The 56,831-nt window shown below is 72.6% G+C and carries 54 protein-coding genes (1 of these 54 running past the window's edge); 27 read left to right on the plus strand and 27 right to left on the minus strand.

Features of this window, described 5'->3' with window-relative positions:
• Positions 1–237 precede the first annotated feature (237 nt).
• The 15 genes from ABZV06_RS11460 to ABZV06_RS11530 all read left to right on the plus strand — a co-directional run bounded on the left by ABZV06_RS11460 (position 238) and on the right by ABZV06_RS11530 (position 13,621).
• The gene (locus ABZV06_RS11460; protein ID WP_355239132.1) at positions 238–573 is read left to right on the plus strand and encodes a hypothetical protein; all 336 of its coding nucleotides are present in this window, start codon (positions 238–240) and stop codon (positions 571–573) included.
• Between the two features lie 12 nt (positions 574–585).
• On the plus strand, positions 586–1,194 hold the full coding sequence (locus tag ABZV06_RS11465) for a glycine zipper family protein (protein ID WP_355620587.1): 609 nt from the start codon (positions 586–588) through the stop codon (positions 1,192–1,194).
• On the plus strand, positions 1,191–1,889 hold the full coding sequence (locus ABZV06_RS11470) for a carboxypeptidase-like regulatory domain-containing protein (protein WP_355620590.1): 699 nt from the start codon (positions 1,191–1,193) through the stop codon (positions 1,887–1,889). Before ABZV06_RS11465 ends, ABZV06_RS11470 begins: the two co-directional genes overlap by 4 nt.
• A gap of 23 nt (positions 1,890–1,912) precedes the next feature.
• Positions 1,913–3,142 carry a phage tail sheath subtilisin-like domain-containing protein gene (locus ABZV06_RS11475; protein WP_355620593.1) on the plus strand — a complete coding sequence of 410 codons (1,230 nt, stop codon included), beginning with the start codon at positions 1,913–1,915 and terminating at the stop codon, positions 3,140–3,142.
• Between the two features lies 1 nt (position 3,143).
• Positions 3,144–3,626, plus strand: coding sequence for a phage tail protein (locus ABZV06_RS11480; RefSeq protein ID WP_355239142.1), 483 nt, complete (start codon positions 3,144–3,146; stop codon positions 3,624–3,626).
• Positions 3,601–4,974, plus strand: a complete 1,374-nt coding sequence (locus ABZV06_RS11485) for a hypothetical protein (protein ID WP_355620596.1) — start codon at positions 3,601–3,603, stop codon at positions 4,972–4,974. Before ABZV06_RS11480 ends, ABZV06_RS11485 begins: the two co-directional genes overlap by 26 nt.
• Positions 4,974–5,858 (plus strand): hypothetical protein, encoded by an 885-nt coding sequence (locus tag ABZV06_RS11490; protein ID WP_355620599.1) that lies wholly within the window; start codon positions 4,974–4,976, stop codon positions 5,856–5,858. The genes ABZV06_RS11485 and ABZV06_RS11490 overlap by 1 nt, the downstream gene beginning before the upstream one ends.
• The gene (locus ABZV06_RS11495; RefSeq protein ID WP_355239151.1) at positions 5,855–7,462 is read left to right on the plus strand and encodes a contractile injection system protein, VgrG/Pvc8 family; all 1,608 of its coding nucleotides are present in this window, start codon (positions 5,855–5,857) and stop codon (positions 7,460–7,462) included. Before ABZV06_RS11490 ends, ABZV06_RS11495 begins: the two co-directional genes overlap by 4 nt.
• On the plus strand, positions 7,462–7,800 hold the full coding sequence (locus tag ABZV06_RS11500) for a hypothetical protein (RefSeq protein WP_355239154.1): 339 nt from the start codon (positions 7,462–7,464) through the stop codon (positions 7,798–7,800). Before ABZV06_RS11495 ends, ABZV06_RS11500 begins: the two co-directional genes overlap by 1 nt.
• A complete protein-coding gene (locus ABZV06_RS11505) occupies positions 7,797–8,228 on the plus strand; it encodes a GPW/gp25 family protein (RefSeq protein WP_355239157.1) in 432 nt (143 codons plus the stop codon). Before ABZV06_RS11500 ends, ABZV06_RS11505 begins: the two co-directional genes overlap by 4 nt.
• Positions 8,225–10,864, plus strand: coding sequence for a putative baseplate assembly protein (locus tag ABZV06_RS11510; protein ID WP_355620602.1), 2,640 nt, complete (start codon positions 8,225–8,227; stop codon positions 10,862–10,864). Before ABZV06_RS11505 ends, ABZV06_RS11510 begins: the two co-directional genes overlap by 4 nt.
• A complete protein-coding gene (locus tag ABZV06_RS11515; protein ID WP_355620605.1) occupies positions 10,845–11,390 on the plus strand; it encodes a phage tail protein in 546 nt (181 codons plus the stop codon). Before ABZV06_RS11510 ends, ABZV06_RS11515 begins: the two co-directional genes overlap by 20 nt.
• A gap of 9 nt (positions 11,391–11,399) precedes the next feature.
• Positions 11,400–12,332, plus strand: coding sequence for a hypothetical protein (locus tag ABZV06_RS11520; RefSeq protein ID WP_355239166.1), 933 nt, complete (start codon positions 11,400–11,402; stop codon positions 12,330–12,332).
• Entirely contained in the window at positions 12,329–12,787 is a 459-nt protein-coding gene (locus tag ABZV06_RS11525) for a hypothetical protein (RefSeq protein WP_355620608.1), read from the plus strand. The genes ABZV06_RS11520 and ABZV06_RS11525 overlap by 4 nt, the downstream gene beginning before the upstream one ends.
• Before the next feature lie 63 nt (positions 12,788–12,850).
• The gene (locus ABZV06_RS11530) at positions 12,851–13,621 is read left to right on the plus strand and encodes a hypothetical protein (RefSeq protein ID WP_355239172.1); all 771 of its coding nucleotides are present in this window, start codon (positions 12,851–12,853) and stop codon (positions 13,619–13,621) included.
• Between the two features lie 39 nt (positions 13,622–13,660).
• Here the strand turns inward: ABZV06_RS11530 and ABZV06_RS11535 are convergent, their stop codons facing one another.
• Genes ABZV06_RS11535 through ABZV06_RS11560 form a run of 6 tightly spaced genes read right to left on the minus strand, consistent with a single transcriptional unit; the run spans position 13,661 to position 19,531 of the window.
• Positions 13,661–14,545, minus strand: coding sequence for a PmoA family protein (locus ABZV06_RS11535; RefSeq protein ID WP_355620611.1), 885 nt, complete (start codon positions 14,543–14,545; stop codon positions 13,661–13,663).
• Entirely contained in the window at positions 14,542–15,201 is a 660-nt protein-coding gene (locus tag ABZV06_RS11540) for a hypothetical protein (RefSeq protein ID WP_355620614.1), read from the minus strand. The genes ABZV06_RS11535 and ABZV06_RS11540 overlap by 4 nt, the downstream gene beginning before the upstream one ends.
• Positions 15,185–16,024, minus strand: coding sequence for a carbohydrate ABC transporter permease (locus ABZV06_RS11545; RefSeq protein ID WP_355239180.1), 840 nt, complete (start codon positions 16,022–16,024; stop codon positions 15,185–15,187). Before ABZV06_RS11545 ends, ABZV06_RS11540 begins: the two co-directional genes overlap by 17 nt.
• Positions 16,024–17,001 (minus strand): sugar ABC transporter permease, encoded by a 978-nt coding sequence (locus tag ABZV06_RS11550; protein WP_355239183.1) that lies wholly within the window; start codon positions 16,999–17,001, stop codon positions 16,024–16,026. Before ABZV06_RS11550 ends, ABZV06_RS11545 begins: the two co-directional genes overlap by 1 nt.
• Before the next feature lie 33 nt (positions 17,002–17,034).
• A complete protein-coding gene (locus tag ABZV06_RS11555) occupies positions 17,035–18,381 on the minus strand; it encodes an extracellular solute-binding protein (RefSeq protein WP_355620617.1) in 1,347 nt (448 codons plus the stop codon).
• A 19-nt stretch (positions 18,382–18,400) separates the two neighbouring features.
• Positions 18,401–19,531, minus strand: a complete 1,131-nt coding sequence (locus ABZV06_RS11560) for a LacI family DNA-binding transcriptional regulator (RefSeq protein WP_355620620.1) — start codon at positions 19,529–19,531, stop codon at positions 18,401–18,403.
• 240 nt (positions 19,532–19,771) lie between these two features.
• Here ABZV06_RS11560 and ABZV06_RS11565 point away from each other — a divergent pair, with 240 nt between their 5' ends.
• The 8 genes from ABZV06_RS11565 to ABZV06_RS11600 all read left to right on the plus strand — a co-directional run bounded on the left by ABZV06_RS11565 (position 19,772) and on the right by ABZV06_RS11600 (position 29,407).
• Positions 19,772–21,100 (plus strand): Gfo/Idh/MocA family oxidoreductase, encoded by a 1,329-nt coding sequence (locus ABZV06_RS11565; protein ID WP_355620623.1) that lies wholly within the window; start codon positions 19,772–19,774, stop codon positions 21,098–21,100.
• A 19-nt stretch (positions 21,101–21,119) separates the two neighbouring features.
• Positions 21,120–22,553 carry a glucuronate isomerase gene (gene uxaC / locus ABZV06_RS11570; protein WP_355620626.1) on the plus strand — a complete coding sequence of 478 codons (1,434 nt, stop codon included), beginning with the start codon at positions 21,120–21,122 and terminating at the stop codon, positions 22,551–22,553.
• Positions 22,550–23,854 carry an enolase C-terminal domain-like protein gene (locus ABZV06_RS11575; protein WP_355620629.1) on the plus strand — a complete coding sequence of 435 codons (1,305 nt, stop codon included), beginning with the start codon at positions 22,550–22,552 and terminating at the stop codon, positions 23,852–23,854. The genes uxaC and ABZV06_RS11575 overlap by 4 nt, the downstream gene beginning before the upstream one ends.
• Positions 23,845–25,338 carry a mannitol dehydrogenase family protein gene (locus tag ABZV06_RS11580; protein WP_355620632.1) on the plus strand — a complete coding sequence of 498 codons (1,494 nt, stop codon included), beginning with the start codon at positions 23,845–23,847 and terminating at the stop codon, positions 25,336–25,338. The genes ABZV06_RS11575 and ABZV06_RS11580 overlap by 10 nt, the downstream gene beginning before the upstream one ends.
• Before the next feature lie 67 nt (positions 25,339–25,405).
• Complete coding sequence (locus ABZV06_RS11585) at positions 25,406–26,581, plus strand: Gfo/Idh/MocA family oxidoreductase (protein WP_355620635.1); 1,176 nt, start codon at positions 25,406–25,408, stop codon at positions 26,579–26,581.
• 213 nt (positions 26,582–26,794) lie between these two features.
• On the plus strand, positions 26,795–27,133 hold the full coding sequence (locus tag ABZV06_RS11590; protein WP_355620638.1) for a hypothetical protein: 339 nt from the start codon (positions 26,795–26,797) through the stop codon (positions 27,131–27,133).
• 110 nt (positions 27,134–27,243) lie between these two features.
• The gene (locus ABZV06_RS11595) at positions 27,244–28,599 is read left to right on the plus strand and encodes a polysaccharide lyase family 1 protein (protein ID WP_355620641.1); all 1,356 of its coding nucleotides are present in this window, start codon (positions 27,244–27,246) and stop codon (positions 28,597–28,599) included.
• Between the two features lie 82 nt (positions 28,600–28,681).
• On the plus strand, positions 28,682–29,407 hold the full coding sequence (locus ABZV06_RS11600; protein WP_355239213.1) for an HD domain-containing protein: 726 nt from the start codon (positions 28,682–28,684) through the stop codon (positions 29,405–29,407).
• Positions 29,408–29,719: 312 nt separating this feature from the next.
• Here ABZV06_RS11600 and ABZV06_RS11605 read toward each other — a convergent pair whose 3' ends face one another.
• From ABZV06_RS11605 to ABZV06_RS11685, 17 genes are all read right to left on the minus strand, one after another.
• Positions 29,720–30,490, minus strand: coding sequence for a BTAD domain-containing putative transcriptional regulator (locus tag ABZV06_RS11605; protein WP_355620644.1), 771 nt, complete (start codon positions 30,488–30,490; stop codon positions 29,720–29,722).
• 137 nt (positions 30,491–30,627) lie between these two features.
• Positions 30,628–31,755: a hypothetical protein gene (locus tag ABZV06_RS11610; RefSeq protein WP_355620647.1), complete on the minus strand. Its 1,128-nt coding sequence runs from the start codon at positions 31,753–31,755 to the stop codon at positions 30,628–30,630.
• A gap of 13 nt (positions 31,756–31,768) precedes the next feature.
• Positions 31,769–34,114: a hypothetical protein gene (locus ABZV06_RS11615; RefSeq protein WP_355620650.1), complete on the minus strand. Its 2,346-nt coding sequence runs from the start codon at positions 34,112–34,114 to the stop codon at positions 31,769–31,771.
• A 12-nt stretch (positions 34,115–34,126) separates the two neighbouring features.
• A complete protein-coding gene (locus ABZV06_RS11620) occupies positions 34,127–35,563 on the minus strand; it encodes a baseplate J/gp47 family protein (RefSeq protein ID WP_355620653.1) in 1,437 nt (478 codons plus the stop codon).
• Positions 35,556–36,059 (minus strand): hypothetical protein, encoded by a 504-nt coding sequence (locus ABZV06_RS11625; RefSeq protein WP_355051237.1) that lies wholly within the window; start codon positions 36,057–36,059, stop codon positions 35,556–35,558. Before ABZV06_RS11625 ends, ABZV06_RS11620 begins: the two co-directional genes overlap by 8 nt.
• Before the next feature lies 1 nt (position 36,060).
• Positions 36,061–36,384 (minus strand): hypothetical protein, encoded by a 324-nt coding sequence (locus tag ABZV06_RS11630; protein ID WP_355239227.1) that lies wholly within the window; start codon positions 36,382–36,384, stop codon positions 36,061–36,063.
• A 10-nt stretch (positions 36,385–36,394) separates the two neighbouring features.
• A complete protein-coding gene (locus tag ABZV06_RS11635; RefSeq protein WP_355620655.1) occupies positions 36,395–38,419 on the minus strand; it encodes a hypothetical protein in 2,025 nt (674 codons plus the stop codon).
• Entirely contained in the window at positions 38,416–39,063 is a 648-nt protein-coding gene (locus ABZV06_RS11640) for a hypothetical protein (protein ID WP_355239233.1), read from the minus strand. The genes ABZV06_RS11635 and ABZV06_RS11640 overlap by 4 nt, the downstream gene beginning before the upstream one ends.
• Positions 39,063–39,563, minus strand: a complete 501-nt coding sequence (locus tag ABZV06_RS11645; RefSeq protein ID WP_053659787.1) for a hypothetical protein — start codon at positions 39,561–39,563, stop codon at positions 39,063–39,065. The genes ABZV06_RS11640 and ABZV06_RS11645 overlap by 1 nt, the downstream gene beginning before the upstream one ends.
• A gap of 2 nt (positions 39,564–39,565) precedes the next feature.
• Complete coding sequence (locus ABZV06_RS11650; RefSeq protein ID WP_355620657.1) at positions 39,566–41,044, minus strand: hypothetical protein; 1,479 nt, start codon at positions 41,042–41,044, stop codon at positions 39,566–39,568.
• Positions 41,041–44,247, minus strand: a complete 3,207-nt coding sequence (locus ABZV06_RS11655; protein ID WP_355620660.1) for a hypothetical protein — start codon at positions 44,245–44,247, stop codon at positions 41,041–41,043. The genes ABZV06_RS11650 and ABZV06_RS11655 overlap by 4 nt, the downstream gene beginning before the upstream one ends.
• Before the next feature lie 2 nt (positions 44,248–44,249).
• The gene (locus ABZV06_RS11660) at positions 44,250–44,504 is read right to left on the minus strand and encodes a hypothetical protein (RefSeq protein WP_355051243.1); all 255 of its coding nucleotides are present in this window, start codon (positions 44,502–44,504) and stop codon (positions 44,250–44,252) included.
• A gap of 28 nt (positions 44,505–44,532) precedes the next feature.
• The gene (locus ABZV06_RS11665) at positions 44,533–44,961 is read right to left on the minus strand and encodes a hypothetical protein (protein WP_355239242.1); all 429 of its coding nucleotides are present in this window, start codon (positions 44,959–44,961) and stop codon (positions 44,533–44,535) included.
• A 16-nt stretch (positions 44,962–44,977) separates the two neighbouring features.
• Positions 44,978–46,147, minus strand: a complete 1,170-nt coding sequence (locus ABZV06_RS11670) for a hypothetical protein (RefSeq protein WP_355620663.1) — start codon at positions 46,145–46,147, stop codon at positions 44,978–44,980.
• A gap of 37 nt (positions 46,148–46,184) precedes the next feature.
• Positions 46,185–47,150 carry a hypothetical protein gene (locus ABZV06_RS11675; RefSeq protein WP_355620665.1) on the minus strand — a complete coding sequence of 322 codons (966 nt, stop codon included), beginning with the start codon at positions 47,148–47,150 and terminating at the stop codon, positions 46,185–46,187.
• A 162-nt stretch (positions 47,151–47,312) separates the two neighbouring features.
• Positions 47,313–47,624 carry a barstar family protein gene (locus ABZV06_RS11680; protein ID WP_355239251.1) on the minus strand — a complete coding sequence of 104 codons (312 nt, stop codon included), beginning with the start codon at positions 47,622–47,624 and terminating at the stop codon, positions 47,313–47,315.
• A gap of 36 nt (positions 47,625–47,660) precedes the next feature.
• A complete protein-coding gene (locus ABZV06_RS11685) occupies positions 47,661–48,110 on the minus strand; it encodes a ribonuclease domain-containing protein (RefSeq protein WP_355239254.1) in 450 nt (149 codons plus the stop codon).
• Between the two features lie 363 nt (positions 48,111–48,473).
• Here ABZV06_RS11685 and ABZV06_RS11690 point away from each other — a divergent pair, with 363 nt between their 5' ends.
• Positions 48,474–49,112: a hypothetical protein gene (locus tag ABZV06_RS11690; protein ID WP_355620668.1), complete on the plus strand. Its 639-nt coding sequence runs from the start codon at positions 48,474–48,476 to the stop codon at positions 49,110–49,112.
• 72 nt (positions 49,113–49,184) lie between these two features.
• On the opposite strand, the gene ABZV06_RS11695 is transcribed toward ABZV06_RS11690, so the two are convergent.
• Both ABZV06_RS11695 and ABZV06_RS11700 read right to left on the minus strand, forming a co-directional pair.
• The gene (locus ABZV06_RS11695) at positions 49,185–50,129 is read right to left on the minus strand and encodes a DUF559 domain-containing protein (protein ID WP_355620671.1); all 945 of its coding nucleotides are present in this window, start codon (positions 50,127–50,129) and stop codon (positions 49,185–49,187) included.
• A 227-nt stretch (positions 50,130–50,356) separates the two neighbouring features.
• Entirely contained in the window at positions 50,357–50,596 is a 240-nt protein-coding gene (locus ABZV06_RS11700; RefSeq protein ID WP_355239263.1) for a winged helix-turn-helix domain-containing protein, read from the minus strand.
• A 218-nt stretch (positions 50,597–50,814) separates the two neighbouring features.
• Between ABZV06_RS11700 and ABZV06_RS11705 the strand changes: the two genes are divergently transcribed.
• Positions 50,815–51,105, plus strand: coding sequence for a DivIVA domain-containing protein (locus ABZV06_RS11705; RefSeq protein WP_355239266.1), 291 nt, complete (start codon positions 50,815–50,817; stop codon positions 51,103–51,105).
• A 247-nt stretch (positions 51,106–51,352) separates the two neighbouring features.
• On the opposite strand, the gene ABZV06_RS11710 is transcribed toward ABZV06_RS11705, so the two are convergent.
• Positions 51,353–51,937, minus strand: a complete 585-nt coding sequence (locus tag ABZV06_RS11710; RefSeq protein WP_355239269.1) for a hypothetical protein — start codon at positions 51,935–51,937, stop codon at positions 51,353–51,355.
• Between the two features lie 205 nt (positions 51,938–52,142).
• Between ABZV06_RS11710 and ABZV06_RS11715 the strand changes: the two genes are divergently transcribed.
• Complete coding sequence (locus ABZV06_RS11715) at positions 52,143–54,854, plus strand: COR domain-containing protein (protein WP_355620674.1); 2,712 nt, start codon at positions 52,143–52,145, stop codon at positions 54,852–54,854.
• A gap of 10 nt (positions 54,855–54,864) precedes the next feature.
• Here the strand turns inward: ABZV06_RS11715 and ABZV06_RS11720 are convergent, their stop codons facing one another.
• A complete protein-coding gene (locus ABZV06_RS11720) occupies positions 54,865–56,643 on the minus strand; it encodes an ABC transporter ATP-binding protein (protein WP_355620818.1) in 1,779 nt (592 codons plus the stop codon).
• Between the two features lie 95 nt (positions 56,644–56,738).
• Here ABZV06_RS11720 and ABZV06_RS11725 point away from each other — a divergent pair, with 95 nt between their 5' ends.
• Positions 56,739–56,831: the start of a MarR family winged helix-turn-helix transcriptional regulator gene (locus ABZV06_RS11725; protein WP_355239275.1), read on the plus strand. It continues 336 nt past the right edge of the window; 93 of the gene's 429 nt are visible here — the first part of the coding sequence; its start codon is at positions 56,739–56,741; its stop codon lies off the right edge, out of view.

Here is a 56,831-nt window from a genome sequence, read left to right on the forward strand (position 1 = left end):
GCCGAGCGACGCCGACGCAGCAGGAGTACGACCACAGCGGTGAGGACGAGCAGCAGGAGTACGCCCGCCGGCGCGCCCGGGCCCGGCTGATCCATCCGGTGGCCGGCCCCGCCGGCCACGTCCCGGCTCCGGCCGCCCCGCGACGACGGCGACCGGCGTCGGTGCTCCTCAAGCGGAGCACCGGCCTCACCACCACCACATCCCCGGTCGCACCATCGCAGAAAAGGGGGGATCGCCGTGAACGATCTCTTCACCTGGGCAGCCCTGGGCAGCCTCGCCGGCGCGAGCGCCGCCACCCTGCTGGCCACCAACGTCATCGGCGGGCTGATCGGCCCGAGCGGCGACAAGCTCCGCAAGTGGATCGCCATCGCGATCGCGCTGCTGCTGTCCTACGTGTCGGCGGCGTTCGCCGACGACGCCGGCGGCGAAAAGTGGATCATCGCGTTCTTCAACGCGCTGGTGATCTTCTCGGCCGCGCTCGGCGTCAACCAGTTCCCACCCGGCAACCGGCAGGCGACGCCCACGCAGGTCGCCAGCGGCCGTGAGCCCCGCGTCTTCCGCTCCTGGGTCTGAGGGGGTGACGTCATGATCTTCGGCATTCTCAGCGCGGTGATCCAGATGGCCGCCGGCGGCGTCCTCGGCCTCCTGGCCGGCGGCCCGATCGGCCTGCTCATCGGCGCCGTCGTGGGCCTGCTGGTCGGGGCGGCGTTCGGCTGGGCGGTCACCTCCGCAGGGGTGTACGCCCCGGACGCCCGCGGCATCTTCCTCTTCGTCGTCGACCACACGTGGAGCCTGCTCAACACCGTGGTCGGAGCCATCTACCTGGTCGCGCACCTCGTCTTCGGGCACTCACTCGACCGGCCCACCTCGTCTGCCAGTGGCCGGGTCAGCCTGATCGAGGGCGTGTCCCCGCGCTACGCCACCACCATCGGCACCGTCTGCGCCGGCTCCAGCCCGAGCATCCAACGCCACGAGGACGTGCACATCTTCCAGGCGCGCCTGCTCGGGCCGCTCTACATCCCGCTGGTGCTGGCGAACTACGTGCTGTTCACCATCGCGCCGATCTGGCTGCTCTACCACGACCACACCAACGCGCCGATCAACCGGTTCACCCGCTACTTCGAGATCGGCGTCTACCCGCACGTGTGGAACGAGGCCATCGCGTACCGCATCCAGGGGACGCCGCCGCGATGACCGCCGACGGGCGCGGACCGATCGAGGCGGCCACCGCCGCGCTTGTCGACTGGCTGACCAGCGCGGCGGGGGAACCCGTCCCGATCGGCCCGCCCCACGCCGGTGACGACGCCGACGGGCTGACCCTGTGGCCCCTCGAACTGCGCCCGGCCCGGCAGACCCGGTCCAGCGGCGCGGTCCGCGAGCCGTACCGGTTCACGGTCCGCTACCTGCTCTGCGTGGCCGGCCCGGCCGCGTTCACCGCCCTGGACCGGGTGCTCACCGCCGCGACCCGCGACGGCACCTGTGACGTGGTGCTGGAAGCCGGCGCGGCGGAGCTGTGGAACGCGTTGGGCGTCGCGCCCCGCCCGGCGCTGCTGCTCGACGTACCGGCTCAGGTGGACCACCCGACGCCGGCCGCGCCCCCGGTCCTGCAACCGCTGCGGCTGCGTCAGGTCGCGGTGCGCGCGCTCGCCGGCCGGGTCGTCGGTCCGCAGGACCAGCCCCTCGCCGCGATGCGCGTCGAGGTGCCCGGCACCGCGTCCGCGACCCGCACCGGGCCCGACGGCCGGTTCCTGATCGCCGGGGTCCCGCACGACCCCGAACATCCCCATCCGGTACGGCTGCGGCTGAGCGGGCGCGGACTCGTGCTCACCGCTGACGTCGACGCGGACGACGACGACATCGTCATCGTCTGCGCGCCACCGCCCCACTGACGCCCACCCGCACAGGAGGATCGATGCCCAGCTACTTCTCCCCCGGCATCTACGTCGAGGAGGTCCCCAGCGGCGCACGACCGATCGGACCGGTGAGCACCAGCATCGCCGCGTTCGTCGGCCTCGCCCCGAACCGCGGCGCTCACCTGGGCAAGGCCGTGCCGGTCAACAACTGGTCCGAGTTCCTGCGGCTGTTCGCCGAGGGGGACGAGGTGGAGAGCACCCCGCTCGCACGGGCCGTCTTCGGTTTCCTGGACAACGGCGGCGCCCGCTGCTGGGTGGTCAACGTCGGCGAGGGCGGCGCGATCACCGGCACCGGCAAGCAACGCGGCGGCCTGCAACTGCTGGAGGCCATCGACGAGATCTCCATCATCGCCGCGCCCGGCTTTTCCGACGTGGTGTCCCACGAGGCGCTGATCAGCATGGCCGAGCGCACCCGCACCATGGTCGCGATCTGCGACCCCGCCCCCGACATCGACGACATCTCCGCGTTGACCCGCGTCGCCACCCCGTCCTCCGGCAAGCCGCCGAAACCCGCCGAGGGTGCGGGGCCCGCCGCCGGTCCGGGCGGCGGGGAGGGACCGCCGGCGTACCGGCCCCGGCAGTCCGAGTACGCGGCGTTCTACTACCCGTACCTGCAGGTCCGTGACCCGATCTCCGGCGAGCTGGAACTGACACCGCCGAGCGGGCACCTGGCCGGCATCTGGGCCCGCACCGACGCGCTGCGCGGCGTGCACAAGGCGCCGGCCAACGAACCCGTACGCGGAGCCGTCGACCTGGGCTACCGGGTCACCCGACCCGAACACGACGTGCTCAACCCCAAGGGCGTCAACGTGATCCGCTACTTCGCCGGCGAGGGCATCCGGGTCTGGGGCGCCCGTACGCTCGCCGCCGAGGCCAGCGAATGGCGCTACCTCAACGTACGACGGCTGAGCATCGCCATCGAGCAGGCCATCGCCAACGGCACCCGCTGGATGGTCTTCGAGCCGAACGACTTCACCCTCTGGCGCTCGATCCGGCGCGACATCGGGGCGTTCCTGACCCGGGTGTGGCGCGACGGCGCGCTGCTCGGGCGCAGCCCCGAGGAGGCGTTCTTCGTCAAGTGCGACGAGGAGACCAACCCGCCGGACGTCCGCGACGCCGGCATGGTGATCGCCCACATCGGCATCGCCGTCGTCAAGCCCGCCGAATTCGTGGTGTTCAAGCTCAGCCAGTGGGCCGGCGGCACCGAGACCGAGACGATCGGAGGCTGACATGGCCACCCCCACCACCCCGCAGCCCGGCGCGCCGGTCGACCCGTACCGGGCGTACAACTTCCGGTTGCTCATCAACGGCGTCACCAACGGCCATTTCACCGAGATGAGCGGCCTGGAGGTGAACATCCCCGGGCAGCCGTACCGGGAGCACGGCCCGGGACCGACCCGGATGGTTCCCGGCCAGGCCGAGTACGAGCCGGTGACACTGCACTTCGGCCTCACCGCGTCCCGTGAGCTGTGGGACTGGGTGAACGCCACCGCCAAGGGCACCCTGAACCGCCGCAACGTGTCGGTGGTGCTGCTCGACTCGGTGGGCACCGCCGAGGTGCTGCGCTGGAACCTGATCGACGCGTGGCCGACCCGGTGGCGCGGCGCACACCTCAACACGGTCGGCCACGAGATCGCCATCGCCTCGCTGACGCTGCGCTACGAGGGCCTCGAACTGGAGGCCGGCGGTGCCGCCGCGCCGACGCCCGCGTAGCTGGCTGGCCGGTCGCCTGCGCTCGGCGGCCGGCGCGGTGCAGCGCCTCGCCGGACGCGTCGAGTTCACCGGCCTCCCCTCGGCACCGCCGGCGGACGTGCCGCGTCGCTTCGGGGAGCCACCGCGACACTGGCTGGACCTGGTCGCCGCGCACGCCCCCGGCCTGCTCCGCGAGCTGGACGTGGACCTCGACACCGCGGCGCCGACGCACGACCAGGCCCCACCGGCACCGGCTCCCCTGCGGCGGGACCGCTCCGGCGACCCGGCCGCAGGAACGTCGCGGCCGATCACCGACCGGACCGACGGGCGGGCTGCCGCCACGACCGGCCGGTCCGACGACCCACCCGGCACGGGCGACCCGCGCCCGGCCGCCCGGCCGCCCGGCCGTGCTCGTGATCATGCCCGGCACGGTCCCGGGGCCGGTGGCACCGGTAACCCGGGAAGCAGGTCCGACCGGTGGCCCCCGCTCATCCGGCCGGCGACCCCGGACAGCGCGGGGTCGACGAGCAGAGTGGCCCGCTCCGGCGGCGCGGGGCCGGCGACCGAAGCTCCCCGCTCCGGTGGTGCCGGGTCGGCGAGCAGAGCCGACGGCTCCGGCGGCGCGGGGTCGGCGAGCGGCGCGGCCCACGTCGGCGGCGCTGGTTCGGCGAGCGGAGCAGCCGCCGGCGGCGGCACGGACGGCGGCGGGCGTGACGGCTCGACGAGCGGGAGCGGACCGTTCGGGGCTGGCAGCGTGTCGCGGGCCTTCGGAGCGCTCGGCGTCGGAGGGACGATGTCCGCCCCCGTCGCCCCGGGCCGGGATGAACGGACTGCGGCACACCGACGCCCCACGCCCGGTCCGCGCGAGATCCTGCACGATTCCGGCGCTTCTCCTGATGGGTCCGTGACGTCGGCACGGCCGCACGGACGCGACGTCGAGGCGTACTGGCCCGGCCTGCCGGACGAACCGGGTCGGCCGGGCGGGCTCCCCGAGCAACCCGCCGGCGGGCGCTCCCCGCAGCACGGCAGCCTGCTGCCCGAGCGCCACGCCAGCCGGCATCGGGCCGGCCGAGACCGGGAGCCCGCGAGGAGCGGACCGCAGCAGGCCCCTCGACACCCGTACGACGGCACCCCACGGGGCGCAGAGGTGCGGCGGCGGGAACCTCGATCGGGGAACCGGACGTACCCGGTCGAGGTCGAGAACAGCGAGCGGTGGCCGGTGAGCGCGGCGTTCCCGTCGTCCGCCGTCGCCCCGGGGGCGGACCCGTGGCCGGCTCTGCCGGATGACCGACCGCTGTGGACAGTACCCGGCCGGGTGCTCGACACGGGGCACGAGCGTCGGCTGGACCGCGAACAGGCGGGTGGCTGATGGAGCGCGTGGCCTTCCTCATCGACTCCACCGGGGAACGGGTGGACTGCCTGCTCAACCCGGAGACCGTGCAGGCGACCCGGCTCGCCGGCGTACGCCATCGGGGTGCGGACGGCGCGCAGCTCACCGGCGCCGGACTGGCCGACGACCCGCTGGTCTTCACCGGCGGCGGCCGTACGGAGCTGGTGCTGGATCTGCTCTTCGACGTCGACTTCGTCCAGGCGCAGGTCCGTCCGGCCGACGTACGGGTGCTCACCCGGCCGCTGTGGATGCTGGCGGAGAACTCCACCGCCGAGCACGGCTGGCTCCGTCCACCGTTGATCCGACTGGTCTGGGGCAAGACCTGGAACGTGCCGGGCGTGATCGTCGCGGTGGCGGAGCGGTTCGACGCGTTCACCGGTACGGGCTCGCCACGGCGCTCCTGGCTGCGGCTGAAGTTGGTGCGGGCGGCCGAGACGGCCGACCAGGCGCAGGCCGGTTTCGCCGAGGAGCTGGCCGCGGCGAACACGCCGGCCGCCGCACCGGGCAGCGCCGTGGTCGCCGCCGGCGACGGCGCCGCCGAGCCGGGCCAGTCCGGCGTGCGCTTCGACCTGTTGGCCAACGACGCGCTCGGGTCTCCGCTGCGGTGGCGACTGCTGGCCGAGCACAACAGGATCACCGACCCTCTGGCGGTGCCGGCCGGTACGACCCTCGCGGTTCCCGCCGCCGGCTCGGGCGTCCCCGGGCCGGAGTCGACGCTCGGCGCGATGGCGCGGGCGGTGGCCGGTGCGGCGTCGTCCGTGGGCGCCTCGCTCGTCACCGCGGCGGCGAGCTGGACGGCGTCGACGGGCACGACGCCCGCCGCGCCGAGCAGCACCGGCCCGGGCGCGGGGAGCACGCCGTGACCAGCGTCGCGCCCCGCGCGCTGACCGTCCTGCTGGACGGCGTCGAGTTGGGTGCCGCGGCCCGCCAGCGAATCCGCTCGCTGCGGGTGGCCGCCCGGCTCGACCAGCCCACCCAGGCCGAACTGGTGCTCGCCACCGCCGCCGGCACCGCCGCTCTCGACCCCGCCGTGCGCCCCGGCACGACCCTCGACGTGCGGCTCGCCGACCATCCCGACGCGCTGTTCGTCGGCGAGGTGACCTGTGTGGAGGTCCAGTACGCCGCCGACGGCGCGGTCGTGCTGCGGCTGCGGGCGTACGACGCGTTGCACCGGCTGCGCAAGCGGCAGGACCTGCGGGTGTTCACGTCGGTGACGGCGGTGGAGCTGGCCCGGGACCTGTGCGGCGAGGTGGGGCTGACCGTGACGGCCGAGGACGACGGACCACGGCTGGAACGGCTGGTGCAGCACCGGCACAGCGATCTGGAGCTGCTGTGCGAGGTCGCCGGGCGGGCCGGGCTGCACCTGGCCGCCGACGGCGACGGCGTACGACTGGTCACCCTCGCCGGCTACGGCGAGCCGGTCACGCTGACCCTCGGCGCGGACGTGCACACGCTGTCGCTGTCCACGAACGCGGACCAGGCCAGTGGCCCGAGCGCCGCTCTGGGGTGGCATCCGCAGCGGGCCGAGCCGATCAGCCAGCGGGCCGACGAGGCGCGCTGCGGTCGACCGGCCGGTGACCGTCCGGACCCGGCCGACGTGGGGGCCGACGGGGTACGCACCGCCGTCGACCAGCCGGGACGCAGCGACGACGAGTTGGCCGCGCTGGCCCAGGCGCGACTGGACCTGCGTGCTGCCGCGCTGGCCACCGCCGAGGGGGTGGCCGAGGGTGATCCGGCGCTACGACCGGGCCGGCGGATCGACCTGACGGGTGTGCCCGGCCCCCTCGCCGGGGCGTACGTGCTGACCGAGGTGGTGCACACGGTGGACGGCGACGGGCACCTGACCCGGTTCTCGACCGTGCCACCGGAGGCCGGGCCACCGGCCGCTGTGCCCACGGCGGCCGGCGGCGCGGTGGTGACCCTCGGCACCGTGACCGACGTGGCCGATCCGGACGGACTGGGCCGGGTACGGCTGACCCTGCCCGCGTACGGGGACCTGGACGCCGGCTGGCTCGGCGTGCTGTGTCCCGGCGCGGGGCGCGGCAAGGGACTGGTGGCGCTCCCCGATCCGGACGACACCGTGCTGGTGGTCCTGCCCGGCGGCGAGCCGGCCTCGGGCATCGTGCTGGGTTCGCTGTTCGGGGCCGTCGAGCCGTACGACGCGGGCATCGACGACGGTCGGGCGAGGCGCTGGACGCTCCGCACGGCCGGCGGCCAGTCGATCGTCGTGGACGACGTCCAGCGCAGCCTGCGGCTCGGCACCGAGGGCGGCAGCTGGCTGGAACTCACGCCCGACCTGGCCACCCTGCACGCGGCGACCGACCTGGTCATCTCCGCGCCGGGTCGGGCCATGGTGGTCCGCGCCCGCAGCGTGGACTTCCTGCACGCCGAGGCGACCGAGGACCCGACCACCGCGGCGCAGCAGGCCCGTTCGCTCGCCCAGGCCCACCACGAAGGAGGCGGCTGATGCGGTGGATCCACCGCGACTCGGTGATCACCTGCGACCACGACGGCCGGGTCGAGAACCAGCCCTCGCAGCGGTGGGTGACCGTCACCGCCGTACCGGTGCTTGTCGACGACGACCCGGAGGGACGCAAGATCGTCGCCTGCCCGAACTACGGCCCGACCATCAAACCGTGCGGCAAGACGCTGTCCGTCCGCGTGGGCTACAGCGACTGGCTGCGCGTCGACGGGCACCGGGTGGTGCTCTCGCACCTGGAGGGGTTCACCGACGGCACGCCGCCGGGCGCGGTCCACCACACCGTCCGCGATCCCCGGCAGCGCTTCCTGGGGGCGGACCGGTGAGGGCGTTCCGGTTCGTCGGCGCCGGTTTCGACGCCGGCCGTAGCGGCGGGTTGGCGCTCACCGCTGCCGGCGGCCTGGCCATGACCGAGGGCGACGAGAGCGTACGACAGGCGCTGTTCCTGTTGTTGTCCACCACGCCGGGCGAGCGGCTGATGCGACCCGGGTACGGCTCCCGGCTGCACCGGCTGATCTTCGCGCCCAACGACGACACCACGGCCGGGCTGGCGATCCACTACGTCCGACAGGCCATCGCCCGCTGGGAGCCCCGCGTCGAGGTCATCGACACCGACGCGGGGCCGGACCCGGACGAGGAGTGGCGGCTGGTGATCCGCCTGGACTACCGGGTGCGGGCCAGCCTGACGCCCGGTCAGTTGGTGTTCTCCGTGGACCTGCTCCCCGCCGACGACGAACCGGGAGAATCGTCATGACGCTGCCCGTGCCGCATCTGGACGACCGGGGATTCCTCGACCTCGTCACCGAGGCCCGCGAGCGAATCCGCCAGTCCTGCCCCGCCTGGACCGACCTGTCGGCGCACGACCCGGGCATGGCGCTGGTGGAGGCGTTCGCGCACCTGACCGAGGTGATGATCTACCGGCTGAACCAGTTGCCGGAGAAGGCGTACGTGCAGTTCCTGAACCTGCTCGGCGTGGCGCGGCACGCGCCCACCGCGGCCTGGGCGGACGTCGTGTTCACCCGGGCCGGCACCGACCGTGGTGCGGTGCGGATACCGGCCGGCCTGCGGGTCGCGGCGGCACGCGGCGCGGACCCGCGGCCCGTCGTGTTCGTCACGACCGAACCGGCGATGCTGCCGGCCGGGGAGTCGTCGGTGACCGTCCGCCTGCACCACTGCGAGCCCGTCGACGCCGAGCTGCTGGGTGTCGGCACCGGGCAGCCGGGCCAGGTGCTACGCGCGGCCCGCGCCCCCCTCGCGCACACCGGCGAGTCGCTGGACCTGCTGCTCGGGGTGGAGGTGCCGACCGGCTCGGTGGAGTTGGGGGCGGCGGCCCGCGAGCACGAGGGCCGCACGTTCGAGATCTGGCAGCGGGTGGACAGCTTCGCGGGGCTCGGCCCGCAGGCCAGGGCGTACCTGGTCGACCGCTGCTCGGGAACCGTCACCTTCGCGCCGGCGCTGGACCTGCGACCGTCCGCCGGCCAGAGCGCCGGGCCGACCCCGGTGGCGGCCGTGCCGCCGGCCGGGCGGCAGGTCCGCCTCTGGTACCGGGCCGGCGGCGGTCCAGCCGGCAACGTCGCCGCCGGCACGCTGACCAACCTGCGCGATCCACTACCCGGGGTACGCGTCGACAACCCCACGCCCGCAGCGGGCGGCCGGGAGATGGAGGCGCTGGAGTCGGTGCTCCTACGCGGCCCGTACGAGTTCTTCGCCCAGCAGCGCGCGGTCACCGCCCGCGACTTCGAGGTCCTCGCCACCAGCACCGGCGCGGTGGCGCGGGCCCGCGCGTTCACCCGCTCGGCCGTCTACAGCTTCGCCCGCCCCGGTGAGGTCGAGGTGGTGCTGGTGCCGTACGTGCCACCGGAGGCCCGCCCGGGCGGCCGCCTGCCGGTGGCGGTGCTGCGCGAGCACGAGGTGCCCGAGGCCCGGCACCGCGTCGAGGCGGACCTGGAGCAGCGCCGGATGGTCGGCATCCGCTCGCGGGCCAGTTGGGCCCGGTTCAAGGCGGTCTCGGTGCGGGCGCGCGTGGTGGTGCGCCGGGAGGAGGACGTGGACGCGGTCCGGCGGCGCATCCACGACCGGCTGCACCAGACGCTCAGTCCGCTGCCCACCGCCGTGAACCCGACCGGGTGGCCGTTCGGTGAGCCGTTGCGGGCGTCCAACGTGTACCGGCTGTTGGAGCACGCCGAGCCGGGCGTCCGGTACGTCGAGTCGGTGCGGTTCGTGGTCGACGAGGCACCCGACGCCAACGTCCGCGCCCTCGCGGTCGACGCGTACCAACCGCGCACCTGGTACGCCGGGCGTGGCCCGGTGCTGTTCCGTTCCAGCAACGCGGGCTCGGGCTGGGAGCCGGCCGGCCGGTTCGACGACGACGAGACGGTCCTGCGGGTGGCGCCCGCTCCCGCCCCGGTCCGGCCCGGCATCGTCGCGCGTCCCGGCTCGGTGGCCGTGGTGACGGTGCGCGCCTCGGGCGGCTCCCGGGTGCGCCTGAGCACCGACCTCGGCGAGACGTGGTCGCTGCTGACCGACCTGGACTCGCGCATCTCCGACGTGGCGTGGCTGGACCGCGACGGCGCGGGGGCGCTGCTGGTGGCGACCGACACGGGGCTCTACGAGGTGTCACTGCTGCCCGGCGCGGTGCCGTTGCAGATCCTCGTCGACCCGTCCGACGCCGACCGGGGCTTCTACGCCGTCCGCGCGTTCGTCTCCGAGCGCGGCGCGCCGGGGGTGGCCGTCGCGGCGCAGGCGAGCTTCGGGGTGTACCTGTCGACGGCCGGCGGACGGCCCGGCAGCTTCGCGCACGTCGGTCTCTCCAACGTGGACAACCGCGTCCTCGCGGTGCAGTACGACGGCCCGGCCACGCTGCTGTGGAGCGGCGCGGGCGAGCCGGACCCGAAGAAGCCCGGCCAGGGCTGTCACCGCACCCGGCTGTTCGAGTCCGACGTCAAGTGGCAGTCGGTGCAGGCCGGCTGGCTCGGCGGCACGTGCCGCGATCTCGCGTTCGCCGGGCAGCAGGTGGTGGCCGCCACCCAGAGCGGTGGCGTGCTGCGGCTGGACACCCTGGCCGCCCAGCCGCAGTGGCAACCGGTGTCGGTCAACTGCGGGCTGCCGCTGCGCGACCGGACCCGGTTCGTGCCGGTGGACGCGGTCGCGGTGAGCGGCCCGACGACAGCCGGCGCGGGTGGTCCCGCTGGCGCGGGTGGCGCGGCGGCGGACCGGCTGGTGCTGGCCGGCGGTGAGCGCGGCGTGTACCGCAGCACCGACGCGGTCACCTGGACCGCCAGCGCCAACCAGGCCACCGCCGACGTGGTGACCGTCCCGGACACGTGGCTGCTCTGCTCCGGCGAGCACGACATCGAGGTGGTGCGCCAGGATGCGACGCTCGGCGATTGAGCGGCTGCTGCCCGCCGCGTACCAGCGGGCGTGCGTGCCGGGCAGCGTGCTCTGGGCGCTGCTGGACGTGATGGAGGGGCTGCACGCTCCGGACGAGGCGATCCTCGCCGAGGTGGACGCCCTGTTCGACCCGTACCGGGCGCCCGACGACATGGTCGTACGCCTGACCCGCTGGGTGGCGATGGACCACGTGGCGGCGTCGCACCGACCGGACGCGCCGCTGCCCCTGCCGGTCGGGCAGCTGCGTGACCTGGTGGCCCACGGCGCGCTGCTGGCCCGCTGGCGCGGCACCCCGTACGGCATGCGCCGGGCCCTCGAGGTGGCCACCGGGGTGAGCGGCTTCGCCATCGACGAGCCCGACGAGAGGCCCTTTCACATCGTGGTGCGGGTGCCGGCGGTCGCCGCCGACCACCTCGCCGTGATCAGCCGCATCGTCGAGGCGGAGAAACCCGCGGCGGTCACCGCCGAGATCGTCCTCGCCGCCCCGCCGCCACCGGATCAGCCGACCGCGGCACCGTCCGCCTAAGGAGCCGTCATGACCACCGAATGGGCCGTCGTCGCCGCCGCGTCACAGTTCACCCTGGACGCCGCCAACCACGGCGAACTGACCTTCACCGTCTCCAACCCGGGCCTCGCGCCGGACACCGTCGTCTTCGACGTGGCGCCCGGCGACGGCAGCCAGCGGGCCTGGTTCACCGTCACCGAGCCGCAGCGGACGGTGCCCGGGCAGGGTTCGGTCTCGTTCCTGGTCCGCCTCGCCGTGCCGGCCGGCACCGCGCCCCGCCGCTACGACATGACCGGGTTCGCGTACTCGGCCAACACCGCGCCGGAGGAGAGTTCCCGCTCCAGCGGCCGGGTGACGTACGAGGTCAAGGCGGTCGCCGCGCCGAAGCGGACGCCGTGGCCGTGGATCGCGGCGGCGGCGGCGCTGGTGCTCGTGGTCGCCGGAGTGGTCGGCTACCTGCTGACCCGCCCCGACGGCACACCGACGCCCGGCGCGCCACGGGTCGTGACGGTGGAGGCGGAGAGCCTTGTCGACGGCGCGCGGGTGGAGTCCCCGGCGAAGACGGCGGCGGCGGTCGGGGCGCAGGTGAACTGCTGCGACGTGACCTGGTCGGGCGACGAGCAGCTGTTCTTCTCCGGTCTGGCGCCCGGTGACCGGGTGAGCGTCACCGTCGAGTTGCCCGGCGACGCGCTCTGGCGGTTCTCCACCGCGCGCACCACGTCGTTCGACTACGCCAACACGATCTGGCAGGTCGACGGCGTGCAGCTCGGCAGCACCTTCTTCGGCTTCACCCCGACGGTGATCCTCCAGGACTTCACCGACGTGGGCACCGTACGGCTGGGGCCCGGCCGGCACACGCTCACCCTCGTCGCCGTCGGTAAGACGCAGGGCTTCGACAGGTACTTCGCCGGCGTGGACCAGATCCGCTTCACCGAGGTGACCGGGACGGTCGCGCAGCGATGAGCGGTCGGCAGAAGGTCGTCCTGGTGACCCTGGCGGTGCTGCTGGTGGCGTTCTTCGCGCTCGCCGTCGGCCTCGGCGGCGCTGACCAGGGCCGCGCGAGCGATCGGCCCGGCATCGTGGAGCGGTTGGGTCGCCTGTCCGGCGCGAGCACCACCATCGACCCGGCGAGCGTACGGGCCGACTGTGACCGTACCGGCGACGTGCTCACCTTCGTCGGTGGCTGCGCGGTGGATGTCGCCGATCCGGGCGAACTCCGGACGCTGGTGCTGCGCAGCGGTCGCTCGTTCGTGGTGACCGCGCCGGCGCCCGGCGACGCCGATCTCACCGTGCGCTCGGAGGTCGAGCCGGACGACGGCGGCGAGGCGGTCGCCCGGATCGCCGTCGACAGCGCGACCACCGTGCTGCTGGGCTGCCCGGGAGGTGTCGGATGCACGGTCACCGTCGCCGCGGACTGACGGGTCGACCGGCCGCCCCGGGTGACGTGCCGGTCGCACGTCACGACCGCGAGGAGCCTCGCCATGGGTGACCTGCGCAAACCCTTCCTGGTGCTGGCGTTCGTGGCGATCACGCTGGTGCTCCTCGTCGAGGTCGGCTCGTCGCTGCTCACCGGGGGCGGCGACGCCACCGGGGCGCTGCTGGTCGGCGCGGCGGACCTCGGCGTGGAGGTGGACGCCAGCGGGGTCAGCGAACCGTCCGGGCGGGGCACCAGCTATCTGGCGCTGATCGACGCGGTGGCGGTGTGGACCACCGGCCTGTTCTGCCTGAGCCTGGTGGTGCCCGAACGGGTGCAGGGCCGAATCCAGGGTGTCGCCACGCTGATCTTCTCGATCCTGCTCATCCTGGGCTCGCTGGTCCTGCTGATCATCGCGTTCGTGGAGCTGATGATCATGGTGTCGTTGTTCCTGGCCGTGCCGTTCGGCACGCTGGCGTACCTCGCGCTGTGGGGTTTCTTCCCGGTCGGCGACGCGGCGGTGCTGCTCGGGCTGGCACTGCTGCTCAAGCTCGTGTGGGCGGGGCTGCTGGTGCTGGCCCAGCCCCGGTTCCTACAGAACAAGGGCCTCGTCCTGATGATCATCACCACCCTGTTGTGCACCGTCGTGCTGGAGTTCCTGCACAATCTGGTGCCGGTGATCCTGGTGAGCATCGTCGACGACGTGGCGGCGCTGGTCTTCGCGATCGTCGCGATCATCTGGGGCCTGGTGCTGCTGATCGGCTCGATCCCGGCGATAGTCAAGGCCATCCGGGTCACCGCCGCCGCCGTACCCGCCGCCCTACCCGGTCGATCATGAAGTTATCGTCACCGCGCCCGGCGTGTCGTGACAACAACTTCATGATCGACGGTCGTCGGCGAGGGTCGCGCACTGGTCGGGAGGCAGGGTGCTGTCGCAGATCCATATCTGGTAGTGGCCCTTGCGGGTGGTACCGGCCGGCAGCACCGCCGGACGGTCGAAGGCGAAGGCCACGCAGACGCCCGGATACATCGCGGTCCGCACGAACCACCGGTCGCCGGGCCCGAGGCCCGTGAAGACCAGGGTGTACGCCCCACCGCCCGGCCCGGTGCCGGTCAGCGCCAGCCACGGGGCCGCGCTGCCGTTGACCGCCTCCTCCCCCGCCGCCTCGGCGGTGAACACCGTCGCCTCGCCCCCGGCGGCGACCGCTCGCCAGAAGAACCCGCCGTAGCCGGCCCCGCCGGGGCGGCCGTTGGTGGCCGGGCTGCCCAGGTGTACCGCCCGGCCGGGCGGTGCGGTGAGCGTGGAGTCCAGGTCGAGCCGCCAGGTGCCCGGTGTCACGGCCGACGCGGCGAGCTGACGCCGCTCGGTGAGCAGCACCCCACCTCGCGGGTCGCGCCACTGGAGCCGGTGGGTCAGCAGGTCGGCCGACCGCCGCGTCCAGCCGGTGTGGACGATCCGCCCGTGGTCGTCGCGCCAGGTGTAGCCGACGTCGCGGACGTAGGTGCGTCCACCCCAGAGGTTGGTGCCGTCGACGTCCTGCACGGCGAGGGACGCCCCGAGGTGCCAGACGTGGTCGGCGGGGAGCGCGTCCGTGACGACAGTGCCGCCGAGGGTGCGTACCGGGTGCAGGTACGGCCGGGGACCGTGCCGCGCGTCCAGCACGGGGTCGACCACGTACCGGGCCACCTCGGTCCCACCGACGAGCAGCCGCGCCGGCTCCGCACCGGCCGGGGCAGGGTCGGCAGCGTGATCGGCGCTCACGGCAGCTCCGGGCGGACGGCGGCCGGCTCGCGGCTGCCGACGCCAGCGGGGGCCGGCCGGCGGGCGGCGACGGCGTGCAGGGCCGCCACTGTGTATCCGGCGAGGATCGGCACGGCCACCGGCGTGACCAGGACGGCGAGCAGCCCGGCCACAGCCGTCACGCCGGTCAGGGCCAGCCAGTGGGCGGGCGCGTCGAGGCAGGCGCGGGCGGAGGACCGGGCCGCGACCCGCCACCGCCCACCCCCGTTGCGTCCCGCCTCGACGACGACCAGTCCGGCGTACCCGGCCAGACCGGCCGCGACCAGCCCGGTCACCGCCAGCGCCGGCGGGCCACCGGGCACCCGCCCGGCGGCCAGCGCCACCAGGTCGGCCGCGAGCAGCCCGAGCGCGGTGAACGCCAGCAGGCTGACCGGCACACCGGGCAGCACCGACCGGGCGAACCGGCGCGCGGTGGCTCGCGCCGACGGCCAACTGCCGGTACGTGTCCAGTCGTGCACCGCCGCGCTGGCCGTACCGGCCGCCGCCGCGGCGGTGAGCAGCGGTGCCGCCGCGAGGGTCAGCAGGATGCCGAGCAGCGCGAGGTCGGCGGCGTCACGGGCGACGTCCCGCCAGTCCCGCCGCCCCTCGACGTCGATCGGCTCAGCCCTTGATGCCACCGGTGTTGATCCCCTCGACGAGCATCCGTTGGAACGCGACGAAGAACAGGAAGACCGGCAGCAGCGACAGCACCGACATGGCGAACATCGGCCCGACCGCGCTCTGACTCGTCGAGTCGATGAAGAGGGTCAGCGCCACCGGCACCGTGTAGTCCTTCAGCTGGGACAGGAAGACCAGCTGGCGGAAGAAGTCGTTCCAGGTCCAGATGAACGAGAAGATCGCGGTGGTGACCAGGGCGGGACGGCTCAGCGGCAGGATGATGTGCCGGAAGATGCCGTACGGGCCGGCGCCGTCGATCCGGGCCGCCTCGTCCAACTCGCGGGGAATGCCCCGCATGAACTGCACCATGAGGAAGACGAAGAACGCCTCGGTGGCCAGGAACTGCGGGATGAGCAGCGGCAGGTAGGGCCACTCGCCGCCGACCAGGCCGAGGGTCCGGAACAGGATGTACTGCGGCACGATCAGCACGTGCTGGGGCAGCAGCAGCGTGCCGATCATGACGGCGAACCACATCCCGCGCAGCCGGAACCTCAGCCGGGCGAAGGCGTACGCGGCCAGCAGGCAGGAGAGCCCGTTGCCGACGACGGTGAGCAGGCTGACCAGCGCGCTGTTGAGGAAGAACCGGCCGAAGCTGACGTCGAAGTTGGACCACCCGGCGGAGTAGTTGCCGGGGGTGAACCGCTCGGGGAGCAACCCGATGTTGTTGACGATCTCCTCCTGGGACTTGACCGAGGTGCCGACCATCCAGATCAGCGGGTAGAGCACCACGACCACGATCGCCACCAGGATCAGCAGTCGCAGGATCGGACGGCCGCCGCGCATCACCGGTCCTCCCCGTCGGAGTAGTGCACCCAGAACCGTCCGGTACTGAAGAAGATCGCCGTGAGCACCGCGATGGCGAGCAGGAACACCCAGGCCATCGCCGACGCGTAGCCCATCTCCAGGTCGGTGAAGCCGGTGATGTAGAGGTTCAGCGTGTACATCAGGGTGGAGTCGACCGGGCCGCCGGTGCCGTTGCTGAGCACGAACGCGGCGGTGAAGCCCTGGAAACCGTTGATCGTCTCCAGCACCAGGTTGAAGAAGATCACCGGTGAGAGCATCGGCAGCGTGACGTTGCGGAACTGGCGGAACCGGCCGGCCCCGTCCACCGAGGCGGCCTCGTACAGCTCGGTGGGCACCTGCTTGAGCCCGGCCAGGAAGATCACCATTGGCGCGCCGAACTGCCAGATGGCCAGCACCATCAGCGTCTCGAGGGCCCAGTCCGGGTCGTTCACCCACGGCCTGCCCTCGATGCCGACGAGGCTCAGCAGCGAGTTGAACGCCCCGTCGCGGTTGAACATGTTGACCCACACGATGGCCAGCGCGACGCTGCCGCCGAGCAGCGACGGCAGGTAGAACAGGCCCCGGAACAGCCCGACGCCGCGCCACGCGCGGTTGAGCAGCAGCGCCACCCCGAGCGCCGCGGCCAGCTTCAGGGGTACGGCGACCAGCGCGAAGGTCAGGGTGACCCGCACCGCGTGCCAGTACGACGGGTCGGCGGTGAACATCCGCTCGTAGTTGGCCAGCCCCACCCACTGGGCCTCGGAGAACGGGGTGAGGATGTCGTAGTTGGTGAAGCTCAGGTAGAGCGACAGCAGCATGGGAACGGCCGTGACACCCATCAGGCCGATGAGCCACGGCGACAGGAAGACGTACCCCGCCAGACCTTCGCTGTGCCCGCTGGTGCCGGGCCCACGCCGCGCGGCGTGGGCCCGGTCGGGGCCGCGTCGGGCCTTGACGGGCGCCGTGGTCAACGCCACGAGCAGCTCCTCTCCTCGCCCGGTGGGGGCGGGTCAGGCGATGGCGGCCTTGCACGCCTCGACGAACTGGGCGGCGGCCTGCGCGGGTGTGGCCCGGCCGTACTGGGCGCTCTCGGCGGCCTTGACCAGCTCGGACTTGACGGTGCTGTGTCCCTTGATCGGCACCTGCGGCGACGCGCCGAACTTCTGCGTCAGCTCCGCCTCGACGGCGATCGACTGCTTCATCGCGGGGTCGGTGGTGTCGTCGCTGACCACCCGGCGCAGGTCCAGGTTGGACGGCAGCCCACGGTCCGTGCCGAGCAGCTTGACGACTTCCTGGTCGTTGTTCAGGAAGTTGATCACGTCGACCGCGACGTCCTTCTTCTTGCTGCCCTTGAAGACCGACCAGTACATCGAGGCCCGGGCCCACTGCGCGCTGGGATCACCGGGGTACGCGACGACACCCAACTCGTTCTTGGTGTTCTTCTTCAGGTCCGGCATCTGGTTGGCCCAGACCCAGGACGTCGCGGACTTGCCGGTGACCACCAACTGCTTGGTGACGTCGCTGGAGTTGCCCTCGTGGATGACGTCGGCGGTCGGGGTGGCCTTGCGGTCCCGGGCGCCCTTCCACAGGTCGAACCACGCGGTCACGTCCTCGGCGGTGAAGCCCAGCTCCTTGCCTTTGTAGAGGTCCTTGCCCTGCTGGCGCAGCCAGACCCAGAACGCCTTGTAGTCGGCGCTCGGGTCCTGCGTGCCGGGCACGCCGGTCTTGCGGGACACCTCCTCGGCCCAGGCGATGTGCTGCTCCCAGCTCATCCCGGTGGTCGGCTCGGGCAGGTTGTGCGTGGTCAGCAGCGTCTTGTTGTAGACGAGCCCCTGGGTGTTCTCCCCGGCGGCCAGGCCGGCGAGCTTGCCGTCGACGACGCCGTACTGCCAGAGGCTCTTGGGGAACTTGGAGGTGTCCAGCTTGCCGGACTCCTGGTACGAGGTGAGGTCGAGCGTGGTGTTGCGGGCCGCGTACTCGGCGAGGTAGTTGTCGTCGATCTGGAACAGGTCCGGCGGGTTGCCACCGGCGGTGAGCGTGGCGAGCTTGTCGAAGTAGCCCTGGTTGGCCTGCCAGGTCTTCTCGAAGGTCACGTTGGGATGCTTCGTGGTGTAGAGGGCGAGGGCGTCCTCGGTCAGCTTGGCCCGGGCGTCGCCGCCCCACCAGAAGATCGAGAGCTTGACCGGGGCGTTCGGGTCGGCGGCGCCGTCGTCGTCGCCGCAGGCGGCGGCGCCGAACAGCAGTGGCGCGGCGACCGTCGCGGCGAGCAGGCCGCGCAGCAGCCGCCGCCGGGGCAGCGGGGTACCGTGATGACGCCCGACGGGCGTGCCAGTGGTGGGGGACGTTGCGGGGTGCATGTGCGCTCACTCCTCGGCTTTAGGAGGCGACGGCATCACCGGTGGCCGCGGTCGGGACGCCCGGGCCCGCAGGGCAGTGCGGGTCCGGGCCTTGGGGCGCGGCCAGGGGACGTGCCGGTCGGGCGTGCGGGCCCGGACCGGTCGAGTCGCGGATGACCAGGTCGGTCTGGAGCATTACCTGTGCGGTGGTACGACGGACGCCGACCGCCGTGCCGGCACCGGGCCCTCGCGCGCCGCGCGGTGACTCGATGTCCTGTTGCAGCAGCATGTCGACGGCCGTCCGGCCGGCGGCCCCGGTGGGTGTGGCCACCGTCGTCAGTTTGGGTCGGGTGAGCCGGCTCAGGGCGATGTCGTCGACCCCGACGACACTCACCTCCTGCGGCACCCGGACCCCGAGCGCGTCCAGCCCTTCGATCAGGCCGATCGCCATCAGGTCGTTGTAGGCGAGCACGGCCGTCACGCCGCTTCGTCGTACCTGCTCGGCCACGGCGGAGCCGCCGGTCTCGGTGGGCGCGTTGGGGCCGAGCACGGTCAGCTCGCCGCCACCCGCCCGGGCCGCGGTGGCGGCGGCGCGGCGCATTTCCCGGTTGGTCCACGAGCTGCGCGGGCCGCCGAGCAGGGCGATGTGGCGGTGACCGAGACCGATGAGGTGCTCGACGGCCGACCGGGCTCCCTGTCCGACGTCCATCAGCACGCACGGCAGGCCGGTCACCTGACGGTTCACCACGACCAGCGGCACCTCGCGGCTGAGCTGTTCGATCAGGCTGTTGCTCATCCGGGGGCTGCACAGCAGCACCCCGTCGACCTGCTTCGCGAGGGCGTGGACCAGCTCCTCCTCGGCGGTCGGGTCCTCGTTGGTGTCGGCCACGAAGACGTGGTAGTCGCGGTGGCGTGCCTGGCTCTCCGCCGCCTTGATCAGCGGCGGGAAGAACGGGTTCGCGATGTCGGCGATGATCAGGCCGATGTTGTGCGTACGCCCGGTGATGAGGGCGCGGGCGGCACGGTTCGGTCGGTAGCCCAGGTCCTCCGCGCAGGCCAGCACCCGGACCCGGGTCTCGGGGTTGACCAGGTGCGGTGCCGAGAAGGTGCGGGACACGGTGGAGATGTGCACCCCGGAGGCGCGGGCGACGTCACGGATGGTGACTGGCACGGCGGCCCCTTCGTCCGAATACGGCGGCGGTCACGCGGGTGCCGCCAATTAATGCAAACGGTTGCTCCACTGTCAACGGTGAATGTTTGCAGCTCTGTTGCGTCGGCGCTTCCATTGGTGACCTTCAACCCCACAAAAGCCCATATTTGCCACCGATTGCGCCGTCGTCGTTGACGTCATGAGATCGATCGTGGTTACTTCACTGCAAACCTTTGCAGGGATCACCCGGAAGGCGATCGCATGTCACCGAGATCCGGCGGGCGAGTCCGGTACGCCGTCGTGGGCACCGGAGCGCGGGCGGAGATGTTCGTCCGGGCCCTGGTGCTCGATCACGCCGACACCACCGAGCTGGTCGCCTTCGCCGACGTCAACCAGGCCCGGATGGACGCGCACAACCGCTGGCTGGGCGAGCTGGGGCACCCGCCGGTGCCCACCTACCGAGCCGGTGACTTCGCGGCCATGTTGGACCGGCAACGTGTCGACGTCGTCCTGGTGACCAGCGTGGACGTCACCCACGACGAGTACGTGGTGGCGGCGCTGCGTGCCGGCCGGGACGTCGTCACCGAGAAGCCGATGACCGTCGACGCGGCCCGCTGCCGGCGCATCCTGGACGCGGTGACCGAGACCGGCGGCCGGGTGACGGTGGCGTTCAACTACCGCTACAACCCGCTGCACGAGCAGGTCCGCCGCCTGCTCGCCGACGGCGCGGTCGGCGAGATCGGCTCGGTGCACTTCGAGTGGCTGCTCGACGTGCGCCACGGCGCCGACTACTTCCGGCGTTGGCACCGCGACAAGGCCACCTCCGGCGGGTTGATGGTGCACAAGGCCAGCCACCACTTCGACCTGGTCAACTGGTGGTTGGGGGCCACCCCGGTCGAGGTGTACGCGGCCGGCCGGCTCTTCTTCTACGGCGAGGACGGTCGCCGGCACGGCTACGCCCGCGACTACGAGCGGGCGTACGGCTCCCCCGCCGCTGTCGACGACCCGTTCGCGCTGCGGCTGGACGCCCACCCCCGGCTGCGCGAGCTGTACCTCGACGCCGAGGCCGAGGACGGCTACCAGCGCGACCGCAACGTCTTCGCCCCCGGCGTGAGCATCGAGGACGACATGGCGGTGCTGGCCCGCTACTCCACCGGCGCGACGATGAGCTACCACCTCACCGCGTACGCCCCCTGGGAGGGCTACCGGGTGATGGTGAACGGCAGCCGGGGACGGCTGGAGCTGGAGGTGACCGAGAACGACTACGTCGACCGGGGCACCGCCGGCGCGGTCAAGGGCGCGGCCCTGCACGGCGTCGAGGCGCCCGCCGAGGGAGGCGGCGCGACACTGACCGTACGTCCCTTCTGGGAACCGCCCCGGCGGATCCCCGTCGAGGGTCGTACCCGCCAGGGACACGGCGGCGCGGACGCCCGGATGACCGCGGTGCTCCTCGGCGGCCAGCCCGATCCACTGGGCCGCGCCGCCACGGCCGACGACGGGGCGTTGGCCCTGCTCACCGGACTGGCCGCCAACCGGTCCTTCGAGACCGGGCGACCCGTCCGCGTCGCCGACCTGCTCACCCCCCACTGACCAGGAGACGAGGAGTCCCGTGCCGACGTCCGACCACACCGACCTGCTCCTGCCGGCCGAGCCGGGCCAGCGCGCGCTGGCCCGGGAGCTGTACGCCCTCGCGGCGCGGCAGCCGATCATCTCGCCGCACGGGCACGTCGACCCGGCCCTGCTCGCCGAGGACCGACCCTTCCCCGACCCGGCGCGGCTGCTCATCGTGCCCGACCACTACCTGACGAGGATGCTGCTCAGCCAGGGCGTACCCCCGGCCGACCTGGGGGTGCCCACCCGTGACGGCCGTCCGGTCGAGGCCGACGGGCGGGTGATCTGGCGGCGCTTCGCGGCGCACTGGCACCTGTTCCGGGGAACCCCGTCGCGGCTGTGGCTGGAGCAGACCCTCCGCACCGTCTTCGGGGTGCACACCCCGCTGGGCCCGGCCACCGCCGACGCCGTCTACGACGAGATCGCAGCGAGGCTCGCCGAGCCGGCCTTCCGGCCCCGGGCGCTGTTCGAACGCTTCGGCATCGAGGTCCTCGCCACCACCGAGTCGCCCCTGGACGACCTCGCGCAGCACGCCAAGCTCGCCGCCGACGGGTGGGGCGGGCCGGGCGGTCGGGTGGTCACCACGTTCCGCCCCGACGACGTGGTGGACATGGAGTTCGAGGGCTGGTCGGGCAACGTGGCCCGCCTCGGTGAGCTGGCCGGCGAGGACACCGGCACGTACACCGGTTATCTGGCCGCCCTGCGGGCCCGCCGGGCCGCGTTCATCGCGGCCGGCGCGACCTCGTCGGACCACGGGCATCCCACCGCACGCACCCTGGACCTGAGCCCGGCGCAGGCCGCGCGACTCTACGACCGGGGGCTGCGCGGCGAGGCGGACGCCGCCGACGCGGAGGCGTTCCGGGCGCACATGCTCATGGAGTTCGCCCGCATGTCCCTCGACGACGGTCTGGTGCTGCAACTGCACCCCGGCGCGGTGCGCAACCACAACCGCTGGCTGTACGAGCGGCACGGCCGCGACGTCGGCGGTGACGTACCGCAGGCAACCGAGTACGTGCACGCGCTGGCCCCGCTGCTGGCCCGCTACGGCAACGACCCCCGGCTGACGGTGGTGCTCTACACCCTCGACGAGGACACCTTCACCCGCGAGCTGGCGCCCCTGGCGGGCGGGTACGCCGCGTTGCTGCTCGGGGCGCCCTGGTGGTTCCTGGACTCCCCCGAGGCGCTGCGGCGGTTCCGGGAGACGGTCACCGAGAGCGCCGGCTTCTACAACACCACCGGGTTCGTCGACGACACCCGGGCGTTCTGCTCGATCCCGGTACGCCACGACGTGGCCCGCCGTGTCGACGCCGGTTTCCTGGCCCGGCTGGTCGCCGAGGACCGGCTGGCGATGGACGAGGCCGCCGAGACGATCGTCGACCTGGCGTACCGGCTGCCCAAGCGGGTCTTCCACTTCGAAGGGGCCGACCAGTGACCGTCACCATCACGTCCGTCGACGTGCACGACGTACGGTTCCCGACCGCCGCCCGGGGCGACGGGTCCGACGCGATCAACCGGGGCGACTACTCGGCGACGTACGTCGAGCTGGGCACCGACGCCGGGCCGGTCGGCACCGGGTTCACCTTCACCAACGGGCGGGGCAACGAGATCACCTGCGCGGCGGTGCGGGCGCTGGCCCACCACGTCGAGGGTCGTACGGTCGAGGAGATCGCCGCCGAGCCGGTGGCGTTCTGGCGCACGCTCAGCGCCGACGTGCAGTTGCGCTGGCTGGGCCCGGAGAAGGGCGTCATCCACATGGCGACCGGGGCGCTCGTCAACGCCGTGTGGGACCTGCGGGCCAGGCTGGCCGGCAAGCCGATGTGGCGGTTCCTGGCCGAGCTGCCCACCGACGACCTCGTCGCCAGCGTGGACTTCCGGCACATCAGTGACGCGCTCACACCCGACGAGGCGGCGACGATCCTCGACAAGGGATTAGTCGGAGGGGATGGCCGGCTCGCGGAACTCAAGCAGAGTGGTTTCCCTTCGTACACCACCTCGGTCGGGTGGCTCGGCTACCCCGACGAGAAGGTGCGGGCGCTGACCCGGCAGGCGTACGACGACGGCTGGCGGGCGATGAAGATGAAGGTCGGCGGGCCGCTCGCGGACGACCTGCGCCGGGCCCGGATCATCCGCTCCGAGATCGGCCCGGACGCGCTGTTGATGATGGACGCCAACCAGGTCTGGGACGTCGACGAGGCGATCACCGCGATGACCGCGCTCGCCGAGGTGGACCCGTACTGGATCGAGGAGCCGACCCACGCCGACGACATCCTCGGTCACGCCCGGATCAACCGCGCCGTCGCCGAGCTGACCGGCGGCCGGTGTCGGGTGGCCACCGGGGAGGTCGCCGCCAATCGGGTGATCTTCAAGCAGTTGTTGCAGGCCGAGGCGATCGGCGTGATGCAGGTCGACGCGTGCCGGGTCGGCGGCGTCGACGAGGTCCTGGCCGAGCTGCTGCTGGCCGCGAAGTTCGGCGTGCCGGTCTGCCCGCACGCGGGCGGCGTCGGCCTCTGCGAGTACGTCCAACACCTGGCGATCTTCGACTACCTGCGGGTGGGCGTCAGCCTCGACGGTCGGATGATCGAGTACGTCGACCACCTGCACGAGCACTTCGTCGACCCGGTGCGCACCCGCGGTGGCCGCTACCTGCTGCCCGATCGGCCCGGTTACAGCGCCGCCATGAAACCGTCGTCGATCGCCGAGTTCCGCTTCCCGGACGGTCCGGCATGGCGGTGACCGTCGGCGCGTCCCGTCTCGGCCTGGGGGTGCTGCGCCACCTGCCCGTCGAGTCCCGACCCCTCGTCCGGCCGGGCACCGTGCCGACAGGCGTCGTACACCTGGGGTTGGGCGCGTTCCACCGCGCCCACCAGGCGGTCTACACCGAGGCGGCGGTCGGCGCGGCCGGCGGCGACTGGGGCATCGTGGCCGTCGCCCCGCGCAGCACCGCCCTGGTCGAGGCGCTCACCGCCCAGGACAACCTGTTCAGCGTGAGCACCCTCTCCGCGGCCGGTGCCACCACCCGGGTCGTGGGCGCGCTCAGCGGCGTACGGCACGCGCCGAGCGACCCGGACGCCGTGGTGGCGTTGCTCGCCGATCCCGCCGTCCGCGTCGTGACGCTCACCGTGACCGAGAAGGCGTACCAACTCGATCCGGTGACCGGCCGGCTGTCCCCGGACGCCGCCCTCGCCGCGGACCTCGCGGGCCATCGGGCCCCGACGACCGTGCCGGGCCTGCTGCTGCGCGGACTGGCCGCCCGCGCCGCCGCCGACGCCGGGCCGGTCGCCCTCGTCAGCTGCGACAACCTGCCGGCCAACGGCCGGCGACTGCGCGGTCTGGTCGACCAGGGGATCGAGCGGGCCGCCGGAACGCCGACCGGGTTGGTCGACTGGGTGGCCGCGAACGTGACCTGTCCGGGCACCATGGTGGACCGGATCGTGCCGGCCAGCACCCCGGAGACGTTCGACGCGGCCCGCCGGGCGCTCGGTGTGACCGACCTGGCCGCGGTGGCCGCCGAGCCCTACGCCCAGTGGGTGATCGAGGACGACTTCCCGGGCGGACGGCCCGGCTGGGAGCACGCCGGGGCGGTGCTGACCGACGACGCCGGCCCGTGGGAGCGGTTGAAGCTGCGCGCCCTCAACGGCGTGCACTCGGCCGTGGCGTACCTCGGCGCCCTGGCCGGCCGGGAGACCATCGCCGAGGCCCTGGAGATCCCGCACCTGACCGACGTGCTGCGCCGGCTGATCGCCGAGGACGTGGCGGCCAGCTTCCGGCCGCCGGACGGGGTGCGGGTCGTCGACTACGGCGAGCAGGTCCTGGCCCGGTTCGGCAACCCGGCGATCCGGCACCGCACCCTCCAGGTCGCCACCGACGGCTCGCAGAAGTTGCCGCAACGCGTCCTGCAGACCATCGCCGACCTGCGCGCGTCCGGGCGGTCCGCGCGCTGGGGCGCGCTGGTCGTGGCGTCCTGGTTGCGCTTCGCGCTGGGGTACGCCGACGACGGCCGACCGCTGCCGTTGCAGGACCCTCTCGCGGGGCCGATCCGGGCCGCCCTGGACGCCGGCGCGCAGAGCCCGGCCGGCGCGGTGGACGCCGTCTTCGCGCTGCGCGAGGTCATCCCGGCCGAAGTCGCCGACGACGACGAGGTACGCGCCCAGGTGACCGCCTGGCTCACCGCGCTCGGACGACACGGCGTCGAGGCGACCCTGGCCGGCGCCCGGTGAACCGGTCGACGCTGGCCGGCGCCTGGGCGACGCTGGCCGATTCCCCGGCGGCGTTGGCCGGCGTCTCGTGAACGGGTCGGTGCCGCCGCCGACGGTGGCGGTGATCGGGGCGAACGGGCACGGTCACTGGCACCGGCGGGTGATCGCGCCACTGCACGCCGGCGGCCGGCTGCGGCTGGTCGCCCTGGTCGACGTGCAACAGGTGCGCGACGAGCGGGAGGCGCCCGTGCCGCCCGGGGTCGGGGTGTTCACCGACCACCGGGCGATGCTCGCCGCCGCCCGACCGGAGGTGGTGGTGATCTGCACCCCGCCGCACACGCACCTGCCGATCGCCCGCGACGCCCTGGAGGCCGGCGCGGACCTGCTGCTGGAGAAGCCGCCGGTGCTGTCGCTGGCCGAGCACGACGCGCTGGCCGACGCGCTGGCGGCGACCGGCCGGGTGGCCCAGGTCGGTTTCCAGGCGCTCGGTTCGGCGGCGCTGACCGCGCTTACCGACGCGCTGGCCGCCGGCCGTCTCGGCGCGGTCACCGGCATCTCCACCGTCGCGGCGTGGCAACGGCCGGACGCCTACTACGCCCGCTCCCCGTGGGCCGGTCGCCGCAGCGTGGACGGCCAGCCGGTGCTGGACGGCGCGCTGGCGAACCCGCTCGCGCACGCGGTGATGCAGTGCCTTGCGGTCGCCGAGGCGCTGGGCGGGGCGCCACCGTGGCCGGTCGCGATCGAGGTGGAGCGTTACCGGGTACGGCCGATCGAGGTGGAGGACACGGCGGTGCTGCGGGTGCGGTTGCGCGCCGGCCCACCGGTGCTGGCGGCGGTCACCCTGGCGTCCGAGGAGTTCGTGGCGGGCGAGGTGGTGGTGACCGGCACGAGAGGACAGGCGGTGCTGGAATACCCCACGGACCGGTTGCGCCTGCCCGGCGACGCGGTGACCCGCCGCGTCCCCGGTCGACGGGGCCTGCTGGAGAACCTGCTCGCCCACCGCGTCGACCCTGCCGCGGTGCCGCTGATCGCGCCGCTGGCCCGTACCGCGCCGTTCACCGCGCTGCTGGACGCGTTGCGGGCCGCGCCCGAGCCCCGCCTGCTCGACGGGGATCTGGTCGACGTGGTGGGCGACGGTGACGAGCGGGTGGTGCGGATCCGTGGCGTGGTCGAGGTCCTGCGTCGGGCGGCCGAGCAGGGCGCGCTGCCCAGCGAGCAGGGCGTGCCGTGGGCCGTGCCGGCGTACCGCGCGCACCTGGCGTAGCGGTGGCGCCCTGCGGTGGCGAGGGTGCTCGGGTCGTCCTTTGCTCTGCTTCAACCGAGGCAACACTTTCGCCCCGCAGGTGTTGCGTGGGTTGAAGCAGAGCAAAGGAGGCGACGGGTCGGTGCCCGCCACTCCTCCGACACTCGGGGCAGGCACCCGACGTCAGGAGAGGCGGCCTTCAGAGCGAGCATCCGTGCGATAACGTGCGTCCACATGGGAACAGTTGACCTGGCCCTGGCCCTGGCCGTCGCGGTCGGCGTGGCCAACCTGGTCGTCGCCGCCGTGCTGCTCGCCAGGAGCCGCGGTGGCACCGTGGCACCCCGGATCCTCGGCCGCCCGCAGCCGCTCCCCCGCCTGCGGGCCGCGATGCACGCCTGCCTGGGGCTGGGGCTGGGGGTCGGCTGGCTCGTCAAGGACATCTTCCCGCCCCACTCCACGGGCGACGCGGCGCTGTTCACCACGGTGCGAATCCTGTTGGTGGCTGGCGTCGTCACCGCCCTGCTGGTCGCCTTCCGGCACGTGCGACCCGCGCGGGACGAGGCCGCACGTTAGCCGCAGGCACCACTGCAACATTCCTGCAAGCAATTTATATTGACCTATGCAAAACCGCGAACCTACCGTTCCTGGTGAATGCCGAACCACCACCAGCGAACGGAAAACCAATGCGCGCACCCCTCATCGGGGCGACGGTGATCGCCGTCCTGGTCGGTGCCACACCGGCCGCCGCCGCTCCCCGCCCCGACACTTCCGCCGCCGACCGGCTCTCCTGGTCGGCCCGTCACCTCGGTCGACAGGCCCTGCCCGAGCGTGATGGCTGGGCGGCCGAGGGCACCGGGACCGCCGGCGGTTCGGCAGCGGCACCCGAGCGGACGCGGGTGGTCCACGATCGGACGGAACTGGTCGACGCCCTCGGCGGCGACAACGCCAGCAACGCCACCGACGACACCCCGAAACTGATCTACGTGGACGGCGCTGTCGACGGCTTCACCGGGCCCGAGGGCACGCCGCTGAGCTGCGCCGACCTGGCCGACCCGGCGTACCGTCTGGACGCCTATCTGGCCGCGTACGACCCGGCGGTCTGGGGGCGGGTCGCGCCGGCCGGGCCGCTGGAGGAGGCCCGGGTGCGGTCGGTGGCGAACCAGACCCGCCAGACCCAGATCAACGTCGGGCCGAACACCACGATCATCGGGCTGCGCGGCGCGCGACTGACCGGCCTCACCCTCATGATCGACCGGGCGGCGAACGTCATCGTCCGCAACCTGACCTTCGTCGACGCCCGGGACTGCTTCCCCGCCTGGTCACCCACGGACGGCGACGCGGGCAACTGGAACAGCCAGTACGACCAGATCTCGGTACGCCGCAGCGAGCACGTGTGGATCGACCACAACACGTTCACCGACGGCGACAACCCGGACAGCGCCCAGCCGAGCTACTTCGGGCGGCCCTACCAGGTGCACGACGGGTCGGTGGACGTCACGCACACCGCCAGCCTGGTCACCGCCTCCTGGAACCGCTTCGTCAGGCGGGACAAGCTGATGCTGATCGGCTCGTCCAACACCGTCGGCCCGGACGTCGGTCGGCTGAAGGTCACCCTGCACCACAACCTCTTCGACGGCGTCCTGCAACGGCTTCCCCGGGTGCGCTTCGGCCAGGTCGACGTCTACAACAACCACTACCGGCTCGGCGGGGACGGCTTCCAGTACGCCCTCGGCGTCGGGGTCCAGTCGGCGATCCACGCGGAGAGCAACTTCTTCACCCTGGACCCGACGGTCGACCCGGCCGACCTGCTCTACGACTGGGGTGGCACCGGGCTGACCGAGCGGGGCTCCTGGGTGCGACAGGGCACCGGCCCGGCCCGACCTGTGGACCTGCTGGCCGCGTACAACGCGGCACACGAACCCGACCTCGCCGCCGACGCCGGCTGGACGCCCACCCTGCGTCGTGATCCCGTCCTGCCGGCGCCACTGGTCCCCCTCGTGGTGAACCCGCTGGCCGGAGCCGACCGGCTGCCGATCTGACGGCTCGACCCGCGGCGGGGTCGCGGTCGGGTCGGCGACGTAAGGGCCCATCGATGTGGTGAAGATCGGCTATAAGTGACGCATGGACTTCCCGCCGCACCTGGGCAGCATGCCGATGCACGCGATCACCGAGATCCACGGCGAACCGGGCCTGCTGGAGCGCTTCCGGCTGGAGGTCCAACAGTTCGACGACGCCGCCCGCGAACGGTTGACCGCCGCGCTCGACCTGGCAGCCGAGCTGCACCGGGACGACCGGCGCGTTCGTGAGCCGTACCTCAACCACCTGCTGCGGGTGGCGATCCGGCTGATGCACCACTACCAGGTGCGCGACGTGGACGTGATCGTCGCCGGCCTGCTGCACGACGCGGTCGAGGACCACCCGGTCGAGCTGGCCGACGGCGATGCTGGCACCGACCCGACGGGGGCCGCGCTGGCCGCGCTCGCCGCGCGGTTCGGGACGCGTGTCGCGACGCTCGTCGCCGCCGTCACCAACCCGGTGTACGACCCCGAGCGGGACCGCAACGAGCAGTACCGCGAGCACCTCGCGGTCAGCCTGGACCGCGAGCCCTGGGCACGGGTGATCAAGGTGTCGGACTTCACCGACAACGGCGTCGGGGTCATCCACACGGTCGGGCCGAAGGTCGTCTCGTCGGCCAAGAAGTACCGGCCGCTGGTGCCCCTCTTCCGGGACCTGATCGCCCGGCCGGACACGCCGTTGTCGCAGGAGGTCAAGGGGCACATCTTCAGCCAGCTCGACCTCGCCGAGGAGCGCTTCAGCGCCATCCTGGACCAGCCGGTCCCCAACTGACGCTCGACCGACCAGCCCGCCAGGTGCCCCTGGCAGCCCCCCCAACCCCCGCGCTACCCACCCCACTCCACGCCATCCACCCCACCCCGGCGCCACCCCACTGCGCGCCGCCCACCCCTCCGTCCGGGTCCTTTGCTCTGCTTCAGCGGAGGCAACAGTCAACGGCCGTTACTGTTTCGTCCGCTGAAGCAGAGCAAAGGACGGCAAACAGGTGGGCAGGACCCCTCGGGGGTGCGGGTGCGGGTGCGGGTGCGGGTGCGGGTGCGGGAGTGTGGCCGGGGCAGCGCACCTCGTGCGAGGTGTCGCTGTCGGTCATGGAGCCAGGGCGGTCGCGCCGGTCAGGCTGGCGCGGACGAGCTGCTCCAGCCAGGGTGTCGGGGCGACGCCCAACTCGCGACCCAGGTCGGCGCGGAACAGCTCGAAACGCCGTACCGCCTCGTTGATGTTGCGCTCGGCCAGGTGCACCGAGATCAGCGCGCGGGTGGCGCTCTCCCGCAGCGGCTCCAGGTGCACGGCGGTCAACGCCACCTGTACCGCCTCGCCGTAGCGGCCCTGCGTGGTGAGCCGCTCGGCGAGGGCTTCCAGCGCGTAGAGCCGGGTCTGGCGCAGCCGTTCCCGCTCCGTCAGGACCCAGTCGTCGTACCAGCCGGGCAGCAGCTCGCCGGTCGCCAACGTCGGCACGGTGCCCACGAGTGAGCCGCCGCTCAACAGGACCGCCGCCGCCGTACCGAGGGCGGCCACGTCACTCGTCACACCGGCGGCCAGGGCCAGCCGGTCGTCCTCCTCGACGAGGGGCTCCGGCGTCACCCGGTGCAGCCGCCACAGCATGGTGCGCAGGTTGGCTCGCGCCCGATCCTCGTGCGAGGCGGGCCAGAGCGTACCGGCGGCCTCGGAGCGGGCACACCGCTGGCGTACGCCGAGGTAGGCGAGCAGCCGGCGGGCGCCCTGCGGCACCACCACGGACCGGCCGTCGCGTTCGAGCGCGAAGCCGCCGAGCAGCCGCAGCGTGTACCGGGTCGGTCGCGCCGCCCCGGTCTCCTGTACCCCGGAGCGGAGGTCCTGCGTCACCTCGTGAACTGCCATCCGTGCGCCCTTCGTGCCCGATCGCCCCGTGGGAGTCCCACGCTCGGGTGTGGACGGTCGGCACGCCAGCGCAGTGTCGTCACACCGACCCGGCGAACGGCGCGGATCAACCGTTCGCCGGAGTCGCGGCCGGCCGTTCAGCGCAGCTTGCTCAGCGTCCGGGCGTAGCCGGTCCACTCGGCGGCGTCGCCGACGTCGGCGCGTAGCCCCGCCTCCTTCATGATGCCGACCACCCGCTCGGTCGACGTCTCGGCGAGCTTGCCCAGCGTGCTGATCCCGGCGCGGGTCAGCGCCGCCCGGGCCTTGGTCGGCACGCCGGTCAGCATGGCGATGTCGGCGTCGGCGACGTTCTCCAGCGCCGCGTCGATGCCGAGGGCGGCGGAGACCGCCGACTGGGCGCCCGAGGTGGTCCGCACGATCGCCGCCTCCCGCTCGCTGACCTCGGCGACCAGCGCGTCCACGCTCGGGTAGCTGCTGTCCGCCGGCAGCACCTTGAGCACGTCGCGGATCGTCCGGCCGTCGGCCACCTCCTCCTCGCCGAAGGAGCGCAGGAACTCCACCACCTTCACCTCGCGCGGGAAGCGCTGCCGGACGTCGGGGTGCTCGACGGCGTACCGGTCCAGGTAGGCGGCACCCCGGACCTTCGGGCCGGCGACCACGTCCACGCCGAGGGTCTCCACGGCGGGCAGCACGATCGTGCCGGCCTTGGTCTGCCAGATACTGACCTTCTTGTCCATGAACATCGTGGTGCCCATGTACTTACCGAAGTCCAACGCGCCGATGTAGTTGGGAATCTGCTCGAAGGTGTACGGGCCGGGCACGATCTTGTTCTCGTGCACGGTCACGTGCAGCCGGTTGATCTCGGCGCGGATCTCGTCGAGCAACCGGCGCAGGCTCACCCGCATCGCCGCCATGCAGGAGAACGCCTTCGCCAGGTCGGTGCCGAGGTGGTCCAGGTCGTGCTCGATGCGGTGGAAACGCTCGTTGAAGCCCTGCTCCCCCGGTGTCTGACCGGCCTGTACGACGTCCTCGCCGTCCACCCAGTCGGTGTGCGCGAACGTGCGGGCGAACGGCGGCGGCGCGCAGCCCGGCTCCACCGCCGGGAACGACTCGGCGTAGGTGAACACCCGCTTCGCGGTGCCGACGTTCTCGTAGATCCAGGAGGAGACCAGCACGCTGGCGTCCGACGCCGGGATGCCGTTGCGGGTGAACGCCTCGTACAGCTCGCTGACAGTCACCCCGTCGTAGTTGATCTCGTTCGCCATCGTGGTGTCCCTCTCAGAGCTGGTCGTACACGCCGCGGTGCCGGCGCTGCTGGAAGGTGCGGAAGGTGCGGGCCACGGCCGGGCGCAGTGGCTCGGCCGTCCCGTCGTCGTCGAGGTCGACGTGATCACGTCGGATGCCGAACGTGTTGATCTCCACGCCGAGCGGGCAGACCCTGGTGAGGGCGTTCATCAGCCGCTCGTACTGCCCCAGGGTCAACGTCACCCCCTCGGGCAGCTCGACCCGGAACTCGTACGGGTCGGTCCGGCCGGTCCGCACGTAGGACAGCGCCACCACGGCGACCAGCCCGGCGTGGGTGGGGCGCAGCGCGGTCCGCGCGCCGACCGCCTTGATGTCCGCGGCACCGCCGCCGAGTCCCACGGTGTACCAGCGGAACCCGGTGGCCCGGCGTTCGCTCAGGTTCAGCCCGGCCTGCGGCAAACCGATGACGCTGATCACCAGCAGCACCCGGTTGCCCGTCTCGACGAGCGGCAGCGCGGCGGCGAGGTGCTGCTCGCGTAGCAGACCGACCAGCCGGGCGAGCCGGTCGGCGGCGGCCGGTTGCCCCGCGATCAGCGCCGACGCCAGTGCGGCCGGCAGCTCGACGGTCTCCACCAGCTCGTCGGGGAGGCGGTTCAGCGCGGCCACCACGGGCGCGGGGTCCCGCACGGCGGGCAGGCCGGCGGCGGCGAGCACCGCGTCGACCGGTTGCCCGGCGGGTCGTGTCGGCACTGCCGCCCACCGGGCCCGGGCCGCCGCGTCGGTCAACGGGTTCCAGGCCGGCTCGCCGGTGGCCGCCCACACTGTCCTGGCCGCGCTCAGACCGGCCAGCAGCAGGGCGTTGCCACCCGGGTCGCCCGGTGCGTGGAACTGCGCCTCGACCGGCGCGTCGACGCCCATCGAAGCGGTCAGCGGCGCGGTCACCGCGAGCCCCCGGGTGGGCAGGTGCGACAGGTACATCACGGTGGTGCTGACGCGGTGCGTGGTCGGCAGCCCGCAGACCCGCCACAGCCAGGCCAGCTCGCCGTCGGCCGAGACGGTGGGCACGCCGGCGGCGCGGGCGGCGACGATGAGCGCCTCGGCGGTCCGGTCGGCGGTCACCGTCCGGCCGGTGTCGAGCACCCGGTTACGCAGGTCGGTGGCCTGCGCCGGGGTCGGCCAGCTCACGTCGACGCCGAGACCCAACTCGTAGCGGCTGCCACCGGCGTCGTCCTGGGCCCTGCTGACCTGCCACCCGATCGTCGAGCCGAGCGCCCGGCAGACCCGCCCCGCGCGGTCCAGCGCCATCGCCAGCGGCGGGGCCACGGCGTGCGAGCTGCCGAAGGTGTACGACTGACGCAGGCTCGCCCGCAGCGCCGTGACCTCGGCGAGACGGCTGGCCGGCAACGCCCGACCGGCGTGGACGGTGTTGTTCGGTGGGGTGTTGGCGGGCAGCACCAGGCGATCGCGGCGCAGTTGGGCGAGGAAGTTGGTGCGGTGCTGCGGGTCACCGACGGCGACCAGCCGCACCGCCACCGCGAACTGGTCGTCGTCCTCGCGCAGCGTGAAGCGCGCGCCGCCGGGCAGGTCGGCGAAGAGGCCCGCGTTCGGGTCGGTGTCCACGCCGGGGCCGTTGAGCAGGTGGCGTACCGCGCCCGGGGTGGGCAGCAGGAACCGCCGGTACAGCCCGAGCCGGTGGGCGTACGCGGCGTCCGGCTCGCGGGCCGGCGGGGCCAGCCGCCGGGCGTACACCTCGCCGTTGGTCGGCTCGTGCACCAGCTCGTCCACGAAGCGGGCCACCCCGACGTCCGCGCCGATCCGGTCCAGGGCGTCGCGGCGGGCGTGGGCCAGGGTCCGGTACGCGTGCACCTCCCGGGCCGCGCGGCGCAACCGGTGCTTCTCGTACGACACCAGGTAGAGAAGCCGGCCCAGGTTGCCCTCGATGACGGCCAGCTCGACCAGAGCGGGGAGCGCCGCCCCGGTGACCGCCGTGGCGGCGGCGCCCTCGACGGCCCGCTCGGCCGTCACGGCGACGGTGAACGGCGCGACGAGCGGCTCGTCGGCGGTGTCCGGCACGTACGCGGGCACCGACGCGCCCTCGGCGGACCAGGGCGCGAAGACCACCGGAGGCAGCACCCGCTCCCCCGCGCCTCCCGGGTCGACGGTGACCGTCACCCGGATGGTCTCCTCGGCCAGGTCACGGCGCAGCACGACGGTGAGCAGCGGATGGCGACTCGTCCAGTCCACGGCGGCACTGCCGGCGGTGGCGAGCGGCACCACGACCCGCCGGACGGTCCCCGGGTACGGGCCCTCCAACTGGTCGACGAGGTTGCGTTCGACGGACGGGTCGGCCCCGTCCACGGGTACCCGGATGTCGGTCATCGCGGCCCCCGCTCAGACGATCCGGAACGGCCGGGGATCGTCCCGGTCGACGTAGACGGGCACCTGGTTGGCGGCGAGCACCGCGTTGTCGCCGACCGGCAGGCGCTGCACGCCGTCGCCGGTGGGCGCGCTGCCGGTCACCACGACCGCCGAGTCGGCCGGGAAGCGGACCAGTCGCAGGTTGCGGACGTCGGCGACGCCCGGCTCGTTCATCAGCGTCCAGATCACCTCGGCGGCGCGGACCGGCTCGCCGAACGGCAGCTCGTCGACGTAGCGGCGCAGCCGGGCGTGCAACCGGGCGCGCAGCTCGGTGGCGGCGGTGGACGCGTTCACCGCCTCCTTCGAGCCGGTGGGCAGCGGCAGTCCCCGGATCACCAGGTCGGCCTCGACGCCGATGCCCACCTCGTCGGCTCGGTCCACCGAGGCGAAGATGCCCACCGGCCGCAGGTCCTCGATGACCGACTCGACGGCGGCGTGCAGCCCGTCGGGGCCGTCCCAGATGGCGGCGGCGGTGGGGGCGACGAGCACCGTGACGTAGTACGGGCTGCCGAGGTCGCGTTCGGTGCTGAACACCCGCTCGATGAAGGAGAAGTTGCCGAAGATGGACTGGTTGAGGTCCAGCCCGCCCCGACCGTCGAACACCTGCACCTGGCGTACGCCGGGCACGGTGGCCACGGCCAGGCCGATCGCCTCGGTCGTCCAGATGGAGCGGGGCGCGGCCAGCAGCAGTTGCCGGTAGCGGGCGTCGGAGACCTGCTGCTCGCCTCCGGTGAGCGCGACGGTGTGGGTGATCTCGACCAGCTCCTTGCCGGCGGCCTGCTCGGCGTCGTCGAGGTCGGCCAACAGGGTGTCGGCGCGGTTCCAGCGATCGATCTTCTGCTGCGGCTGGGTGGGGTCGAGGTTGTGCGCCGGGCCGGGATAGAAGGCGGTGACGACAGGTTCGCGCTCACCGACGGCGGCGGAGAGCACCACCGTCTCGTCCAGGGCAACGTGGTGCCCGCCGGGGGTGGACAGCCGCGCGCCCCGGGGCAGGGTGAGTTGCGGGTGGCCGGTCGGCAGCGCCGCCTTGAGCTTCAGCTTCACCGTCCCCCGTGCTTGCAGGTACGGCCGTCCGATGCCGAGTTCCTCGCCGAGGCGGGTCAGCGCGTCGGCGGTCGCGGACACCACGAAGGAGTTGTCGTAGACCGCGCCGAGCGCCGCCCACATCCGGGCATCCTCGAGGGCGGCGAGTTCGAGGACCTTGCGCAGCACCGCGCCGCTGGTCAGGTCGACGTCCTCACCGAAGAGCAGTCGGGCGGTGGCCAGCTTCTCGGCGAGCAGCCGGGCGAAGGACTTGGGCACGAAGCCGGTCTCGACGATGCCGAAGCCCGTCGAGCCGGTGGCCCGCAGCGCGGCGGCGTCGACGGCGAGCACGTCGGCCAGCTCGGCCGGGAGGGTCGGATCAGACACTGGGCAGCTCCCCGAGGCGCACCGAGAGCCGGTCGTCGGTGATGGTTTCGAACTGGACCTGCACCTGCAGGGTGCGCGAGGCGCGCAGCGCGGCGGCCGACGCGTCGTCGGCGCGGCCCGCGCCGAGCCGGCCGTCGTCGAGGTTCACGTCGACGATCTTGCGGACACGCGGGTCACGGTCGAGCAGCGTGATGATGCCGATGCGGACCTGTTCGCGGATGAGGTTCGGCTCGATCTGCTCGGCGAGGGCGTTGAGCCCGTCGAAGCCGAACGTGGCGTCGAAGACGTTCGAGCCGCGCAGCGTGGTCAGCGCCACCGCGAGGCTCTGCGCCACGTTGCCGGTGCCCTCGACCAGGGCCAGCGTCCGGCCGTTCGGACCGTCGTCGAAGACGATGTCCCGGGCCAGGTCCACGCCGGGCATGGTGGGTTCGAAGGCGAGGCCCCAGCCGAGGTAGCGGCGCTGGGCGGCCTGCCGTTCGCGCTCGGTACGGTCCACCTCAGGCCGCCTTCAGCTTGCTCTGCCCGGCGCTGGCGGCCAGTCCGGGGCTGGAGCCGTCGGTGGCGCCGCTGAGCGAGTCCAGGGCGACCCCGGCCCCGCCGACCGTCAGCTTGCTGGCTGCGCCGGTCGCCGTGGTCACCGTGCTGCACTGCTTGGTGGAGTTGCTCGTGGTGATGGTGCAGCCGGCCACCGACCTGCCGCTGATGCCGTCGAGGCGGACCACCGGTGTGTGGTCGACGGTCAGCTTGCCCTGCCCGGTCGGAGAGACCTTCCCCTGGTTGGGGCAGTGCACGTCGCTCGACGTGGTGAGCACGAATGCCATGTCGATCTCCTCAGTGGACGTTCATCGCGTTGCCGACCTGGACGTCGACGTCGTCGGCGGCGATGTTCACGGTGCCGCCGCTGATGTTCACGGCGCCGTTGCCCGCGTCCAGGTCGATCTGGGTGGCGGTGATGGTGATCGAGCCGTCCTGCTTCATCACGATCGAGGACCCGCCGGCGTGCTCGATGGTGATGCTGTCGGCCTCGTCGGCGCGGGCGGGGCGCTGACCTCGACCCTTGAGCTGGGCCCGACCCACCCGCACGGTCAGCTCGCCCAGCTCGATGACCCGGTTGCCGTCGCCGTCGGTGAGGTCGTGCGTCACCTTGCCGTCGTGGTCGGCGGGCGTCACCGTGTCCGCGATCGACGAGCGGCTGCCGCTGGCGACCCCGACCGGCAGGGAGAGCCACCAGTCCCCCGGTTCGGACACCGGGGCGTGCCCGGTCGGCCAGAGCGCGCCGACCTCCACCGGGTCGTCCGGCGCGCCGTTGCGATAGGCCAGCGCCACCCGGGTGCCCGGGTAGCGGGGCAGGATCAGCCCGCAGCCGCCCCAGGCGAACGGCGTCAGGTAGGTGACCCCGGGCAGTGGCGCGGGCTGCTGCCGACGTACCGGCAGGCGGCGGGCGGCGTTGGGCCGGCCGTCCGGGCGGATGAGTCCCTCCCACACCGTCTCGGTCTGCGCGGGCGGCTCGACCGCGCCGCTGGCGTTGGTGGCGACCACGCGGACCTCACCGATCTCCAGGCCGCGCGTCTCGCCCCGGGCCGCGCGGGCAGCGCGGCGCACCGCCTCGGCGGCGGCCACCCCGGGCGACGACGCCGGACCGGCCGGCTCGGCGGTCCCCACGCCGGACGCGTCGCTCCAGGTGTCCCACGCCTGGGCGCCGGAGGTGACCTCGACGCCCTGCACGACAGTGACGAAACCGGCGGTACGCGACAGGGTGTGCCGGGCCGCGCTGAGGTAGAGCAGCTTCGAGCCGGCACCCAGCTCCCCGGTCGACGGGGCGAACGGGGCGGCGAACGAGCCGAGCAGCGCCGCGCCGACACTGCCCAGCGTGGTGGCCTCGTCGGTGGCGGGCGGGTCGAAGCGCACGAGGTCGCCGGGCTTCAGGTCGGGGCGGCCCTTGAGGGTCAGCGTCCACGCCCTGCGCCGCGGTGCGGCCGTGCCGCCGGTCTCGGTGGCCGCGTACGGGTCGGTGTCCTGGGTGCCGTTCTCGGTGCAGGCCAGCAGGCCGGTGGCGAGGGTGAGTGGCTTCGGCTCCCCCTGCGGGTACGGGATCGGCCGCTTCCCGACGTGCACGGTGCCGTCGCGGATCAGCAGCATTCCCCGCCCGTACGCGTTGAGGGACTGCTGCAACGCGCCACCGATGCGTTCCAGAGCGGCACGGTAGAGCAGCCCGGCCCCGAAGGCGACCCGCTCGTCCCCGGCCGCCTCGGTCCCCCCACGGGTCATCGTGCCGTCCGGGTTGGCGCCCCAGCCGGTCACGTCGACCCGGGTCCGCTCGCCGATGGCGCGGATCGCGGCGGTGAACGTCGCCGCCTCGAAGCGTTCGGCGACGCGCTGCCCGAGCCGGGCGTACGCCTGCTCGACGAGGGTCAGCTCGGTGTCGTACGTCCGCTCGCCGGTGACCCGGCGCACCTTCGTCACGCGCAGCACGGCGACCAGCGCCTGGGTCAGCTCGGCGGGGGTGGGCCCGGCGTTGACGCCGACCAGGTTGGTGAAGAACGCGCCGACCGAGGTGTTGGCGTCCCGCCAGTACAGGTGCAGCTTCGCCACCAGCGGCGGTTGCCCCTCGGCGGTGCGCAGCGCGGCGAAGTGTTCGTCGATCAGCCCCTGCACGGTGACCGTGTACGCGCCGGGGCCCAGCCCGTCGGGCAGCGCGGCGTCGATGGCCGCGTAGTAGTCGGCGCTGGACAGGGTGAGGGCGGCGTCCGGGCTGATGCCGGTCGGTGTCTCCCGGTGGAAGGTGATGGTCCAGCCGGCGTCGTTGCCGACGGCGCCCTGGCGTACCTGGCCGGTCTGGAACGGCGTGAGCGTCACCGCAGCACCCTCCGCATCTTCTTGTCGAGCAGGTGGCGGTAGCGCAGCCTGCCGGGGCCGAGGTCGGATTCGACGCGCTGCGCGGGTGGGCGGCGACGCCACACGAACTCGTTGATGGGCGGCGGTCCGAACTGGTCCACCGCGCGGTCGGTCCGCCGCCAGGCCACGGTCAGGTGGGAGCCGTAGTCGCCGGAGCCGCGGACCGTCCCGGCGTGCAGCAGCCAGGCCAGCACCAGCACCTCGACGGCCACCGGGGTGACGCCCGGAGGAGCCGGTGTGCCCGCGTCGGGGCAGACGCGCCGCAGGCCGGTGGCCAGCGGCACCGAGCCGAGGATGCGGGTGCCCTGGCGGACGACGAGGCGCAGTGGCGCACGGCCGACCAGCATTGGCGAGCGCGGCGTTGCTGTCGGCGCGGGTCGGGGCGCGCGGTCGTCGGCGGAGCTGCTGACCACGGCGAGCGGGTCGGTGGCGAGCCACTGCCGGGCCAGGCCGGTGGGCAGGATCAGCACCCCGTGTACGCCGCCGCCCAGCTCGACGCGGTGCGGCAGGCCCGCGGTGAGGCTCTGCCGCACCTCGGTGAACCCGTCGGGCACCTCGATCGGTGTCTCCGGCAGCAGGTAGCGGTCGATCGGGAACGGTGGCATCAGTTGCCCAACCCGTCGGCGAGCGCGCCGACTCCGATGCTGGCCACGTCGAGCAGCTTGCCGAGCAGGCTGGGACGCGGCACGTGGACGAGGGTGATGGTGGTGTCCAGGACGTCGCGGCGAGCGGCCGAGGCGTTGAAGGTCAGCGACTGCACCTGCATGTCGGTGCGGATGGTCATGGAGGTGACCAGGATCAGCCCGCCGAACTTCCCACCGGAGTACGCGGCGAGGGCGGTGCCGCGTTTGCTCGCCTCGGCCATCGTCTCGAGGGCGAACTTCCAGGCGTAGCGTTCCGCGCCGACCAGCACCCCGGTGAGCGTGATGGTGTCGTCGTGGGTGGCCACGATGGCCTTGTGCGCGGTGGAGCCGATCGGCGGCAGGTGGTACGTCTGCGCGAGCGAGATCGCGGTGACCGCCCAGAGCGGGATGGGCAGCACCCCGTCGCTGATGATCGCTGACGGCACCGTGCCGTACCGCATGAAGCTGCTGGTGATGGCCATGGTCAGCGCCCTCCGGTGGGTGGCAGCGGCACCGGCGTACCGGTGGGTTCGATGGCCAGGCCGAGGTCGCGCAGCGCCTGGGTGATCTCGCGGACCTCGCCCGCGGCGCTGGTGACCCGCAGTCGCAACCGGCGCTCCGCCAGGGCGGCGCTGATCCGGGCGGGCCGGGTGGACGCCGAACCGCGCCGGTTGATCCGGTCGATCTCGGCGGCGGCGTCCTCCATCCGGGAGATCGCGTCGAGGATGCGGGGGTCCGGCGTGAAGCCGGGATCGTCGCGCTGGAGGCGAGCGATGGCGTCGCGGAAGTCGGCGGCGTCACGACGCAGGTTGACCACGAGGTTGTCGGTGAGCGCGCTGACCCCGCTGACGCTGGCGGCCCGGTGCGACTTGTCGTCGACGAGCCACACCCAGCCGTCGTGGCCGATGCCCACGAGGTCGGTGCCGGCGACCTTGACGTTGGCGTCCGGTCCCTTGAGGAACAGCTCGATGCTGCTCAACGAGAACGCCGCGCTGTACTCGCCGAGGACGCCCCGGCCGTAGGTGACCATGTCGTGGCGCAGGAAGGCGCGGAAGCCGGGGCCGTCGTCGGCGCGTCCGTTGCGGTCGCGAAAGCGTCGCCACAGCGTGGCCAGGGCCTCCGGGTTGTGCACGGCGAGCTGCTGGGTGAGCCACACGTCGCCGCCGGCCACCACCGCCCGCAGGTCCGGATCGCCGATGCGGGCGAGGGCGTCGGCGAGCCGGGCATCGCTCATCTGGAGGCCTCGGGAGCGGGCTCGACCGAGGTCGTCGACGGCGGTGCGCAGCCGGGCCACCTCGTCGGGGGTGAGCCGCCCACCGAGGCGGGTCTGGAGGTCCGCGACGGCGGCCCGCTTGCCGCTCTCGCTCTCGGCGGCCACCGCACGCCACAACGCGGCCGGTTCCAGCTCGGCGGCACGCCGCAGCGCCGCCTGCCGGTCCGCCGGCATGGCCCGGAACGCGTCACCGACGATCGCGGCTGGCTCGACGTGCCGGCCGGCCGCGCCACCGCCGGCGTCGAAATCCCGCAACAGCGAGTCGGCGTACGCGCCAGCGTCGTCGGCCAACCGCAGCGGCGCGTCGCCGACGATGCCCTCGCGAGGGCGGCTCAGCTCGCGCATCTCGGTGCTGAGCTGGTCGAAGTACTCGCCGAGGGTCTCCACCCGGACCCCCTCGGGCAGGGTGCCGCCCTCCAGCACGTGGTCGAGGATGGCGGCGATGTTGTCCCGCAGGACGGCGATGCGTTCCAGCCGGTTGAGCGCGTTGCCGAGGTGCAGGTCGCCGACGTCGTCGACGATGCGGCGGATGAGGTGTTCCAGCAGCCGTCGGGAGCGCACCTCGCCGGCCTCGCTGTGCTCGGCGATCGTGCGCATGAATCGGCGCAGTCTCGGGTTCGCGTCGGCGGCGGCGTGTACGGCGGCGGCGTCGAGGAAGCGGCCGGCGCGGAACCGGCGGGGCCCGGTCACGGCCGTACCACCGGCACGCGCGGGCCGGACGCGGCGCTGGGCTGCGAGTCGAGCACCATGAGGATGAACCGGGCGCCCTCCGGGCCGCCGACCGCGCCGCTGAGCATCGCCTCGCGCTCCACGTACGCGAGGATGGGCTCCATCAACTTCTGCACGACACGTTCGAGGACCTCGTTGAGCAGGATCTCGGTGAGGAAGCCCTGGAGCAGGTCACGGGACGCGGCTTCGACGATCTGCCGGGTGACCCGGCGTACCACGTACCCCCGGGCGGCACGCAACCCAGCGCGGACGCCGAAGCGCAGGGCGACCCGGCCGCCGCGCACGGCCGCGCCGCCGATGGTGCCGACCTCCGGGATGAGCGACATCGCCAGCCCGAGGTACGCGGCGAACAGCTCGACCTCGACCTCGGTGCGGGTGAGTACCAGCTCCGGGTCGAGCATCGAGGAGTAGAGCCGCTCGCGCTGGTGGGCGTGCACCACGTCGACGGCGGCGACGGCGACCCCGACCACGAAGCCCAGCGGTGGGCAGAGCAGCGACAGCGCGATGATGCCGATCATGACGGCGAACGCGCTCAGCGCCTCCCGGCCCAGCTCGGTGCTGAACAGGCTGTCGACGCCGGTGGCGTAGTAGAGGTTGCCGCCGAAGAATTCGCCGAGCTGCTGATGGGTGACGAGGTGGATGCCCTGCAACGCGGAACGTCCGCCGGGGATCGTCGCCGACGGGGTGTGTTCGCTGATCCGGCTGGACCTGAAGGCGAAGCGCGCGTCGGTGCGGGACCGGCCGAGCATCTCGGTGTTGTGGCGGCGCATGTCCTGCAACACCCGCCACAGCTCGTCGCGGATCGCCGACCGGTTGCCGGCGAAGCGGGCCAGCACCTCGGGCAGGTCGGTGATCTGCTTGACCAGCGGGTCGACGCCCTCGGCCTCGCCGCGCTGGATGACCAGCGCCTGTTCGATCTCGGCGAGGGTCCAGAGCACCGCGTGCGAGTCGCGGACGCGGGTGACGCCGTCGCGTTCGACGATCTCACCGGCCGCGCCGGGGCTGGTCAGGGCGGCTTCGGTGGCGAGGAAGGCGCTGGAGATGGCGCGTGCGGCCCCGTACCAGGCGGTGGACGGGTTCAGCGTGCTCAGCGTGGCGACGGTGCCGCCGCCCAGGTCGGTGTGCGCCTGCGTCCACCGGGCGGCCTCGTGGCGGCGCAGCCGATCGCGCAGCCCCTGCAATTCGGCGTAGTCGGTGAGCTGGGAGACGATCAACCGCTCGAAGATCGGGGCGTACCTGTCGAAGTTGGCGATCCGCGCCTCGATGCCGGTCCGCGAGCTGAGCAGGAGCTGGACCAGCATGGCCTGGCTGCCGACGACGAACAGCTCTCCCACCGCGGCCTTGACGGCCGGGCTGAGCGCCTGCACGAAGTGCAGGTTCCAGGAGGCGGACGTGTCGATCCAGCCGCCCCGGATCCGCGCGAAGTGCTCGGGCTGGCTGTAGCGGCGCATGACGAGCTGGGCGAGGTGGTCCAGGCGGGGCACGACGCCGGCCAGGTGGCGCAGGAACTGCACGGCGGGCGAGGCGACGGGCCGGAAGTCCAGCGGGCCGAGTCGTCCGCTGCCCTCGGGGACGGGACGGGTGAACGCCTCCCGCTCGGCCGAGCCGACCAGCAGGCTGATCGCGGCGGCACGGCCGCGCAGCACGGCGGCGGCCTGGAGGCAGAAGTTGGCGGGGTAACGGCACGGCTCGCCCATCTGGAGCCGGAACGCGATGTCGTCCATGAGCCGACGCAGCTCGTCGCCGTCCGGGCCGAGCGCGGCCAGCTCGGGCTCCCCGTTGAACGACGCGCAGGCGGGCATCGTGGAGTGCCCCGCGCCGACGGCGGGGAACCGGCGTCCCTCGGTGCCGGGCGGCGCGCTGGGGCTGCTCGGGTCGAAGACGAACCCACCCCGACGGGTGCCCCCGCCGCCGTCACCGGTACCGCCAGCCCCGCCACCCGGGCCGGTGCCCGTGCCCGTGCCGCCCGCTCCGCTGCCGCCGGGCCCGCTGCCACCCGCTCCGCTGCCGGTTCCGCTTCCCGCGCCCGACCCGGTGCCCGTGCCGACACCTCCGCCGGGCGGCGCGTTCGGGTCCGGCGGGGCGACCGGATGTTGCTCGACGCTGATCGGCAGCAGGTTGGCCGTGCCGGTCCAGTGCAGCGTGGCGTCGGTCTCCTCGGTGCCGACCAGCAGCAGGGAGACCCCGCCGATGTCGACCACCACCAGGCTGGTCGGCGTGGCCCCGCCGACCGAGGCGAGGATCGCGTCGACCCGCCGCGTCACCTCGGCGTCGACGGCCCGCTCGATCTGCGCCTGGTACTCCTCGACGCTCGTGGTGTCGCCGCGCGGCGAGGCGGTCCGCAGCCGCTGCCGGATGTCGCCACTCAACTCCTCGTCCACCATGGCGACCAGGGCGCTGCGGTCGGCGACCGGCCGCCGCTGCACCGTGCCGGGCTGCGGGCTGGGCACCCGCGCCTCGACCTCGAAGTGAGGTTGCGGGGTGGCCCGGAACACCGTCTCGCCGAACTGCTCGAAGGTCAGGACCGACAGTGGAGTGGTGGTCACCATGATCGCCCAGGCCGGACGCCCGTCCACGCCGACGACCCGGGCGATCACCCCCTGCGGGGTGCCCGACGGCAGGCCACCGTGCTGGCGTACCGCCTCGCGGGCCAGCTCGCCGAAGTGACCGGCCAGGTAGGCGGCCGGGCGCAGCAGCCACTGGTAGGTCACCCGTGGCGGCTCGGGGCCGTCCACCGGCACCTCGGCGGCGTCGCCACCGTCGTCGTAGGACGGCACCCGGTACACGGCGAGCAGGTGCCGCATCCGCTGCGGGTCGAACAGTTCGGCGGCCGGTTCGCTCAGCGGCAGGGGCACCCCGGGCGGCAGTCCCGGGTCGAGGCGCGCGGCGTCGACCACCTCGGTGACCCGTCGCCGCAGCCGCGCCTCGAAGGCCCGCCGCTCGTCCGGCGACACCCGTTCCCGGGCCGCGCCGGTCCACCGGATCTCCGGCGCTTCGGTGCGTACCTCCAGGTAGCCGCCGCGTGGCGCGACCACCTCCTGACGGGAGCGTTCCAGGGCGCGGGCCAGGGCCACGGCGAGCGCGCCGGTCACGGCCTCCGGCCGCTCGGTCACGGACCGCGCGTCCAGCCGGATCCGCACCGGCACGTGCACCGAGATGGCCACCGTCAGAACCGCCCGTCCAGGTGCTCGGCGAGGCGGGCCAGCGCGAGGTCCGCGAGCGCGTCGGCGTCGAACGCGCCGCCGGCCGCGACCACCTCGATCTCCACCGGAAAGTGGTACGCGATGACGGCGCGATCGTCCTCGGCCACCTGCTCGGCCTCCGCCTCGCTGCCGGCCGCCGGCAACACCAGCTCACCCGCGTGCACCAGGGCCAGCCCGGTACGGGTGACCCGGGCGGCGCGGCCAGCTCCCGTCGCCATCTGCTACCTCCGGTTGATCCTGGTGGGGTTACGGCAGGACGGACGGGTCGCCGGTCTTCGGGTCGACCGAGGCGGCCAGGCTGAAGCCGCTGAAGGTCGCCGCGGGCGCGCCGGAGATGGTGGCGGTGGTCGGTGTCGCGCTGGTGATCAGGCAGTCCTGCAACACGAAGGACGAGAACGCCCAGTCGTCGCCGGTGTGCTCCAGCAGCGCGATGTCGAACAGTTCGCCGTCGAGGGCCAGCTTGGTGAGCCGGCCGGCGACGTCCCCGATCGCCTTGACGGTCATCGTGAAGTTCATCGACACCGGCGCGTGGATGACGCCCATGTGGGTCACCTCGCACGAGTGCAGCGCCTCGACGTTGAGCGAGAAGGACGGGCTGAACGAGTCGATCGGGCTGATCAACACCGTCTCGGTGCCCTTGGTGTACTGCACCGCGAGGCGGGTCTTCCACTCCATGGTCTGGTTCCTCCGGTCAGAACTTGGCCACGAGCGTGACCAGCAGGCGGCTCACGGCCGGGCCGTACGTGACGGTGACGACGAGGTCGACGGTGCGGTCGGCCCGGGCTGCGGTGACGATCGACGTGTCGGTGGCGGTACGGGCGACCTCGGGGATGGTGAGGATGTCGAGGACCGGGATCTCGATGCGGTAGTCGTCGATCACGGCCTGCCGCTTGAGTGGGCCGAGGATGCCGTCCACCTGGGTCTTGAGCAGGGTCATGCCCGGCTTGGTGATGCGGGCGTCGCCGACCAGGCCGATGAGCCCGGCGCGGAGCATGAATTCGATCTGGTCGAGGGTGCGGACCAGGTCGACGTGCAGCAGGCTCGCGTCGGAGGTGAACAGCCGTCCGTCGGCGAAGTGCAGGCTCTCGCCGGTGATCAGCGTCGGGTCGATGATCGGCGTGAGGTTGGCCTCGGAGAGGCTCTTGATCTCGGCCGGGCTGTACTGCTTGGCCACCGGGATGGCCACCCCGCGGATCTTCTTCAGCACGATGCTGTGGTGCACCGGCAGGCCGGCCACGGCCGCCATCGCGGCGGTCGCCGCGTCGCCGTCCGCGCCCCGGGCGGCGATCATCAGCATCCGGCTGGTGCTGCTCTTGAGCGGGTTCGCCGCGGCGGTGATGTCGGTGACGTAGGTGGGGCTCTTCTCGGTGGCCGGGTTGACCATGGCGAAGCCGATCCGCCGCTGACCGGCCGCGGACATCGTCTCCACGTGCGCCTTGAGCGCGTGCAGCCCGGTCGGCGGGTTCGCTCCGGCGGGGTTGCCGACGCTCGACTCGTTGGCCAGCGACACCATCGTCACGTCGTCGGCGGCCTCGAGACCGCCGAGCGCGGCGGCGTAGTCGTCACCGGCGACCTTGACCCCGTACACCTTGGCCGGGCGCGGGTCCTGCAGGAACGCCACTTCGATCGAGTTGTAGAGGGCGTTGCGGACCACGTTGCCGGCCTGCCGGCGGGCGAAGTTGGTGACCGCGTCGTCCAGGGTCTCGATCCGGACCGGCGTGTTCGCCGGTGCGGAGCCCCCGTCGGCCGTGGACGGCGCCTTGCCCACGACAGCGATGACGCCCGGCGAGCGCTGGGCGAGCGGCGCCGGTGGCGGCACGATCCGGACCTCGATGAACGGGAATGCTGCTGTCGGTGCCACGGGTCCTCCCGGACGAAGTTGCTGCTGGTCTGAGTTCTCAGGTCGGCACGGCGGCGAGCCCGATGCCGCTGCGGGCGAGCCACTGGCCAGCCCGGGCGAACCGGGCGGCCCGCTTCTGGGCGGCGGTTCCGGTGTCGCCGCCGGGCCACCCGTCGTCGTCGAACGTCTCGACGGGGACCACCCACACGGCGACCACCCGGTGTCGCCGCCGGACGTCCTCGGGTGCGGGCACGTCCAGCCCCAGCTCCTCGGCCCGGGCGCGGACCAGCCGCGTCTCGATGAGCAGGTCGGCGAGGGAGAAGCCCTTGTCGCGGATCAGGACGGCGGCGGCGAACGGCAGCGGGCGGGGCGTGGGTGGCGCGGCCGGCGGCGCGGCGTACCGCAGTTTCACCGTCGCGCCGGCGGCCTGCCCACGCATCCGGGCCACCAGGTCACCCGCGTTCGCGGCGCCCACACCGGCGAGCAGTCGGTCCAGGTGCGCGTCGGTGAAGGCCGCTGGCTGGTGCAGGCCCGCCCGCAGTCGGGCCACCAGTCGGGTACGACGCTCGGTCTCCAGCAGCACCGGGTCGGTCGGCAACGCGCCCAGGTCGGCGATGATCTGTGGGTCGACGTCGAATGCCGGCACCATCACGTCGAGGTCCTCGACCCGGTCCCGCGCCGCGCTCGTGCGGACCACGAGACTCCCGCGCCAGAGCGCGTCGATGCGCAGCGCCGATCCGCCGAGGCCGTGCAGACGTACGCGCAGCTCGGTGCGGGTGGTGCCGCCGGAGCCCAGCCACTCCCCCTCGGCGAGGGTCACCGGAGCGGCGGCGAAGCCGAGGGTCAGCTCGTCGAAGACCGCCGCGTACGGGGGCGCGACGGGCATCGCCTCGGTGTCGTACGCGGCGTCGACCAGGTGGGCCAGCGAGGCGTCGTCGAAGAGCGCGGCGCGGGTGCCGGGGTCGGCCAGCCGCACCAGCACACCGTCGACGAAGTCCACCGCTTCGGCCTCCCCGCCGCCCACGCCGGGCACGCCGCCCGGCTGGGCACGAGGATCGCGAAAGGGCCGTCACCCGAGCGTCACCACCACCGTCACCGCGCGCGGACGTCGGTCGGACTGTCGGGAACTGAGCATCCACGCGGCCCGGTCGGTCGCCCTCGGTGCCGGGGGCACGCGCGGGAGGTGTCAGGACCGCGGGGCGTCGTGCAGGACCACGCGCAGGGGGTGTGGGGCGGTGGTGGCGAGGTCGTCGAACACGGCCATCAGCAGGGCGTGCTGGTCGGACGGCTCGTCGGCGAGGAGCTGGGCGGCGTCGGTGACCAGCAGGGTGAGCGGGCCGGCGTCCAGCCGGTCCCGGAGCACGTCGGCGAGACTGTCCCAGGTGCCGCCCAGGTACGCCGGCAGTGCCAGCGCCTCGGCCAACGCGGCGAAGAGCGCGGGCCGGGTGCGTACCGTCGCCCCGGCCAGCGCCACCGCGCCGAGCCTGTCGTCCTTCATCGACGTGCCTCCTGGACCGGCTGGCCGCCGGGTCGGTCAGAGCCGGTAGAAGTCGGTGTAGTGGTTGGGCGAGAACCAGGTGACTCCGGTGCTGCGGTTCACCACGATCCGGTACGCGTCGCGGGCGGCGCCCTGGGTACGCGGATACACGTCGTACTCGTAGTAGGTGGCGTTGGTGGGCAGTTGACCCTCGTAGTTGTAGAACCGGCCACCGGCGAAGTTGGACAGCCCGCCGCTCCACGAGTACCAGCCGCGGCTGGTCGGGAAGCCCTTGGCGGACCAGCCGGAGCGTGCGGTGCGGGCGTCCGCGCAGCGGCTGACGGTGCAGGAGCTGTAGACCGCCGCCGAGGCGGAGTCGGTCAGCCGTGGGGTCACCACGGACGGCCCGACGAGCGCGGCGGCGACCATGGTGAGGAGCAGGGCGAGGGTGGTGGTACGCCGGCGGATCGCGCCGAGCGTGGCCAACGGGGACACGTGGGTGGACACAGGCTGCCTCCAGACCATCCGATCCATCGACCCGCGTCAGTTTCGGGTCGCGCTCAGTCTGGCCGTCGCCGGCCGTCGGCGACAGCCCCCACGAGCCCAACTGCTCCACAATGCCCGGTGAACCCCGAGCGACCGACATTGTGTGGCACATCGGCGCGGCGTCGGGCATTTCGGTCATCGGTTGTTAACGTCAGCTGTCGGCACGCGGACCCGTGACCGTGAAGGGGTGCCATGACGGACGCTCCCGAGCAGAGGCCGAAGCCCGCGGATCTCTGGCGGCAACGGGGCATCCGAGGACTGGGAATCACCCGGAACGTGAGCGTCCGAGTTTGGCGGTGGTGGGGGCGCACCTGGGATCGACTGGTGGCCGCCCTGCAGGACGAGGCGCCCGTCGGGGCCGGGGCCGGACCGTCGCCGCCAGGCCCGCTCGTCGAGCAGCGCGACGCTCCCCGGCTGATCGCGGTGCCCGCGCAGGGGTACGTCTACTCCTTCTACGTCCGCGCCACCTTCGCCTGGTCGTCGCCGGTGAGCCTGCGGGCCGAGGTGTTGAGCTGGTACGTGGGGTACTTCCAGCCGAACGCGATCCAGCGCCTGACCCGACTCGCCGCCGATGCCGCACGGGACCTGCCACCGCACCGGGCGGCCGACCTGGAGGTGGCGTTGCAGCGGGCGCTCACCGAGGACCCGGAGTGGTCCTACCGGCGCGGGGACGTCCTCGTGACCTGCCGACCCGACGCGGCCGTACGCCTCGACGAGCGGATCATGCCGGCGCTCCGGCCACACGTCGACGCGATGGTGCGGATGGAGTACCAGTTCGACGAGCAGATGCGCAGGGCGACGTACGCCGAGGAACTGAGCCGGCGGTGGGCGACGATCCTCGGCGACCACCTCGACGCGGACGCGGACCAGGAGATGGCGGATGCCCGCGAGCATCTGCTCGCCGCCCAGCGGGACGCCGCACGCTGGATCGGCGAACTTCTGCACCACCGCGCAACCTCGTGAGCGCAACGCTTCGTGATCACTTGATGTCGACCAGTTGCCAGAGGTCCCGGAGAACTGGTGACCATCAAGTGATCATGACCGGCGGCTGGCGAGGATCGCCAGGGTCTGCTGGCGCACCTCGTCGGGGTCGGCCAGGAGGCGACGGTGGGTGAAGCGGACCACGAGGATTCCCCTGGTTGCCAGCAGGGCGTCGCGGCGAAGGTCGATCTCGCGTTCGGCCGGGTCGCCGTGGGTGGTGGCGCCGTCCAGCTCGACATCGACGCGCTCGGTCTCGGCGAACATGTCAAGGTAGATGGTTCGTCCGCCGATTCGCACCGGTGCCTGCCGGATGAACGCCGGCATGCCTGGACCCGTGAACACGTGGTCGTGACCCCAGATCTCCAGCGGGCTACGGCAACCGGCGGCGAGCTGGCCCACCAGAGCGCGCAGCGTCGCACGGTCGGTCAGGTGGGGCATGTCGGCCAGGGCTGCGACGAGCCGCTGCGGGGTGGTCGACCGGTCGTTGACCGCACGGATGACGGGCCCGGGACGGTCGACCGGTGGCAGCAGCGGCCAACAGTCCACCAGGGTCCGGTCGAGTCGCGTCACGGGGTACCCGCCTCGCACCACCACCTGCGGCGGCTCGGCCGCGAACCCTGTGCGGTGGCGGACGACCAACGGCGCACGGTCACGCAGACCCGAGCCGATCGGTACGTCGACGTACACCGGCTCGCCGGGTGGCTGGCGGCGTAGACCCCACACGTCGAGCGCGGTCAGCCGGCAGAGCGCGCCTCGACCGTCGGTGTACGCGAGAGTCGCCAGCCGCGCCAGTTCGGGCTCGACGCGGGCCAGGACCGGCCCGTCGGCACCCGTGCTCGGGATGAGGGCTGCGTCCAGGTAGACCCCGGGCAGCACCCGGACCAGCCGACCAGCCCGGCACGCGGCCTGGATCGTCCACGCGGGTGACGCCCGCACCGCGTCCCGCCAGGTGCAGAGCCCGTCACCCCGCAGCACCAGGGCGCGCAGTCGCGGATCCATGGCCCCAGGCTGCCGAAGCGCGTCACCGAACACCGTCCGCAGGGGCGCCCCTGTGGACAGCGCGCACTCCTGTGGACGGCGCCCCAGACCGCGCCTCGACGTGGTATGCGACGGGACAGAGCAGGAACGTAAGGGTGTTCACCCGAGAGGGAGAGATCCATCGACCTCGCCACTCGTGTGGCGAGACCGCCGGCGTAGGCAGCGTGTTCCGAGATGTCCCACGCCACCTACGGCTCCCGCATCCAGGTCTTCGGATCGGTCACGAAGATCCCCTTGCCCTGGTGCCGCCGAATGACCCGCAGCGCCTCCAACCGGACGTAGACCATCTGGATGGTGGACGAGCTGACGTCGAAGCGGTCGGACATGTCAGCGATCGAGGGCAACTTGTCCCCTGGCTTGACCTTCCCGCTGCGCAGGTCCCCGATGATCTCTTCCGAGATCCGGATGTAGTCCGGTGTCTGTGGCATGGCACTCCTCGCGTGGCACGCCAATTTGATCACGACACGCACAGGCCAGACAACTGAGCGTTGCGGGGAAGCAACTTAGGCATATATGGTTGATCGGAGCCGGTCCTCGCGTGGCAACGAGTTCGGCTCATCCCCTCGGTCGGGGCGGGTGTGTGTGCCCGTCCCGACCTCATCGAACGGACCCTTCGCAATCCCGCCTGCCCGCAGAGAGGATCGTCGTGGCTCAGGTGTATCGAGGAGGCCAGCCCCACCCCGCCGGCTATCCGGCCCGGTTGACGCCGTACGAGGTGCGGACCCGCGAGTTCGCCGCGCGTCGGCGCGGCGTCGACCTCGATGAGGTACGCGAGTTCCAGGCCCGGGTCGCCGACGAACTGACCATGCTCAACGAGACGGTACGGCTGCTCAGCCGCGAGAACGACCGGCTCGGACGGGCGCTGCGTGACTGGCAGACCATGCACGCGCGAGAGTGCCGGCCACCGCACGAGCAGCACAACGCCGGCCACTGGTGATCAAGCGCCCCTCCCCCGGCGACCTGCTCGTCATCGACGGCCGAGCCTCGGTGCAGTTCGCCGGGGAGCGCGCCCTCACCTTTCGCATCGTCTCCGTGTCGGACCAGCCGACGTACGAGGGCTGGGTCTGGTTGACGGGCTACGTCCTCGACCGCCGGGACGATGCGGTCGCCAAACGCGAGATCTTCGTCCAGCTCTCCGGTCTCCGACCTCCGACAGACACTGGGAGGATCCGCTCCACGGTTCCTCAACCGTCGTTGGCGGGCAGGGTGCTGTCGGCTGCCACCGTCGTCCGGCCGGCGAGCGCCTGACGCAGCGCCGCGGACTGCTCCACCGAGCCACCCCGGACACCAAGGCTCTTTCGGGCCGCCCGGTAGTAGCCGTCCCGGGCCTCGTTGACCCGTGCCAGTTGCTCCGAGATGCCCGTCGGCGCTCCGACGATCCCTCGGGCGAGCCGCTCCACCTGCCAGATAGCGTCGCGCCAGTTCGCGGCGGCCACCACCGTCGGCTCGTCGCCGAGTAGTAGCAGGTTTTCCCAGACGACGGTGCGCCGCGCGTCCGAATCGGCCAGCCGCACGAGACCTTCGTCCCGGTCGATCGGGTGGCTGTGGGACCCGGGCCGCAGGTGGGCCGTCATCCGCAGCGCCACCGCGTAGCTCTCCTTGAGCGCATGTGCGTAGTCGACGTACGCGTCGAGGCGTCGCTCGTCCCAGCGCACGTTCTGGCTCCGACGCCACCGTGCGCGGTCGGCGAGCGAGGTGGCGAGAATCGTGCCCAGGGTGCCGACCAGCACGCCGAGGAGCGCCGGAAGTTGCGTCAACAATGTGCCCACGCTGCCGAGGCTGCCGTACCGGGGCGGGCCCTGCCACCCCCCGCCTGGGATCGTCGGCACAGGCGTGACGTGTGCTGCCGACGGGACGAGGGGTCAGTTTCGTCTCGCACTCGATCGGAAACGTGACCTGATCGACGAACCTCGCGGTGGCGCCCGACGTCCATAGTGGTGGGCGGTCGCCGATGTCGCACAGGACGGACAACCGATGATCAAAACGGTAGCGAACCTGGGACGGTCGGGCATCTCCTCGGTCCCGTCCGATCTGCTGGAGCAGACAGAGCTCGAGGCGCTGTCGCTGTACGGCAACGAGATCCACCGACTGCCCCCCGAGATCGGCGCTCTCCGGCAGCTCAGGAAGCTGGACCTCGCCAGCAACAGGCTGACGAACCTGCCGCCCGAGATCGGCGAGCTGAAGCAGCTCCGCGAGCTGGATCTCGGCGGAAACCGGCTCAGGGCCCTGCCCGAGGAGCTTGGCGGGCTGCCCGACCTGCAACTGCTGGACCTGCGGGGCAACCTGCTCAAGACCCTCCCGACGAGTCTCGCTCCGCTGCTGCTCCGGGGTCAGCTGACGATCCGACTCGACAACAACCCGCTGGACCATGCTCTGGTTGAGACGCTGCGCCGTGGCGACACCGCGCTGGGGGCGTACCTGCAGAGCCTGGCGGACGGGGTTCCGCAGTACGAGGCCAAGATCCTGCTGGTGGGCGAGGGGAACGTCGGCAAGACGTCGCTGGTGGGGGCGCTCAACGACGAGCAGTTCGTGCAGGGGCGTCCGACGACGCACGGCATCCAGATCCGGGAGTTGACCCTGAGGCACCCGATCCTCGACAAGATGTTGACACTGCGTACCTGGGACTTCGGTGGCCAGGAAATCTACCGGGTGACCCATCAGTTCTTCTTCAGCCGGCGTGCCATCTACCTGCTCGTCTGGCACCCCCGGGAGGGGCAGGAGCAGGGCGAGGTGGAGGGCTGGCTGCGCCGCATCCGGCTGCGGGTGGGAACGGCGGCCAGGGTGATGATCGTGGCGACCCACTCAGACGAGCGGCGCCCAGAGTTGGACTTCCCGCGCCTGAGTGCAGCCTTCCCGGGCATGATTGCGGGGCAGTACGCGGTGGACAGCGAAACAAGCACGGGTGTAGGAGCGCTGCGTGCGGCCATCGGCCGCGAGGCGGCACGGCTGCCGCAGATGGGCCAGTTGTTCAGCCGACGATGGGCCAGCGCGCGGGACGAGATCCTGGCGCAGGCCGGCGCTCAGCCGCAGATGCCCTTCGAGGACTTCGCCGCGATCTGCCGTCGGCACCAGGTCCGCGACGACGAGGTCGTCCACCTGGCCGAGTTGCTCCACGACCTGGGCCAGGTCATCTACTACGGTGACGACGACGGCCTGCGCGACATCGTGATCCTCAACCCCGAGTGGTTGACCAAGGCGATCAGCCACGTGCTGGAGGACCACGGCGTCCGGGCCAGTAGCGGCATCCTCGACCACCACGAGCTGCGGCGCATCTGGCGTCAGCGGGACGACGGGCTGTCGTACAACCCCGTCCACCACCCGTTCTTCCTGCGACTGATGGAGAAGTTCGACGTCTCCTACCGGCTGAGCGACCGGGACCGGAGCCTGATCGCCCAGTTGGTCCCGTACGAACGCGCGCAGCCGCCGTGGGAGGCGACACGGCCGCTGCCGGACGGCATCCGGGTGCTGCGGCTCATTTGTGAACTCGGTGAGAGCGCGCCGCCGGGCCTGATCTCGTGGATCACCGTCCGCCATCACGACGCGTCGACGGGTCAGCATTGGCGGCGAGGCGTGTTCCTGCGCCATCCGATCGCGGCGTACCGATCCGAGGCGCTTGTGGAGTTGCAGGCTGACCACCGCTTGACGATCGAGGTCCGCGCGCCGTCACCCGACCTCTTCTTCAACGTGCTGCGGGACAGCCTGGAACGTCTTCTCACGACGCGCTGGCCGGGCCTGCCCTTCACGCAGTTCGTACCGTGCCCGACCCGTGGCAACGACGGCGTCGCCTGCACCGGGCGCTTCCCGCTCGACGGGCTGATCAAGTTCCGGGAGCGGTCGACTCGTCCTGGTTCGGCCCAGCCCCTCGGCCTGTTCGGGGCCACCCTGGGGGCCGGGGCGGGCCGGCCGCACGTCGTACTTCCCTGCCTGACGTGCCACCAGGATCACGACGTCGCCGGCCTGCTGACCGGCTTCGTGGTGCCACAGCCCTTCGGCGCGGAGCTGCAGCAGTTGGAGCGGCGCCTCAGCGGCCTCAGCAAGGAGGTCGGTGTGATCGGGGACCACGTGGCGGAGGCCGCGTCGTTCGCCGCAGACACGGCACACCAGCTCCGTCGGTTGGTGCGGGCCGTGGGCACGGAGGTGAACGACTGCCCACGGTTGTTCACCGTCGCCACGATCGCGTCCGTCGGCTGGCGTCGTCTCTCGTTCGGGCAGCGGCCGATCCGGATCACCCTCTGGTGTGAGCAGCCCGGCGAGTGGCACACCTGGGACGGGGCGAGTTACGAGGTGACCGAGCCGCGGGACTGGCTGCGGAAGGTCGGACCGTACCTGAACCTGGTGTTCAAGACCCTGCGCTTGGTGTATCCGGTGGCGGCCTCGGTGGCCGGCTACGTCGCGCCGAACCTGGAACACGCGCAGCGGGAGTTGGACCTGATGAAGAGCCTGATCGACTCGTTGCCCACGGCGCTCGTCGAAGACGCGCTGGCCGCGCCGCCCGAGTCGCGGCACACCCTGTCCGTGGCCGAGGGCGCCGCCCTGCGCTCGTTCAAGGTGCTGCTCATGCAGTTGGACGCTGTCCGCGCCTTCGGCGGGCTGAGCCGGGTACTCACGCCCACCGGGGAGTTCCTGTGGGTCTGCCCGACCCACCGGCGCATGCACGACCCGGGCCTGCCGGTGCTACCCGCCTGAGGGTCCGAGCTCAGGCGGCCAGGGTCGCGTAGCGGCCGTTGCTGGTGAGCAGGCTGTCGTGGTTGCCCGTTTCGACGATGCGGCCGTGGTCGAGCACCGCGATCTGGTCGGCGTCGCGAACCGTGGACAGGCGGTGGGCGATGGTGATCGTCGTACGCCCCTGGGCGAGGACGTCGAACGCCCGCTGCACGGCGCGTTCGGTCTCGGTGTCCAGCGCGCTGGTGGCCTCGTCGAGGACCAGGATGCGCGGGTCGCGCAGCAGCGTACGGGCGATGGCGAGCCGCTGCTTCTCGCCGCCGGAGAACCGGTGCCCACGGGAGCCGACCATCGTGTCGTACCCGTCGGGGAGCGCGGCGATGAGGTCGTGGATCTGCGCGGCGCGGGCGGCGGCTTCGATCTCGGCGTCGGTGGCGTCTGGCCGGGCGTAGCGCAGGTTCTCCCGGACGGTGGTGTGCAGCAGGTACGTCTCCTGGCTGACCACGCCGACGATCGCGGCCAGGTCGGCCAGGCGCAGGTCGCGCAGGTCGACGCCGTCGATGGTGACGCGGCCGGCGGTCGGGTCGTGCAGGCGGCTGACCAGCCCGGCGAGGGTGCTCTTGCCGGAGCCGGTCTCGCCTACCAGGGCGAGGCTGGTGCCGGCGGGCACGTCGAGGGTGATCCCGGCGAGGGCGGCGGTGTCGCTGCCCGGGTAGCCGAAGGTGACGTCGTCCAGGCGCAGGTGACCGCGGACCCGGGTGGGGTCGACGCGGACCGGCTCGGCGGGGTCGGCGACGTCGACGGGGAGGTCGAGGTATTCGAAGATCCGGGCGAACAGCGCCAGCGACGCGGTCAGCGACACACCCACGTTGAGCAGGCCCATCAACGGCCGGAACAGGCCGCCCTGCAGGGCGGTGAAGGCCACCAGGGTGCCGATGCTCAGCGTGCCGGCGGTGCCGGGCAGGCCGGCGGCGAGGTAGATGACGGCCGGTACGGCGGCGAAGATGATGCTCATCGACGCCATCCGCCAGCGACCGGCCAGCTCGCTGCGCAGCTCCAGGTCGACGAGGCGAGCCGAGGAGGCGGCGAACCGGTCGATCAGGGCGGGGCCGGTGCCCAGGGTCTTGGCGAGTTGGACTCCGCTGACCGACAGCCCCTCCTCGACGGTGACGTTGAGGTCGGCGAGTTCGCCCTGGCGCTGGGCGGTGATCTCACGGCGCATGCGGGCGACCCGGCGGGTCAGCCAGACGGCCGGGGGCAGCACCACGAGCGAGACCAGGGAGAGCTGCCAGGAGAGCGCGATCATGGCGACGGCGGTGGCCACCACTGTGGTGAGGTTGGCCGCGACGGCGGTGGCGGTGGAGGTGACCACCGACTGCATGCCGCCGATGTCGTTGGTGATGCGCGACTGCACCTCGCCGGTGCGGGTGCGGGTGAAGAAGCCGAGCGACTGCCGTTGGAGGTGGCTGAACACGTCGGTGCGCAGCCGGTGCATGACCCGCTGCCCGACCTGGGTGGAGATCCAGGTCTGCACGACGCCGAGCGCGGCGGTGACGGCGGCGACGGCGACCATGCCGAGGACCAGCCAGACCAGCAGGGTCACGTCACCCTGTGGGAGGGCCCGGTCGATCACGGTACGCAGCAGGAACGGGCTGGCCATCGCGACGATCGAGGAGAGCACGATGATCGCGGTGACGATGGCCAGCGCGGAGCGGTGGGGGGTGAACAGGCGGCCGATGCGGCGCAGGGACACCTGGCGGGCCTGCTCCTTCTCCTCGGCGCTGATCGTGCGGTGGCCGCGGTCGCGGCCCATCGGGGTGGGTTCCAAGAGTGAGATCCTTCCGAAGTGAATATGCTGAGGTTACCTCAACATGAGGGAACAACAGCATTGGCTGCTACCGTATTCCGGTGACCGAGGACACGACCGACACCGGCGAGGAGAACCTGGCCGAGACGTTCTGGGCGGTCGCGTCCCGTCTGCGCCAGCAGACCCGGGAGTCA

This window comes from Micromonospora sp. NPDC005172 (assembly GCF_040608555.1).
Taxonomy (GTDB): Bacteria; Actinomycetota; Actinomycetes; order Mycobacteriales; family Micromonosporaceae; genus Micromonospora.

Bases quoted from the DNA above. Each gene is read 5' to 3' on its own strand.
- ABZV06_RS11465 (WP_355620587.1), top strand. From the start codon at position 586: ATGATCTTCGGCATTCTCAGCGCGGTGATCCAGATGGCCGCCGGCGGC.
- ABZV06_RS11470 (WP_355620590.1), top strand. From the start codon at position 1,191: ATGACCGCCGACGGGCGCGGACCGATCGAGGCGGCCACCGCCGCGCTT.
- ABZV06_RS11475 (WP_355620593.1), top strand. From the start codon at position 1,913: ATGCCCAGCTACTTCTCCCCCGGCATCTACGTCGAGGAGGTCCCCAGC.
- ABZV06_RS11480 (WP_355239142.1), top strand. From the start codon at position 3,144: ATGGCCACCCCCACCACCCCGCAGCCCGGCGCGCCGGTCGACCCGTAC.
- ABZV06_RS11490 (WP_355620599.1), top strand. From the start codon at position 4,974: ATGGAGCGCGTGGCCTTCCTCATCGACTCCACCGGGGAACGGGTGGAC.
- ABZV06_RS11500 (WP_355239154.1), top strand. From the start codon at position 7,462: ATGCGGTGGATCCACCGCGACTCGGTGATCACCTGCGACCACGACGGC.
- ABZV06_RS11510 (WP_355620602.1), top strand. From the start codon at position 8,225: ATGACGCTGCCCGTGCCGCATCTGGACGACCGGGGATTCCTCGACCTC.
- ABZV06_RS11515 (WP_355620605.1), top strand. From the start codon at position 10,845: ATGCGACGCTCGGCGATTGAGCGGCTGCTGCCCGCCGCGTACCAGCGG.
- ABZV06_RS11520 (WP_355239166.1), top strand. From the start codon at position 11,400: ATGACCACCGAATGGGCCGTCGTCGCCGCCGCGTCACAGTTCACCCTG.
- ABZV06_RS11525 (WP_355620608.1), top strand. From the start codon at position 12,329: ATGAGCGGTCGGCAGAAGGTCGTCCTGGTGACCCTGGCGGTGCTGCTG.
- ABZV06_RS11530 (WP_355239172.1), top strand. From the start codon at position 12,851: ATGGGTGACCTGCGCAAACCCTTCCTGGTGCTGGCGTTCGTGGCGATC.
- ABZV06_RS11545 (WP_355239180.1), bottom strand. From the start codon at position 16,024: ATGCGCGGCGGCCGTCCGATCCTGCGACTGCTGATCCTGGTGGCGATC.
- ABZV06_RS11555 (WP_355620617.1), bottom strand. From the start codon at position 18,381: ATGCACCCCGCAACGTCCCCCACCACTGGCACGCCCGTCGGGCGTCAT.
- ABZV06_RS11565 (WP_355620623.1), top strand. From the start codon at position 19,772: ATGTCACCGAGATCCGGCGGGCGAGTCCGGTACGCCGTCGTGGGCACC.
- ABZV06_RS11580 (WP_355620632.1), top strand. From the start codon at position 23,845: ATGGCGGTGACCGTCGGCGCGTCCCGTCTCGGCCTGGGGGTGCTGCGC.
- ABZV06_RS11590 (WP_355620638.1), top strand. From the start codon at position 26,795: ATGGGAACAGTTGACCTGGCCCTGGCCCTGGCCGTCGCGGTCGGCGTG.
- ABZV06_RS11595 (WP_355620641.1), top strand. From the start codon at position 27,244: ATGCGCGCACCCCTCATCGGGGCGACGGTGATCGCCGTCCTGGTCGGT.
- ABZV06_RS11600 (WP_355239213.1), top strand. From the start codon at position 28,682: ATGGACTTCCCGCCGCACCTGGGCAGCATGCCGATGCACGCGATCACC.
- ABZV06_RS11605 (WP_355620644.1), bottom strand. From the start codon at position 30,490: ATGGCAGTTCACGAGGTGACGCAGGACCTCCGCTCCGGGGTACAGGAG.
- ABZV06_RS11610 (WP_355620647.1), bottom strand. From the start codon at position 31,755: ATGGCGAACGAGATCAACTACGACGGGGTGACTGTCAGCGAGCTGTAC.
- ABZV06_RS11615 (WP_355620650.1), bottom strand. From the start codon at position 34,114: ATGACCGACATCCGGGTACCCGTGGACGGGGCCGACCCGTCCGTCGAA.
- ABZV06_RS11630 (WP_355239227.1), bottom strand. From the start codon at position 36,384: ATGGCATTCGTGCTCACCACGTCGAGCGACGTGCACTGCCCCAACCAG.
- ABZV06_RS11640 (WP_355239233.1), bottom strand. From the start codon at position 39,063: ATGCCACCGTTCCCGATCGACCGCTACCTGCTGCCGGAGACACCGATC.
- ABZV06_RS11645 (WP_053659787.1), bottom strand. From the start codon at position 39,563: ATGGCCATCACCAGCAGCTTCATGCGGTACGGCACGGTGCCGTCAGCG.
- ABZV06_RS11660 (WP_355051243.1), bottom strand. From the start codon at position 44,504: ATGGCGACGGGAGCTGGCCGCGCCGCCCGGGTCACCCGTACCGGGCTG.
- ABZV06_RS11665 (WP_355239242.1), bottom strand. From the start codon at position 44,961: ATGGAGTGGAAGACCCGCCTCGCGGTGCAGTACACCAAGGGCACCGAG.
- ABZV06_RS11680 (WP_355239251.1), bottom strand. From the start codon at position 47,624: ATGAAGGACGACAGGCTCGGCGCGGTGGCGCTGGCCGGGGCGACGGTA.
- ABZV06_RS11695 (WP_355620671.1), bottom strand. From the start codon at position 50,129: ATGGATCCGCGACTGCGCGCCCTGGTGCTGCGGGGTGACGGGCTCTGC.
- ABZV06_RS11700 (WP_355239263.1), bottom strand. From the start codon at position 50,596: ATGCCACAGACACCGGACTACATCCGGATCTCGGAAGAGATCATCGGG.
- ABZV06_RS11715 (WP_355620674.1), top strand. From the start codon at position 52,143: ATGATCAAAACGGTAGCGAACCTGGGACGGTCGGGCATCTCCTCGGTC.
- ABZV06_RS11720 (WP_355620818.1), bottom strand. From the start codon at position 56,643: ATGGGCCGCGACCGCGGCCACCGCACGATCAGCGCCGAGGAGAAGGAG.